We start from the raw sequence: 57,671 nt of genomic DNA, 5'->3' as shown, positions 1-57,671 counted from the left end.
CGACTTGCACCCTGAAATCCTCGCTCTGCGGAGCCATTTCGTCCTTCCTGATCCTCTGTACCGAACGTGTCCTGGTTGGCGTTCTCGTCCGCCACGCGACCTCCTCGACTGCGCCCGACCCTGGGCGGAGTTCCCCCGAATCCGTGAATGTTCAAGATCAATTTTACCCGATCGCTGCACTCGAAATACGTCCTGAACTGCGATTACCTGTCGTTCCACTACCCGGTCCGCGATGCCCGCGGGGCGGCCGCAGCGACCGCCACCACGACGATCAGCGGAAGAATCAGAAGCCCTCCGAGGCCAGCCGCCACCGCCCGAACCGGGCGACCGTACCGGCGATACGACCGGTGCGCACAAAAGAGCGCGGCCACGATTCCGAGCACATTGAAGATGAGCAGCACAACCATTCGATCCCCCTGCCTCCGTGGGCGCGAGAGGCACATCCGCCGTCTCGTCGTCCAGCTGTGCCTACACCAGGGGGCCGACAGCGCCGCGGTCCGCATACGTCCGCAGGCCGGCAGAGCCCGTCTCGATTGCTCGCTGTCGCCACCGGCTGCCATCATGGAGGACAACGGACCGGATCGAGACGGAAGGGAGCGCGCCGTGACCACACACGACGTTCGGGCACTGGTCGCACGGTGGCGTGCGCTGCCTACCGAGGAGAAGGTCTATCGGCGGCGCGCCGCCGTGGTCGATCACGTGATCCACAGCATGGCGATGGAAGGCGAGCCGGTCTCCGACCGGTGGATCGAGCAGGCACGGCACCGCCAGCGCGCCATGCTGGGCTCGCACTGATCGTGCACGCACGGACCCGCGCAGCAGCGGTTGCCGGTGGGTGAGCCGACGGAGCCGGTCGATACCGGCAGCACCCGCCAGTTCGAGACGCTGTTCGGTACGAAGACCTACCACGAGGTCGCCGATTTGATCGCCGAGCCGCTGCGCCGGCTGCTCGACGAGGTGGCCTCCGGTCGCTTCGCCGACGAGGCGATGGACGTGGATCTGCTCCGCGAGTTCCATCGCCGGATCCTGATCGACGTGATGCCCGACATCGCCGGCAGGTGGCGCACCACGCCGGTCCGGGTGGGAGGCCACTATCCGCCGGAACACATCCATGTGGACCGACAGATGCGGGAGCTGTTCCACAGCTTCACCGGCCGACTCGACTACTGCGCCGGCGACGTCGAGCTTCAACTCGAAGCCCTCGCCTACCTGGAGGCTCAGGCACTGCACGTGCATCCGTTCGAAGATTTCAACGGTAGAGCGGTCCGGGCGATGGTCGCCGAAGCGATGCGGCGGCTGGACTTTCCCGTCCTCGAACTCAGCGTCGAACGCGACACCACCCAACATGCCCGGTATGTGACGGCACTGCGGGAATGGGATCAGCACAGGTCGTTGGCCCTGCTGTGCGAATTCTGGCGGGACGTTCGTTTCGCATCTCTGGACGACCAGGACTGAGGGCCCTGCCTGCGGCGCAGCGTCGAGCCGAGGGACCCGTGAGCTCCGGTCGAACATGCTGGACAAGCACGCACAGAGGTCCGAGCGAGTACGAACCTTGCCGCAGCTTGGGGATGGCCACGTCGAGGGTGCCGACGCGGGTGTCGAAGTCCCGGTGCCGGTAGCCGGTTGCGAATGTTGACACGTTCGTCCGAGCGTTGGCCGTAGTCCGCGCCGCACAGGGCGTCGGCTACGGGCCAGGGCGGGCTGGACTACGCCCAGCATGTCGGCTTTGTCACCGAACCGGAGTGGATACGATCTCGAAGGACGAAACCTCGGGTCGAGCGGGCTCCGACGCCGGTTGGGTGGGGCCCGACTACGGAAATGGCGCCGTGCGGATCGGACCGGTCCTGTCCACGTGAGACCCGCGGGATTAATCCTTCAACGGCCGCTGCCGCCCACACTACCCGTCGGAGGCGTTTCCGGGTGCCGATGCCGCGGACCGGCACCGCGAGGCCCGGATGGATGAAGACGCAGATATCACTTGTCTTTTCGGTCGTAAGGACGGAATGCAGCTTCGCCGGTGAGGGCTCTGATGACAGTTGCGAGGTCGGTATCGGTTAGACAGTCTTGATCTTCTACCGGGTGGAACGGGTTGATCCGGTTCTCTCGTTCTCGGCGGGGCGAGCGGTTAGACACGTATTTTCCTTCGTTTCCGAGCAGGGCGGCGTGGTCACCGCGCGAAAACTTGTGGCGGGTGCCTGTTCCTGCGTGCTGGGTGCGTACTGCCGTTATTCATGTTCAGGTTGGCGGGCGGGAGCGCTGCGCCTATCCGTGTCGATCCGCCAAGGGCCTATCTACCGGTATTGCGGCAGGAAGGGGGTTGAAGCCAATGCATGCAAGAGTGTTGAGATTTACATGTGTATAGGTGTGATTGAATTGGTGCATGGGACACGGTATGCGGGTTCGTTCAGCGACCCCGGTGGTCGCTTTGGATCCGGCTGCGGCGGCAACAGTCGCGGAGACTTTGCAGGCATTGGCGTCACCGAATCGACTGTTGATTTTGGCCAGGTTGCGGCAAGGACCGTGCGGAGTCACCGAGCTCGCCGAGGCTGTCGGTATGGAACAACCTGCGGTTTCTCACCAGCTCCGCCTGTTGCGAGCGCTGCGGTTGGTGATCGGCGAACGCAGTGGTCGTAGCGTGGTGTACAGCCTCTACGACTCGCATGTCGCGTCGTTGTTGGACGAAGCGGTATACCATATCGAACACCTCAGGCTCGGCGCACCGGAGTCCCACTTGCCATGAACGCCTACAGCGTCACCGCGTTACCTTCCGCGAGCTCAGTACCCACCGAGCCGAATTAGGAACCACCGTCATGACGTTCTGAGGCACTCAGCTCGACTCTGCGCTGTGTGCCTCAGAACGTCATTGATGAAGTGCGGGCGTACCCCGTCGGCTCAGCCCCGTCGGGGTACGCCCGCACTGCTGCTGGATGGAAACGCAGGGGATGTCAGTCGATGATGGCCATCGATTCCATGCGCTCGCGGATCTCATCTTCGCTGATCAGCCCCGAGTCGACCACGCTGGCCTCGAGCGCCTTTGTCCAGCTCTCGTAGTATGCCTCGCAACCGTTGGCCTCAGCGATGGAGTGAATGAGACGCTGTCGGAAGAACTCCCATTCGTACGACTTCTGATCCGAAAGCGCGATGGCGACCCCGAATGCCGTTGCTTCCCAAGGCTCGGTGAATACAAGCTCGCCATTGTCGCGGGGCGGTGCGGCGGTCCCAGTCGCCGGGAGCCGATCAGTGAGTGTGTCTTCACTCATACGATCACTTCCTGGGGTGTGAGCGCATTACTGACACCGATCATCGAGTCCCGACTCACCAGCTTCGCCAGCTCGTCCTCGGACCAACCGTCGGTGCCGGCCGGCCGTTCCGGGATGACGATGTAGCGGATTTCGGAGCTGCTGTCCCAAACCCTGACCTCCACCTCATCGGGGATGTCGAAACCGAAATCGCGCTTGAGCACTCCACGAGGGTCTGCTACCACTCGGGACCGGTACTCCATGCTCTTGTACCAGGCGGGCGGGAGACCAAGCACCGGCCACGGATAGCACGAACACAGAGTGCACACCACCACGTGATGCGTTTGGGAGTCGTTGAAGACCGCCGAAATTTGGTGTGCCTGCTCACCGGCATAGCCCAATGACGCCATCGCGGCCGTCGCGTCCTCTTCGAGCCACTTGCGGTACTCAGGGTCCACCCAGGACTTCGCCACGACCTTGGCACCGCCCATCGGGCCGATCTCGTTCTCGTAGTACGAAACGACTCGGTCGACCGCGGCGGGCGTGATGAGCCCTCGCTCGTACAGCAAAGTTTCGATTGCCTTGGTACGTGCCTCGTACTCCGTGTACTTATTGACGTGCTCGCTCACTATCGTATTCCTTTCACGCAGAGATCAGGTACGGTTCCCAGAGATCGACGCACACTACGTCTTTCCCGTTTCCGTCGTCGCCCCACAGTTCCTGGGCGGAAAACGCGACCGTGTAGAGCGGGCGGGGATCGTCGCCGAGGCCGGCGGAGCTGCTCTCGGGATAGATCTGGCAGCCGTGGGAGGTGACGATTTCCCCGATCTTGTTCCGCACATATTTCGGGCACCGTGTGTGTCCCAGCGGGTTCATATTCTTCACTTTGACCTTGTCACCGAGGGAGAAACTCGGCTCCGCTCCTGGAAGTGCTAGGGAGTGGGGCTCGTGAAGCCGTTCGATCGCCTTCTCGATCTCGGCCGGATCGAACTTCCGCGACGGGTTCCTGTCCGTGTACCGACCCTCGAGGATCTCCTGCACACGGTGCTTTCGCTCTTCTTCGGTGATGATCTTGTCGGCGACGAGGATACGTTCTGCCGCACTCAGCCAGTGGGTGTAGTACGAGTTGCGAATCTCGTTGACGTAGTTTTCGTTCCCCATCGACTCCCGGAAGAACCGCGACTTGTCCCACCACGACATGCCCTTGAGATGCATCCAGGTCAGAATCGACAGGGTCCGACCCTCCCACTCGTAGTGGAAGAAGGGCTCGTCCTTCTGATAGGGGACCGGTCCGTATCCGGTCATGCCGCCTGTGTCGTGGATACCATCCATTTCCTCATTCCTTTCATCGGAGCTGGGCTCAAAGAGGGGTCCAGCTGGCTTCTACTCGTAGGGAGAAGGTGTCAAATGTTCCGGCAACGGAATGGCGATATCAGTTGGCTTGAGTGAATCCTTCACAGCACAACAATCGTTGAACGGCGTCACAGTGTCTCCGGGTCGGCTGTAGCGGCCGGTTCTCGTTCGAAAAGAGAAGGGGCGCATGGATACCATCCCTGCGTTCGGGCGCTCTCCCCGCACACTACGGGGACGTGATTCGGTTCTGGAAGTAACAAGATTGAATCGCTTGCGCTGAATCTTGAGGCGTTGCCAGGACACGCATCGGTCCGGGAGGCTAGGTTCCCTCCGGGTGTCTGCGTCTCCGATCTCTCGGCTCCCACCCTTCGATGTTCGAGCTGCAGACTTCGCCTGCCGCCCTACGTGACAATTTTTACTTCACATCGGAACGGATGTCAATGTGTAGATGTGTTAATCCTGCGCATCCCAAAACAGGATGAAGACTCCGGCGATCGCATGATGCCTATGGTTGGCTCCGCACACTCGTAGCAACCGTGGTCGTCCAACGGCGGCAGGGTGATCAGCATTGTCAGACGTCGCAGTGTTGCCGCGGTCGCAGTCCAGGCCGATGCGCATAGAACGAAGAAGGGTGCGCTCGGTGACCTGCGGCACAGACCTGGACAAGTGGTCCGCGACGAGCGCCCTCGCAGGCGTTGGCGCCGAGTCAAAGCCCCTAGTACGGAAGGGAACCGCCACGACTGTTGGCTGTCACATGGCTGTCACAGCTGGGCTGCGGATTTCCGGGGCAGGACGCCGGCAGTCTTCGTCTCAGGTGCGCAACTGCCGCTACGGCGTTCGTGACCGCGGCTGCCTTCCGGCCGAGGATGCGTAGGTCCCGTCGTGGGCGACGTCCGCCATGGCGATCCGCGCCAACTGAAGAGCCGTGAGGCCGCTCGGGCGTTCACAACAGCTGCAAGAGACGGCAGGCTGGGACGACGCTGGTTCCTGCCCTCGACGTGGGCGGGAGGAGAGGGTGGGGGTCGTACATCCGACTAGCACCCAGGCATTGTCCACTCACGTGTAGGATCGACTCCAAGTACTTCCACTTGAAATAATTCGTTCAGTGGATATCCTCTTGATGAGGAGGTAAGATCAACTGCGCGTGGACGGGGAGGGACAGGAATGATCGAGTCGGAAGCGGTGGCTGAATCCGGAAATGTCGTTCGATCACCTTTGGTCGGAGGCGCCCTGGAAGCCGTGAGCCGGTCCCTGAGTCGTAGAATCCATAACGTGGTCGATCAAGAGAAGTTGACCGCGGACCAGTGGTACGTATTGGACATCATCGTCCGCAACGATGGAATCGCGATGACCGAGATCGCTCGATCCCTGGGCTCACCTGCGCCGACAACGACGAAGCATGTGGATCGCCTGGTCACCACGGCGCTGGCGTTCCGCCTTCCTGATCACGCCGATCGCAGGAAAGTACTGGTCCATGCTTCGAAGCGCGGCGGTTCTGCTCACAGTCGGTTGCTCCCACTCGTGCAGCAGGTCGAGGACGAGTTCATGGATGAACTCGCGATTCCCGATCGGCAGGTCCTGCGCACGGTATTGGAAACTTGGTTCGAGTAACGCACTTTCATCTGTGTGCCTCGACATCGCTCGAAACGCATCAAAGCAACTCACACATGGGAAACCTGCGCTAAGATGTCGAACTCTACTCCGTCAGCCCGCGCGATGTACATGTCCTGAGCGAGATGGCGACCGTCGAAGCGGACATGGCCTCGAGGGCTGTCGTAGTCGAGGGTACGGTCTGCGTGATAGCTCAGAGACATCGGGTCGAGATCGCCGGCCCGGTCTGCAAGAGTGGCCAACAGTCGAATGCCCTCGTAGCACGACTCTCCAGGCGAAGTGATCGGCGGGGCGGTCGGGCCGAAGTGCTTGATGTACCTGGATTCGAAATCCATGCTGTGCCCGGTGACCAGGCACTCGAAGAACCCCGATACCGAGTAGAGTCCGTGCGCGGCGTGTGCGCCGCTTGCCAACAGCATGTTCTCATCCATCAGCGGACTGAGTCTGACGATGTCGCGGTGCAGCCCTTTCCGTGAAAAAGACCGGTTGAACTGTACTGCGTCCTGGCCGAGGAGGAGGACGAGAACGCCATCGGCCCCCGACATCTCAATTGCCTCGAGCGTTGAAGTGAAATCGGATGTGCCTAGTGACAAGAACTCGCACGACGCCAGTCGAACGTCGCTGCGGCCTCGACTCGGTCGCTGGTTCGACGCCAGGAATTCGCGAATGACCGAGACAGTCTTTCGGGGCCAAACGTAGTCACTGCCAATGACATACCACTTACGCACGCCGATCTCAGTCATCCATTCCAGGGCAGGAAGAATCTGATTCGTCGGTACCTCTCCCGTCATGAACACGCCGTCGGAGTTCTCGCCGCCCTCGTAGACTGCGGTGTAGACATACGGAATACGTCCGCCGATGGCGCTCACGATGCGTCGACGAACAGCAGACGTGTGCCACCCGACTACGGCGTCCAATTCCCGACGTTTCGTCTGGTCGGCGATGCATGCTGCTACGGCGGACGGGTCCGCGCCCCCGTCAACGAAGACCGGCGTAACCTCTCGGCCCAGGATTCCGCCGCCCGCGTTGAGCTCATCGATGGCGTACTCGGCGCTCGCCTGGCATGACGGACCGAAAATGCCGGACGGTCCACTCTGAGGTAGCACCAAGCCCAGGTTCAGTCGGCCAAGGGGCACAGCGGTCTCCTTGCGGGGATCTAGGCAACATGCTCCCTGGAGTATGAACCCGTTCACATTGCTCTGTCCATGACCGGGTGTTTCGCGACGGTTAACTGTTGCGGGTCATGACGTTGTAGACACCAGCTCGAGGGGTTGAAGAAGGCGGACGGGTCCTCCGACGGCAGGATGGGAAGTACCACCAACTCATCCGCCGAACGAAAGAACCCGTCCGTGCTCCACCGTAACGCCCCGCTGTCCGTCGAAGGTCGCCGCCGTCTCGTCGAGCGCTGCCAGACCCGCCCGCTCTCCCACGTTGCCGCCGAGATGGGGATCTCCCGAGCCTGCGCCAGCAAATGGATGGCCCGCTACCGCGAACACGGCGAACTCGGTCTGCTCGACCGCCCCAGCGTGCCGCACCACCAGCCCACCGCAACACCGGCCGAGACCGTAACGCGGATCGAGACACTGCGCCGGACCCGCAAATGGTCCGCAGCCCGCATCGCCCACGAACTGGGCGCCGACGGCATCACCATCTCGGTGCGCACCGTCAGCCGACACCTCGCTCACCTCGGCCTGAACCGGCGCAAGTTCCTCGACCCGAACGGCGAGAACAACCGGGAACCACGCCGAATCATCGCCCGCTGGCCCGGCCATATGGTGCACGTCGACATCAAGAAAGTCGGCCGTATCCCCGACGGCGGGGGTTGGCGGGTCCACGGTCGTGGCAGCAACCAGGCGAAGAAGGTCGAGCGCGCCAAAACCGCCGGTGCCCGCGCCGGCTACGTCTATCTGCATTCGGCGGTCGACGGATTCTCCCGCCTTGCCTATACCGAGGCGCTGAACGACGAGAAAGCCGCCACGGCAATCGGGTTCATGCACCGCGCACGGGTGTTCTTCGCCGCCCACGGAATCGTGCACATCCACCGGGTCGTCACCGACAACGGGTCCTGCTACCGGGCGAAGGACTTCGCGAAAGTCCTGCACGGTGGCCGGCACCAGCGGATCACCCCGTACACGCCCCGTCACAACGGGAAGGTCGAGCGCTACAACCGGATCCTTTCGGAGGAGTTCCTCTACGCCCGCGTCTGGGCCAGTGAACGGCAACGCGCCCAGGCGCTACACGTGTGGAATGTGCACTACAACTATCATCGCCCGCATACTGCCGTCGGTAACCGGCCGCCCGCGAGCAAACTCCGGACCGGTGTCACCAACGTCATGGCCTCATACAGTTAACGTGTGCTCGATCGACGGCCTTAGTGGATGTCTCATTTGGCGAGCTTCTTCCAGCAGGTCAGCGCGGCGGCGAGTTGCAGGAAACCGGCGAAGTGCTCGCCGTAGCGTTCGTAGCGGATCGTCAGGCGCCGGTATCCGGTCAGCCAGGCGAGGGTGCGTTCGATCTTCCACCGGTACCGGCCGAGGCGCTCGCTACTGTCGACGCCCCGGCGCGCGATCCGTGGGACGATGCCCCGTGCGCGCAGCCACCGGCGGTGCACGGGGTAGTCGTAGCCCTTGTCCGCCCGCAACCGGCCGGGTCGCCGACGACGCGGCCCACGGCGCGACCGCACGGCGGGGATCGCGGTCACCATGGGCTGCAGCATCACGCTGTCGTGGGTGTTTGCCGAGGTCACCGCGGTCACGAGCGGAATGCCCTCGGCATCGGAGAGGATGTGGATCTTCGAGCCGTTCTTCCCGCGATCGACCGGGCTGGGACCGGTCAAAGATCCCCCTTTTTCGCCCGGACGTGCGCTGCATCCAGGATCGCGGCGGACCAGTCCAGGTCCCCACCGGCGCCGAGCCGGTCGAGGACCTGGCGGTGCAGCTCGTCGAACACCCCGGCCTTGACCCACGCGGCGAAGCGGCGGTGCGCGGTCGGGACGCTGACCCCGAACGACGGCGGCAGGTGCCGCCAGGCGCAGCCACTGGTCAGCACGTAGACGATCGCGGTGAACACCGCCCGATCGTCCAGCGCCCCCCGCCCGCCGCCCTGCGGCCTCGGCGAGAACCGAGGCAGCAGCGGTTCGACGATCTCCCACAACGCATCCGGCACCAACCGAGTAGACAACGCATCGACCACGACATGCATCATGCCGTACACAGGATCTGATCCATACAAGACACGCTCTTAACCAAATCATGGAGGTGGAGAACCGCACATTCGTGTCGTTCGAAACGGCGGACCGATCGGCCGCACGGTCCCAACCTGCTGTGGAGCCTGGGATCTCTTGAGCGAGCGGTCGGGGCGAGTGTGTCGAAGCCGGAGATCGTGCAGGTGCGCGCCGGATAGGGGCCAAAGAGGGGCCTCGCCCCAGGGCCGGCGGGTCACGTCGTTACCGGTCTCACGGGGAATCGACGTTCACGGGCATTCCCGTCGGCCAGTGACTCTGCGCTCGGTAACGTAGCCGGCACGTGAAGCCTGGAGACACCTAGGGCTTGGGAAATTCCGCCGGAGGTGCACCAGCTGGGCAACCGCAGCACGATTCTCCGTGTCCGTGCCAAACCCACATTCGGTCAGCTGGTCGTACGGGTTCATCTCTCTCTGAAAATTGCGTTCTGTAACTAATGTTCGCTGTGCACGCCTTTGGGCCTGGGACCCATGTCGGGCTACCGTCGGCGTGAGGACTCGCCCGACCCTGCCTGTTCGGCGCGTTACAAGAATCTTACGAAAATCTACTTCACAATGACAGTATCTGGTCTACCCTGAGAGCACACAACCCCACAGCCGTGCGTGTACCACCGGCGACGGACGGGCGAGTCGGCTCCGTACAGCGGTCTGTCTCAAGGGATGTGCAGGTATGAACTACGAGCCGCCTACGTGGCGGTGGCACGAACCGAGGCATGGGAAGGGGTTTGCCACTGATGCACGATCGATGCCGACGCAGGAACAGCCCCACACCGAGCAGCGGCGGTCATAGATTCGCAAGGTTGTAGACGTTCAATCGGACAGTCCACGTTTAGCGCCGTTCGCCCCCTGGTCGGCCGGCCTCTTGGGAGCGCGAGTTCTCAGATTCCGCTGGAAAGGAGCTTGCCAGTATGCATATCGCAGAAGGATTTTTACCGCCACTTCAAGCGGCGGCCTGGACGGTGGCGGCCGCGCCCTTCGTTGTTCATGGCGCGACCGCGGTGGTACGCCAGGTACGTGAACGACCTGAGACGCGACTGCTATTGGGCGCTGCAGGAGCATTCACATTCGTACTATCGGCGATCAAACTGCCGTCGGTGACAGGTACCTCGAGTCATCCAACCGGGACCGGTCTCGGAGCAGTGCTGTTCCGCCCTCCGGTGATGGCTTTTCTGGGGACCGTAGTCCTTCTCTTTCAGGCACTTCTTCTAGCGCATGGTGGCCTTACAACCCTCGGAGCTAATGCCTTCTCCATGGCGATCGTCGGTCCATGGGTGGGGTACGCCGCCTGGCGAGGGCTACGATTACTCAACGCGCCAGTAGCTGTGGGCATATTCGCCGCGATGTTCTGCGCCGATCTCGCCACCTATTGCACGACCTCGGTCCAGTTGGCAGTAGCATTCCCCGATGCGACAAGCGGGATCCTGGGCTCGCTGGTGAAGTTCCTCTCGGTATTCGCGATCACGCAGATTCCGCTCGCTGTCATCGAGGGACTGCTCGGAGTTCTGGTATTCCGCACGCTGCGCCACATCGCCGGTCCGGAGCTTGCAAGCCTGAGAGTGCTGACACGTCGTGCCCGGCGCGGAGCAGAGGCCCGGACGGAGGATACCTATGTCGCGTCATAAGTCTGCGCTCACGAGCGCATCATTGGTAATCGCGATCGCTGTAATATTCTACGCATCGATATGGATGAACCGGGATCAAGCAGCGGACTCAAGCTTCGTCGGCAGCGACACAGCCGCTACGGAGTACATCGAAGAAAACAACCCCGAATACCGTCCCTGGTTCGCACCGGTCTTCACACCGACATCAGGAGAGATCGAATCGGGTCTCTTTGCATTGCAGGCCGCGCTCGGTGCAGGAGTGTTTGGATTCGCTCTGGGCGCACTTTGGCAGCGGCGACGAGCCGAGTCAGGATCGCGTTCGACGACGCCGGTCCCGGCGGCCGCCGCAGAGCCTGAAGATTGACATGGGACGGGGGTGTCCCCGCCGAAGGGAGCGCAATGGCCTCGAGTGCAGCAGGAATCGACACTGTCGCATGGCGAAGTCCCTGGCGGCAAAAATCGGTAGCGGAGAAGGCAGTGCTCTACGGCGGTGTCACGGTTCTGGCGTTGACGTTGCCGCCCTGGCCGACGATCCCGCTGCTGCTGTCGGTATGCCTAATAACTTCCAAACCGGCTGGTATCCGATTAGGGCATATGCTCCGCTGCGCTCGCGGGCCTGCGACATTCATCCTCATCGCGGCCGCATCGACCATGCTCTCGGTGGACTTGAACAACTGGCAACTGTCAGTACCCCAAGAAGGAGTCGTACACGGAGCGACGCTGGCCGCTCGAGCGATAACCGCATCCATCGCGATGCTGATGTTTGCATCCACGACACCCATCACCACGGTGATGGGATCGCTCCGACGGCTCGGTGTCCCGGGACCGTGCATCGACGTGGTTACCGTAATGTACAGACTGGTATTTGTTCTGCTCGAGTCGATCTCGGTAATCCGGCAAGCACAGATCTCGCGCCTCGGATACTCGACTGCCAGACGCACACTCAACTCGGCGGGGCTGCTCACCGCAGCGGTGCTTACTCGAGCATGGTCGCAGGCTAGCCGGTTGGAGATGGGACTCGCAGGGCGGGACTTCGGAATATCGATGCCGACGCTCGATGAACCGATTGTGAACTGGCGTTTCATCGGCGCCTGCGCGTTGACGTTCAGCGCGATTGTTGGGGCATCCCTGCTGGAAGGAATATTGCCTTGAGCCACTTATCTTTACGCGCCGGAGGCGTATCCTACGCTTATCCCTCAGGAGTCGAACCCCTCACCGACGCAACTATCGACATTCCGCCGGCATCACGTGTTGCTATCCTGGGGGCCAACGGATCCGGTAAGACCACGCTCTTGAAGATCCTCGCTGGCTCCCTTAGGCCCACGCGCGGAATCGTCGAAGTCGACGGCGTTCCGCTTCGGCATGACCGCTGCGGGCTTCGGCGCCACAGGCAATCCGTTCAGCTAGTTCTGCAGGATCCCGATGACCAGTTGTTCTCGGCAGATGTCGCACATGATGTGGCGTTTGGACCGGCGAATCTCGGCCTAGAACGAGCAGAAATTTCCGAACGAGTCGCTGAGGCGCTCGACCTACTGTCCATCGAATCCCTGTCCAGCCGGCCCACACATGAGCTGTCCTACGGAGAACGCAAGCGCGTGACCATTGCAGGTGCGATGGCGATGCGACCTTGCGTTCTATTGTTGGATGAACCCTCGGCTGGGCTTGATCCGGCAGGCATCGAGGAGATGTTCCGTGCGCTCGGCCGACTTGAGGAAAAGCAGACGACGGTCGTCTTGTCGACTCACGACACCGCTCTTGCCTTCGAATGGGCCGACTCCGTGGCGGTGGTACAGGGAGGCAAGGTCTGGCAAGGAGACCCGGACCGGTTACTGCGCGACGGTGACCTCATGGCTGCGGCACGATTGCGGCCGCCTTGGCTGATCGACCTATGGGATCACCTACGCACACTCGGTGTCGAACTACCGCGTTCCGTGCCGCGAAATACGGGAGAATGCGCGAAACAGATTTCCGAAACATTATTGCCCCGTGTCACCTCCATACAGAGCCCCTCTGCGCTGGAATGGGACTCCAAGGTGGATCGACATGCCAGCATTCCGGCTGATCTGTCATCTAGTGCTCCCGCTGTGACGAGATAGTTCACGCCCGGTGGCCTCGATGACGGAAAACACGCCGATTTTCGGCTGAGCATTCGGCTCGCGAAAACGATCGAATCCCTGGCCGTTTCCCGAGCCGACTCGGTTGAGGGTATTGACGGCCTGGAAAAGGTGCACAGCATCGACTGAGCCCTGATCCACCGATGCAGATCCGGGTTGGCTGATTTCGCGGCCGCGGTGTGGCGATGTGGGGGTGGGCATGGCGAAGTCGCCGGCCGGGTGCCGGCCCTTCCACGTCTTCAGGTTCCTCAGTTGCGCCAGGGTGCGGCTCGGTGGTCAGGGTGCTGCCGGTGCAGGTGGTCCGATCGCTGCCACCCAGAGCGACTGCCACGCCGCCATCCATGGCCAGCGGTCGGGCAGGTGGAGAACGAGCCGTCTCCCGGAGGTGGCGATACGGGCGGGCAGGTTGATGATCCAGGTGCGCACGCTGGCCCAGCGTGCTTTGGGCAGGTCGCCGGCAACCGCGCAAGCGCGGGCAAGATTGAACGCGATCACCGCGTGTGCCACCCACGCAGCGTTCGCCGCGTACTTGCCGCTGGGCAGGTGAGCCAGGGGTCCGGCCTTGAGTTCGGCGATGACCTGCTCGACGATCGCGTGGTCACGGTGGTGCCGATCGGCGGCGACCGCTGGCAGGGTGCTGTTGGTGATGAACGCATGGTGTCGGTAGGTGGCGAACAGTTCGCCCTGCTCGCTGCCGTCACCCGCCGACGGTTGCAGGCGCCTGACCCGCCGCACGACGAGCCGGCACGCGACGTGCTCGGCCTTGCGTCGGCCGGTGAACGCCACGAATGGGACCTCGGCGATCTCGGCGTCGCTGATCCAGCGTTGCTCTTCCTCGTCCCACACCGCGTGGGGATACTCGATCGAGGCCGTGTTTCAAAGTGGGAGATCACCCCGGCGAACAACCTGCCGGTGACGCCGTGGCGGAGCAGATCCAGGTCGTCGATCGAATCCGTACCCGCAACTATTCCCGCGAGCACGCTCGTCGTCTTCACGGCAGCGTTCGGGGACGGCACCGTCAGCGCCTCGAGCAACTCGTACAGGCCGGCTGATTCGGCCAGCCGCAGCGCCGGGACCAGACCCGCGGTCGACACGAGGTTGGGATCGTCGAACACCTGGCGAATCGTGTGAGAGGGTTTCACCTACGAGGTGCCCTTCCTGTGCAGTTCGGATCGGACGTCGCAATCCAGATCTTCCCTGCTGGGAAGGGCATCCTTGTTCTATACCACGCTCAACACAGCGACCAACATCGGTGGATCAGGGCTGAGCTGCCGCTTCGTGTGGAATACTCCGCTGTCCTCTTGGGATCGCGGCAAGGTCACCGGCACTGCTGGCGGCAGCACCACCGGCCTTGCGCCCCGAAGGCGGCGACGCCTGCCTAGATTTTGTCCGGCCAGGACGGGTAAATGGGTCTTGCCAACGATTACAGCCGATCGTTACAGGGGAGGAATACGCCGAAAGCCGGCGTATTCCTCCCACGTCCGTGCTCACGAGGGAGTGCACTGGGGCGGCAACGGTAGAGAGCGCCCTCGGATGGTGCGTTCCGGGATCGGCTACGTCAGCTCGGGCCGACGACACGCGGCAGCGTCGTCAAGCGCGGCCTTTGAGCATCATGTTCCAGTACATGAAGGGCAATCCGTATCGTTTGAGATACCACATGTCCCGCCGTGACCTGGCGGTGTCGATCAATGGCAAGGACGGCGTGTGCGTGGCCGTGTAGTCGAATTCGGCGAGTAGCACAGTCTTTCGCGAGGTGGTCAACGGACACGATCCGTATCCGTTGTATCTCGCCGGAAGCGGCCGGCCGGACAGCGAGGCGGTGAGGTTCTCGGTGACGACAGGGGCTTGCTTACGTACCGCCGCACCTGTCTTGGCGTTCGGCGTCCATCCCACGTCACCGAGAGCGAAGATGTCGGGAAATCGATTGTGCTGCAGGGTGTGCTGGTCGACATCGACCCACCCGCCCGGATTCAGAGGATCAGACAGCGGGGAGTCCTTGATCCAGTCCGGGGCCGATTGCGGGGCCACGACATGCAGCAGGTCGTAGGTCAGCGTGTCGGAACTGTCGGCGTGGCGATCAACGATTGTCACTCGGCGACCGTCCGGGTCTATTCTGCTCAGCTCGCTGTTGAGCCTGACTTCGATTCCGTACCGCGCTGCAGTACGGGTCAGTTCGTCAGCGAAGGATGCGATGCCGAACATCGCCGCTAGGGGCAGCACGAGCACCACCCGGATATCACCTAAGACGCCCTGTCGGTCCCAGTGGTCACAAGCCAGGTAGGCGATCTTCTGAGGCGCACCCGCACACTTGATCGGTCCGGACGGCATCGTGAACACAGCGGTGCCCGCCCGCATGTTCCGGATCAGTTCCCACGTCTTGGGCACCAAATCGCGGACGTAGTTGCTTGAGGCAAAGGGAGTGGCCAGAGCTGCGTGTGCTCCGGGAATCGCGTCCCAATCGGACTGCAAGCCGGGACAAACCACGAGTCGGTCATATCCGAGTTCACGTCCGTCGTCGGTGACAATCACCTTGCGCTCCGGACTGACTACTTCCGCGGCACTGCGAACCCACGACACTCCTTTGGGCATGACCGACGCCTGAGGGCGGCCGCTTTCGGTCATGCTCGCACACCCACCGCCGACCAAGGTCCATAGGGGCTGGTAATAGTGTGTGACTGCCGGATCGACGACACAGACGTCATGCCCGCGGCGTCGCAGGCGCGAAGCCACACTGATTCCGGCGCTGCCTCCCCCGAGTACAACGATTTCGTGATGAGCGGTGAGTGAGGACATGTGGCGCTGTCCGATCCTTCCGATTTCTCCGACAAAGAAATCTACTGCTGAGTGCGGTCAGGCCGAATGGAACCTCATCGTTCTGAGGACTCAGTGCACTTCGCCGCGGTCGCGATGATCACCCCATCACGAACTTCGGTGAGTATGTGCAGTGGCCTGACGGCCGATTCTGTGGAGACGATTACTCGCGCGATCGGCGCATGCAACTGCAGCCGTACGGCTCGCCGGAGATTCCGAGCTCCGTATATCGCGTCAAATCCAGTATGCACAAGGTGATCGAGCACTGCTTCGCTCGGCGACCAAGAAATATTTCGTGCCGATAGTAGAGCCTGTAGCCGAGCCAATTCGAGGTCGACAATCGCCCGGGAAGTTTCCCTGGTGAGCTGCTTGAACTGCACGATTTCGTCGAAACGGTTGAACAACTCGGGATCGAAAAATTCCTCAACCGCGGTCGACACCGCATCATCGACGGAATCGATGGTGTCGGAGGTCCTCGACAATTTCCCGCGTAGCTTGGAAAGGAACGTGTGTCTTGTTGCGCGTAGACGCGTGGCGATCTCGGCCGAACCCAAATTCGACGTCAAGAGCACGATCGAGTTCCGGAACGAGATGGTAGACGTGCCGGACGTCAAATTAAGCATTCCGGTGTCGAGGACCTGGAGTAGCGACCGGAGTACTGTAGCGTGAGCCTTTTCCACTTCGTCGAACAGAACGATACCGGGACGCGAAATGTTACCCTCGACGAGCTCGCGATTGAAAAGAGTGAACTGCTCCTTCGATCCAGCGTATCCGGGTGGAGCTCCGGAAATTGACGCCGAATAGTGCTCTTGTGCCAGTGAATTCATATCGATACGACATAGCCTGTCGGGATCTCCGGTGACTTCCGCGGCCAGACGCCGTGCGAGTTCAGTTTTTCCGACTCCGGTCGGACCGACAAAGAGTAATGATGCAATGGGGCGATGGGGATCTCGAATTCCGGCAGCGGCGATGGTGAGCGCTCGGACAACGGCGTCGATCGCCTCGTCCTGCCCGATGATCGCATTCTTGAGATTGTCCGACAATTGTGACGGTGACGTACTCCGACCCATGCGGAAACCGTACGGAGCCGGTTTACTGACATGCCCCGAATTCATGTCGTTGACTTTTTCGGACAAATAGCCGGACAAGATCTTTCTCCCTCCGGAGCAGGAATGGAATTGCTGAGCTAGTTGGCATGTCGTGATGCGCCACTGAAGAACAAGTCTTGTTGTAGACACAACTACCAGGCAGAATCCGCAGATTCTACCGGCGTTGCTGGCGGCATCGGCCAGAGCCGGCCGACGTTGCAGCAAGTCGATTAGAACGCGTTTGCTGCGGGTTCGTTGCTTCGGTCGGAATGACAGCGGATCCATTCCATGACCGGATCGTGTCGGAGGTACGGTACTGGCGGTTCGTAAGGGAGCGAGCAGCGACTGCTCCACGTACGAACCGCTCATCGCTGTGGTCGGCGAGCGGATGAGTGGTCCCGACACCACCGAGGAACTGTCCCTCAGGCATTGCCGGAACGCAGACCGCCGAAGACCTTCGGGTCGACCAGGGTGGAGGTGTCGCCGAGTTCGCGGCCCTCGGCGACGTCGCGCAGCAGGCGGCGCATGATCTTGCCGGAGCGGGTCTTGGGCAGCTCCGGCACGACGGAGATCTGCCGGGGCTTGGCGATCGGGGAGATCTCGGTCGAGACCTGGTTGCGCAGTTCCGCGATCAGCGCATCGCCGGTGTTCTCCACGCCCTCGCGCAGGATGACGAACGCGACGATGCCCTGGCCGGTGGTCTCGTCGGCGGCACCGACGACGGCGGCCTCGGCGACGGCCGGGTGCCCGACGAGCGCGGACTCGACCTCCGAGGTCGAGATGCGGTGCCCGGAGACGTTCATGACGTCGTCGACGCGGCCGAGGACCCACAGGGCGCCGTCCTCGTCGTAGCGGGCGCCGTCACCGGCGAAGTACCAGCCCTCCTCGGCGTACCGGGACCAGTAGGTGTCCTTGTACCGGTCCATGTCGCCCCAGATGCCGCGCAACATCGACGGCCACGGCTGATCGAGCACCAGGTAGCCGTTGCCGCCGGCCCCGAGCGGGGCCGCGTTGTCGTCGACGATCTTGGCGGAGATGCCCGGCAGCGGCGCCATCGCCGAGCCCGGCTTGGTGGCGGTGATGCCCGGCAGCGGGGAGATCATGATCGCGCCGGTCTCGGTCTGCCACCAGGTGTCCACGATGGGGGCCTTGCCCGAGCCGATGACCTCCCGGAACCAGCGCCACGCCTCCGGGTTGATCGGCTCACCCACCGAACCCAGCAACCGGATCGAGGACAGGTCGTGCGCGTCGGGGATCTGCCGGCCCCACTTCATGAAGGTGCGGATCAGGGTGGGGGCGGTGTAGTAGATGCTCACCCCGTACTTTTCGATGATCTCGAAGTGCCGGTGCTCGTTCGGCGAGTTCGGGGTGCCCTCGTAGACGACCTGGGTCGCGCCGTTGGACAGCGGGCCGTACACGATGTAGCTGTGCCCGGTGACCCAGCCGATGTCGGCGGTGCACCAGTACACGTCCTGACCCGGCTTGTGGTCGAACACGTAGTGGTGGGTGTACGAGGCCTGCGTCAGGTAACCGCCGGAGGTGTGGACGATGCCCTTGGGCTTACCGGTGGTGCCCGAGGTGTAGAGGATGAACAGGGGATGTTCGGCGTCGAACGGCTGGGCCTCGTGCTCGGCGGAGGCCTTGTCCACCGTCTCGTGCCACCACAGGTCGCGTCCGTCGGTCCAGTCGACGTCGATGCCGGTGCGCTTGACCACCAGCACGTGCTGCACCGACGCGGCCTCGGCGAGGGCCTCGTCGGCGGCCGGCTTGAGCGGAGCGGCCTGGCCACGGCGCCACTGTCCGTCGACGGTGACCACCAGCTTGGCGCGGGCGTCGTCGATGCGCGAGCGCAGCGCGTGCGAGGAGAACCCGCCGAAGACCACCGAGTGGGTCAGGCCCAGGCGCGCGCAGGCGAGCATCGTCACGATCGCCTCGGGGATCATCGGCATGTAGATCGCCACCCGGTCACCGGCGACCAGGCCCAGGTCGGTGAAGGTGTTCGCCGCCTTGGACACCTCGGCGAGCAGGTCGTTGTAGGTCAGCGCCCGCGAATCGCCGGGCTCGCCCTCGAAGTGGATCGCGACGCGGTCGCCGTTGCCGGCGAGCACGTGCCGGTCGACGCAGTTGTAGGCGACGTTGAGTTGCCCGCCGACGAACCACTTCGCCACCGGCGCCTCGGACCAGTCCAGCACCTCGGTCCACGGCGTAGCCCAGTCCAGCCGGCGGGCCTGCGTCGCCCAGAACCCGAGCCGGTCGGCGTCCGCGGCGGCCTGCAACTCGGGACCGGCGTTGGCGGTGGCGACGAACTCTGCGGACGGCGGATACGTCGTGGCTGGAGAAGGTTGGACGGTCGTCATGATAGGCACCTTTTCTCAACGTCTTTGAAGTGCTGGTACATCCGCAGCGGGCGATGCTCAGAGAATACATGCTGCCTAACGGAAGTAAAGATCCACGGAGGTGGACGTGCGAAGGAACGGACCCTGCCTATCGCTGTGAACAGGTGAGATTACGGAGAATGGGGCTTGTGGCCGTCCCTGTCGTGTCGTAACGTGTCCACAACGTTGCAGTTCATGCAATGTGGAACACTTCAAATCGGAAGCAAATGTCGGGTCGTGAGCGCCCGGCGAGTCACTAAGGAGTCCTAGATGCGACACGGGGACATTTCATCGAGCCCGGATACCGTGGGTGTGGCGGTGGTCAACTACAAGATGCCGCGACTGCACACCAAGGCGGACGTCCTCGAGAACGCGCGAGCCATTGCGAAGATGGTGGTCGGCATGAAGGCGGGCCTTCCCGGTATGGATCTCGTTGTGTTCCCGGAGTATTCGACTATGGGAATCATGTATGACAACGACGAGATGTATGCCACCGCGGCAACGATTCCCGGGGACGAGACCGACATTTTTGCGCAGGCATGCCGCGACGCGAAGACGTGGGGTGTCTTCTCGATCACCGGCGAGCGCCATGAGGATCACCCGAACAAGCCCCCCTACAACACGCTCGTGCTGATCAACGATCAGGGTGAGATCGTGCAGAAGTACCGAAAGATTCTCCCGTGGACCCCGATCGAAGGTTGGTATCCCGGTGGCCAGACCTATGTGACCGACGGACCTAAAGGACTCAAGATCTCGCTGATCATCTGCGACGACGGCAACTACCCGGAAATCTGGCGCGATTGCGCAATGAAAGGTGCTGAGTTGATCGTTCGTCCGCAAGGCTACATGTACCCCTCGAAGGAACAACAGGTACTGATGGCGAAGGCCATGGCCTGGGCAAACAACTGTTACGTCGCGGTCGCCAACGCCACCGGGTTCGATGGTGTCTACTCGTACTTCGGACATAGCGCCATCATCGGATTCGACGGCCGCACGTTGGGCGAATGCGGCGAGGAAGACTACGGCGTCCAGTACGCACAGCTGTCGCTGTCCACAATCCGAGACGCCCGAGCAAACGACCAGTCCCAGAATCACCTGTTCAAACTGCTCCATCGCGGATACACCGGGGTCTTCGCTGGTGGCGACGGGGACAAGGGCGTGGCAGACTGCCCGTTCGATTTCTACCGGAACTGGGTCAATGACGCCGAAGCCACGCAGAAGGCTGTCGAGGCCATCACCCGAGAGACCATCGGCGTCGCCGACTGTCCCGTGTACGACCTTCCGTCCGAGAAAACCATGGATGCCTGAACCCATCGCAGATCAGACTGTTCGACCCGTGGCGACCAAAAACCTCGGCGTGGAATCGGATTGAGACGGTACCGGCCGCAAAGGACCACTCGGGCAATCGCGGATCGAACCTCCTTGCCTTCCCCACCGCAAAGCCGAGTCGACTGCAATATCGGTGCTTCGAGGAATCTCCGGGACAGAGCAGTGCACGGTCGATGCCGTACCCAGAAAGCGACCGCGACGTAGCCCCCGCAACTCTGCCCACCAGGGATACCGCTATCGAAGTCACACTGCCAGATCCGAGCAGTCCCACCCCCGATGCGACGCATCACGGGGTCATCGAACCAGCAGGACCCTTCCCCTCCCCATTCGTCTTTCAGGAGATCACCCTATGACCACTGCCGGCACTTCGAAGCAGACACGTTGGCATCTCAAAGGCCAGTGGTTCGACATTTGCAGTTGCATCCTGCCCTGCGGCTGCACCATGGCACAGCCTCCCACCGATGGGGTGTGCTATGGCACCCTGGTGTATCAGATCGACGAGGGGTACTTCGGCGAGCTGGATCTGTCCGGTCTGACGGTGGTCACGATCGGCGAGATCAAGAGCGAGAACTTGTGGGATTCCAGCAAGCCCGTCGAAGGGATCTACGATCTCATCATCGACGAGCGAGCCGATACCGATCAGCGCGATGCGCTCGAGCGTCTGTGGACAGGCCAGGAGGGTGGGTGGATCGCCAACCTCGTCGGCCTGTTGGGGACGGTGCGCCAGCTGGAGTACGCCCCGATCGAGTGTCGGATCGAAGGGGACCTGGCGCGGTGGAGCATCGACGTGCCGGGTCGGGTCAGCGGCGCGGTCGACGCCCTGTCCGGCCCCACCACGCCTCCAGGACAACGCGTACAGACGTTCAATCCGCCCGGATCGGAAACCGGCGGGTCGCCGGCGACCTGGGGAGTTCCTACGAAGATGGAACTGGTGGACTTCGGGTTTCTCGGAGAGTGGACGGCCAAGTCCAGCAAACACATTCCGTTCGACTGGTCCAACGAATGAGTGCTTCACCCGCCACCGCCCCATCGGCGGGCTCCGGGCGCACTGCGAGAACCTCCGTCAGCTACGTCGCGGTGGTAGGTCTACTCGTCACCTCGGCTGTCGCTGCGGGGCTCGCTTGCTGGTGGTTCGTGTCGGAGCAAGGGCACACACACGGTACCGAGCTGTCGGCGGCCGCGTTGGGACAGTACGTTCTCATGTGGTCATTGATGATGACTGCCATGATGTTGCCGACCGTGCATCGCACGACAGTGCTGTATGTGACCGCAATCCGCCGTCAATCAGCGTCGATGTGGATCGGACGACTCGCCGCCCTACTTGTCGGCTATCTACTGGTCTGGTCGGTGATCGGGATACCGGTGTATGTGCTGGGGGTCTTCGTCCAGCGTCTTGCTTCAACAGGGTCGCTGCCGGTCGTGGGCTTCACTGCGGTACTGCTTGCGGCGTCGGGCCTGTTCCAGTTTTCGGCACTCAAGGAACGGTGCTTGCATCATTGCCAATCGCCCCTGGCATTCGTATCCCAGTACATGATGCGAACCGGCTGGGACCGTGATCTGCGTGCGGGACTGGCTCATGGGCTGACCTGTCTGGGCTGCTGTGCGGCGATGGTGGTCGTCCTCATCGCGGTCGGCACCATGTCCCTGCCGGCGATGGTCGTGCTGGGCGTCATCGCCATGATAGAAAAGACCTGGGTGCACGGTCCGCGGTTCAGTCGTGTCATGGGAATAGGGATGATCCTGTATGCAGCCGTCATCCTGGTGCATCCGGCCTGGGCTCCGATGCCGTTCGCTGTCCCCGACCACAGCCCTGTCATCGTGCAGTCCGGCGACCACCATCACTGAACCTGGCTCCACCTATCATGGGAAGATGGCCACCGTCCGTCGGGCGGTAGTCACAGCCGCACACCCAGAGCTTCTCCAGGAGTGAGCACCTCCTCCTGGGGAAACGGATGGCCCCCGATCACCCCCCTGCATCGGGGGCCATCCCCAAAATGGCGCGAAAGCGACTGGTCAGAGAAATGATTCGTCCGCAGCGATCGGCTCGTCCACCACTATCGCCACGGAGTTGCGATGCAGCGCCGTCGCGTCCGGACCTGACAATTGCCCTCGAAAACGGCCGCAAACTCCGCCCTGGAGGACCATCGTCCCTGCGGCAAAGCTCAGCCCAGCAGGACCCGGCCCGCGACAAACCTCCTCACCCGATCCACCCGTGATGCGCGCGCCGCAGTGCACTCCCGCCGCCGGTCACAGCGCCGCCACGCAGCGGTGAGGGAACCGGTACGCGTCCACTGGCGTGCAATCGCAATACCTCAGGCGGAAGGCCCGATTGCACCACTGTGCCGTGGCGATCGCGGCCTCGGTACGAGTCCTCGACACAAGGAGTCGACGCTGTCATGTGTTCTCGTCTCGCGGCGTCCGCCGCGCTGTTCGCTCTCATGCTCACCGGATGCTCGACCACGGATACCCCCGCCCCCAAAGACTCCGTGGCGTCGGCGACGGACGGTACCAGCTACCCCATGACGCTCACCAACTGTGGAGTCGAGGTCACCGTGCCGGCACCGCCGCAGCGTGCAGTGGCACTGAATCAGGGTTCGGCGGAGATTCTGCTCTCCCTGGGGCTGGCAGACCGGATGGTCGGCACCGCCACGTGGACCGACCCGGTGCGCGAGAACTTGGCCGACGACAATGCCCGGGTGCCGCGATTGGCGGAGAACAACCCGTCCATCGAGACGGTGCTCGACACCGAACCCGATTTCGTATCCGCCTCCTTCGGAGGCACCCTCGGCCCCGGTGGCGTCGCCGACCGTGCTCAGTTCGCGCAGCTGGGAGTGCCGACCTACTTGTCACCGACCGACTGCGACGGGATAGACGACAGCAGCGTCAATGCCGACGGCAACCGCACCACGCCGCTGGCCATGGACACGGTATACCAGGAGATCCGCGAGCTGGCCGCCATTTTCGACGTGCGCGAACGCGGGGAACAACTCGTCGCCGCCCTGCAGTCACGCTACGATGCGGCAGCCAACCGTATCGCCGCATCGCAGGCAACCCTGGCATTTTGGTTCGCCGACATCTCCACTCCATACGTGGCGGGCTGCTGCGGGTCGTCCGGGATCATCACCGCCGCCGTCGGCGCGAAGAACGTCTTCGACGACACCACCAATGAATGGCCGCAGGTAAGCTGGGAAACAGTGCTCGATCGAGATCCCACTGCGCTTGTGCTCGCCGACCTGAGCAGACGCAGCCTCGCCGGGGACGCCCTTGACAGCAAGATCGACTTCCTCGAAACCAATCCGGTCACCGCGCAGCTGACCGCGGTGCGTCACCGGCGCTACATCGTCGTCAACGGCGCCGACCTGAACCCGTCGATTCGCACCGTCGACGGCATCGAGAAGGTGGCCGACGCACTCGAACAGTGGGGCTACCGCAGGTGAGCCTGTCACCACCACCGATCCGCCCACCACGGCCGGCTATTCGCGCCAGGCGCACCGCCACGTGGGTAGGCGTGGGGGCGTTTGTACTGTGCATGCTGGTGGTGTCCATCGCGGTCACCGTCACCATCGGTCCCGCAGAGTTGTCGATCGGTGAGGTCTACGCCGTGCTGTTTGACAAGCTCGGTATCGCCGCCGCGGACGTCTCCCCGATTCGGGAGGGCATCGTCTGGCAGCTACGACTGCCCCGGACCCTGCTGGCCGCGATTTGTGGCGCCGGGCTGGCGGTGTGCGGGACGATCTTGCAATCCCTGTTGCGCAACCCGCTGGCGGATCCCTTCGTGCTCGGCATTTCCTCCGGTGCCTCCACCGGTGCGGTCGTCGTGGCCGTCCTCGGGGTCGGTGGCGGACTGGTGTCCCTGTCGAGCGGCGCGTTCGTCGGGGCGCTGGCCTCGTTCGCACTGGTGCTGGCCCTGGCCGCCGGGGCCGGCGGGGGCACCGCCCGGATCGTGTTGGCGGGAGTGGCGGCCACCCAGTTGTTCTCGGCGTTGACCTCGTTCATCGTGTTGTCCTCGGCCGATGCCGAACGCACACGCGGCGTGCTGTTCTGGTTGCTCGGTTCCCTCGCCGGCGCAACCTGGGCGGATGTGAGCGCCGCCGCAGCGGTGTGCGCGATCGGCATCGCCGTGTGTCTATGGCAGGCTTCGACGCTCGACGCATTCACTTTCGGCTCGTCCGCCGCCGCCACCCTCGGCGTCGCCGTGGGCCGTGTCCGACTGGTGCTTCTGGTTGTCACGGCAATGATCACCGCGGTGGTGGTCAGTACTGCCGGAGCGATCGGTTTTGTCGGTCTGGTGCTGCCGCACGCCGCCCGGTTTCTCGTCGGACCCCGCCACAGCCGTCTGCTGCCCGTCGCCGCCGTGATCGGAGCGGTCTTTCTGGTATGGGTCGATGCCGTCGCGCGTACCGTGTTCGCCCCCCAGGAGATACCGGTCGGGGTGGTTACCGCCTTGATCGGTGTGCCGGCTTTCGCCGTCCTGCTCTTCCGCACCCGGAGCACCCCATGACCCTCAGCGCTCACCACGTATCCTGGTCCCGCGGCGGCGCCCTCGTCGTCGACGACATCAGCGTCGCGCCGACGACCGGACAGACAATCGGACTGCTCGGACCCAACGGCTCCGGCAAGTCCTCCTTGTTGCGCCTGCTCGCCGGCGCCGCCCGTCCCGACCTCGGCACCGTCACCCTCGACCGAACCGACCTGCACAGTATGGGTCAACGATCCCTCGCGCGACGCGTCGCCATGGTCAGTCAGCACGCACACACCGATATCGATATCACCGTCTACGATGTGGTTCGACTCGGCCGCATCCCGCACCGCGACCTGTTCGGCCGCGACGATGACGAACACGACGCGATCGACCAGGCATTGGCCGCCACCGGTCTGGCATGTCATGCCCACCGCAAATGGCACACGCTCTCCGGCGGAGAACGCCAACGCGTCCAGATCGCCCGTGCTCTGGCCCAGCAACCCACCGAACTGCTGCTCGACGAACCCACCAACCATCTCGATGTCGCCCATCAGCTCGACATCCTCGAGCTGATCACCCGCTTGCCGATCACCAGCATCGTCGCACTACACGATCTCAACCTCGCCGCGATGTTCTGCGACCAAGTCCTCGTACTCGACCACGGCCGCGTCGCCGCCCACGGGACCCCGGCCGGCACGCTCACCGTGGAGCTGATCGAGGATGTCTACGGAGTACAGACCGACGTCGTCCTCGAAGATGGGGTTCCAACTGTCCGGTTGCGCAGGCCAGGGACTCCTCGAGCGACGATTGCGCGCCCTTCAGCCAGCCGTGCGAGTGTCACGGCCGGGAGCGCACAGCCATGATCCACGCGTTTCTCTGACTCAAGAATGCCAACCTTCTGTTCCAGAACGGCTTTTGTGCCTGTCATCACAGAACAACGTCGCAAGCCCACCCGGAACCCGTCGACGACCGCCTGCCCGTTCCTCGAGTGGAGGAAGGCATCTGAAACTGGTGAAGCGGAGTCAGGAGATCCGCCGAAGGCGACGAACCTGCCGAGACCGACACTGTGCGAGTCGCTGAGCCGCAGCATATCTCGTGATGATCGTGGTGCGCTTCAATATGAATGCTGGTGTTATAAAGCAGAATTGAGTAATATCTAGATGTCGACGGTGCACATGGTCGCCGGGGAGGACGGCCACACCTGTCGACAGCTCGTCCCGGACGCATCCACTGCAGGCAACATGTCGGCGAGCGGTGGGCGTGCCGCGTGGGCGAGGCGGCGTGTCCACCATATGCGTGGGCACGGGCAGATCCCGAAACCCCCTGCATCCGGGTTGCCGAAGCCCTGTTTCGTCGACATCTTCGGATCGTCGACGGAGCAGGGCTTTCCGTCCCTTGCGTCTGGCCTCCCGTAGTGCGGATCATCTGTGCGGCACCTGCCGACGCGGTCAAGGGCTTGCCTTTCGACGGTGACTCGACGAAAGCCCCCGATCGCGTCACACTGCCGCGGCCGGCCCGAATGCCTCTGGCCGTCCGCCGACGCTGGCTCCGCCCCCCGCCACACCGTCTATCGCCTCGTTCCGATTGCCTGGACACGACGATCCGGGGGTAACTAACTGTCCGTTGCGCTGCAGCTTCCACCTCGGCAGTTGCTCGACGCAGCTCCGACTCCTATCCGAGCCACAGAAGCCGACACTGCAGATTTAATTTCTATTGACACCATTGCGAATGAAACTATAGTGTGTGATGTGTCACTTCAGTGGACTTCTGGAGGTTTTCCCATGTCAAGCGATGTAGTCCTCGGCCGTTCGGCTTCCGGTGATGCCGATTTCACCCGATCGGGCGTCTCTCGTTTTCCGAACCGAGATTTGGGCGTGCCTCGGTTCGGTTGCGAGGTTGGTGTTCCTCTCGCTGAACAGAAGGAACTCGGCCACAACCGGTGGCATCCCGATATTCCTCCGTTGCACGAACTCGATCCTGGGGACGAGGTAATCCTCGAAAGCCCTGGATACGACGACTATCAGCTCCATGATGTCGACGATGACGATGACATTCGCACCATCGATCTCACCCGCACCCATCCAATCGCAGGTCCCGTCTATGTGAACGGCGCTCAGCCCGGGGACCTGCTGGTGGTGGATGTACTCGACGTCCAACCCCTGTCCGGTATCGGCTACTCGAATATTCTGCCTGGCATGGGAGGCCCGCTGGCCAGCTGGTTCCCGCAAGGATTCAAGACTGTGTGGGACCTGCATGGTCTGTTCGCCACCAGTCGCCAGGTTCCGGGTGTCGAGATCCCGGCGATCAGTCATCCCGGCGTCATCGGGGTTGCTCCCTCGCACGAGCTCCTGCAGATCTGGAACGAACGCGAGGACCCGCTGATCGGCGACGGCCAGGCCGGCCCCCGGGAGGATGCGATCGCCACATCCGTCTTGCGTACCCTCGAAGGTGACGAGTGGGCACGCGTCGCTGCCACTGCTGCGCGTACCGTGCCACCCCGGGAAAATGGTGGAAATCTCGACATCAAGAACCTATCGCGGGGCTCGCGGGTGTACTTCCCGGTCTTCGTCGAGGGCGCGCTGTTTTCCTGCGGTGATCTGCACTTCGCCGAAGGAGACGGTGAAATAACTTGGAACGCCATCGAAATGGATGGATCCACCTGGCTTCGTTTTGGCCTGATCAAGGGCGGTATGGCAAAGTACGGGGTCCGCAATCCGATGTTGCGCCCCTCGCCCGTCGACCCGAACTTTGGGACCCGATACTTGTCGTTCACCGGACTGTCGGCACGCGGTCGGGAACAGAAGTACCTCGATACAACGATGGCGGCTGTCGATGCGGTGGAACAGGCGATCGACTACCTCGGCAAGTTCGGGTACAACGCTGAGCAGGCGTACACGATCATCAGTGTGGCTCCCTGCGAGATGCATGTGGGTGGAATTGTGGACATTCCGAACTCGGCAGTTACGTTGAAGATTCCAGTCGACATCTTCGACAAGGACATTCTGCCCCACTGACACTGGCTCGGTGGGCGCGCTCGTGCCGCGCCCACCCGCCGTGTGGTAACGGGAGCTGGGAGACAGGCCTGACCCGAGGGACGCCGCGGGCCGCTCAGTCGACGAGGAGGTGGTGGCTACGCCATGGGCGTAGCCACCACCTGAAGGGCCCTCCGCTTGTCTATAGAGATGATTCTCTGGTCTGTCAGCATGCCCTGACCGGTTCTCGTCTGTCGTTCACGCCATACCGTACGGGCAGGAGGCGACGAGTGTTCACGGAGTCGGACAACGTCCGAAACGTAGCGAGCCGGGTGCAGGCGCACCGTCAGAAGAGGGATCATTCGGTGGACATGCGGAAGCCCGCGTCGGTCCGCGTTCAGGGCCGGCCGGCACCCATGCGGTGGCCGCTAGGTCCTAGCGCGCTTGGGCCTGAGTGCAGGCGTTGACGCAGGTGATTGCGACGAGCACGCTTTCAGGCTATTGGCCGGCAGGGGGTCGCGGACTGTCGGTGCGGTCCACTCAACGTCTGTAGGCATCCAGGACGCCATCGATGAGGGACACAGCCCAGGAGTATCTACTGCAGTGTGTCCATCGAGCTTGCCGCCTTCTGGCGGGTCCCAGCACGACAGCTACGCCAGGCCGAGATGCTTCGTATGTCACCGGGAGGCGGACGGATTTCTCGCCGATCTCGCATCTCTGTCTCCAACAACGCAGACAATGACTCACGACGCTAGGTACTGGTGGTGAACGAATCCGCTATCGACATCCATCCCGACCAGTTGCAAGGGCAGCTGTTTCTCGGTTTGTTGCGCAATCAACTTTTGTCAGTCACCGATGCTCTGGTCGGTCTCGAATGTCGTGCCGATGCCCACGGTCGCACCGCTTTCACTGCCACGACAGCGCCATGCCAGGTGGCGGGACTGCGAGCGCAGCGGGAAGAAATTCAAGCGATGATAGATGCCCTGTTCCGTCGCTACCCGGGCCTGAGCCATCCGGCGCGCCCTCCGAGGTAGACGTAAGCGCAGTCGTCTCTCTCCCACTCCCTGAATTGACATCGCCTGGGGGCGGACTCGGCCACGGCGCGTCACGGCACTACTCGCTGGCAACACCGGCACGTCGTCATACGAGCACGAATCGGTGCCGCATCAGAATACGTCGAACTGCCCCGAATGATCGCGGAGCACGGAGGGGCCTCGAAGGTGGCCGATCGGGGATCGACACCGACACCAACCCGATCGTCGTCACCACCGTTGAGTTTGGAGTGTCCCTACCTCCATGACTGTGAGAAAGCGGACAGCCGAGTTCCCACGAGGGTTGGTGGTTTCAGCCTCCACTGCTCATGGCCTCTGAAATCCGGGACCTTCTAGCGCGAGCAACCGCAGTCTCGTCGGACGAGTGAACGCACTCTGGCGTGATCCGTCGGGTACCGACCTCTGACGATCGACTGTGGACGCCCGGCAGACGCTCGCAGGCTTGCTCCGATTCGACGTCGCGCTGACGTGCTGGAGACAGATCACCGAAAGACATTCTGTTACTTCGGTTCGCACGGGAAGAGCGATTCCTCAATATCGATGGAGATGCAGCGGTTGGAATCCCAGGGCTGGTCCCAGTGCAGTTGGTGGAGGAGCCAGTCCAGGACGTGAGCGGTGAACCCCCAGATGTACTCGCCGGCGAGGCGGAAACCCGGGCCGGACCAGTGCTCGCCCTGGACCACGGTGATGCGGTGTGCCGGGTCCACGAGGTGGCTGCGGGTGGTCCACTGGGTTGCCCGGGTCTCGTGGTGGTGCCAATGCCGGGGCAGCGGATAGTGATCGGTGCGTGCGAGCCAGGCCAGCACGGGGGTGACGACGTTCGCGCTGGCCATCAGGTTCAGGGCGGGGAGGGTGCCCAGTATCTGTCGCTCGGTGACAGCGATTCCGGTCTCTTCGCGGCATTCTCGGAGAGCGGCGGTCACCGGTGTTTCGCCGGGATCGATCCCTCCGCCGGGGAAGGCGTACTCGCCGGGGTGGAGGCGCGAAGAGCGGGAACGTTGGACGAGCAGGAAGCCGACGTCGCCGCCCGGAACTGGGGTGGCCGCTACGAGTACGGCACTCGGGCGCAGGGTTCGGTGGTGTTCGTCGGTGGCGATCGGTAGTCCGGGCCGACTCCATCGGGGGGTGCGCGACCGGGTGACGAGATCGGCCAGCTGCCGTCCCGGGGCGGTCAGCGGGTCCAGGCATGCCGCTGTATCCGGACGCTTCGGGGCGACGGTGTGAGCGGTCTCGGTGGGGGACACCGGTGGGGTGCTTTCGTTGTTCACGTGGCAGTCGTCTCGAGCTTGCCGGCGCGAGGCGGTCGCGCGGACACTTCGGCGTGTCTCACCCCTGGCCCACGTGTGCGGGCTGCCCGGTCGGTCGGAGTTCGGGCAGGTGATAATGATCGGCGATCAGTTCCAGGGTGCGGGCTTGGGTTCGGCGGGAATGTCCCATCACCACGAGCATGACCTCGTCGACACCGGTCTGCTCCTGGAGGCGCTCGAGGGTGTCGGCGACCTGCGGGCCGGTGCCGTGGAGGAATCGCTGCGTGTAGGCGTCGAGAATGTGCTGTTCCTGGACGGTGGCGGGGTAGGCGTCGACCTCCTGCGGGGGGAGCAACAGATAGGTCTTGCGCTGGAGCATGCGGAGCATGGCCATGGCGGCCGAGGCCGCCTGCCGCCGAGCCTCGGCGCGATCGTCGTGAGCGACCACACCGACGCTGACAAGGCTGTAGGGCTTGTCCAGCACCTCGGAGGGGCGGAAGCTCTCCCGGTACTGGCGCATGGCCGTGACGATGTCGGCGTCGCCGAACTGCAGTGCGAAGGCATAGGGCCGGCCGAGCCGACCGGCCAGTCGGGCCGAGTACGGGGACGAGCCCAGAATCCACAGCTCGGGGCTGGTCTCGGGGCGTGGTACTCGATTCTGCTCGGCTTGCCACGGCCCCGGCACGGCGTGAACGTTGCGGCAGGAGTGTCCCTGTGGGAAGTCGTCGCCTAAGAATCCGAGCAGCTCCAGAACTTGGTGCGGAAAGTCGTCGTTGCCTTCATGGTGTCGGCGCAGCGCCGCGGCGGTCGGTGCATCCGTGCCGGGCGCGCGTCCCACCCCGAGGTCGATCCGTCCCGGGGCCAGGGTGTCGAGCATGCCGAACTGCTCAGCGATCACCAGCGGCGCATGGTTGGGCAGCATGATCCCGCCCGCGCCGAGTCGGATGTGCTCGGTCTCGCCGGTCAGCCGGGACAGCATCAGTTGCGGCGAGGAGGCCGCGGCGGCGGGCATGGCATGGTGCTCGGACATCCAGAACCGGTGATATCCCCGCTGCTCCGCCAATTGGGCGAGCGCGATGATGTCGGCGAAGGCCTCTCGGGCGGTCTGCCCCACGCCGGTGTGCGCGTTGTCGAGGACGGACAGGACGAACGGGGCGGTACCGGAGGGGCGTGCGGGGTGCATCTCATCTCGATTCTCACGGAGAAAGCGAAGCATAGGCGTGAGGTCGACTGTAACAGGCGCATCACGGATATCGGCAACTGATACCGTGAGAAAGATGTCGAGAATCCCCCTCCCGCCGGCGCCGGGAACCGCGGACTACATCAGCCTCGCGCTGGTCAACAGCACGGTGAGCCTGCCCGGCGACCGTCGGGCAGACGAGTTGAGCAGTCCGGAAGAAGCCACCGACTGGCTTATCAGCCACGGCCTCGTCCCCGAACACACCGCGCTGCTGACGTACTGTCAGCAGCAGCTCACCGGCTTGCGACACGACCTGCGGGCGGTTTTCGCAGCGCACGTGCAGGGCAGCCCCCCTCGCCCCGAGGCCGTGGACGGGGTCAATCGCGCTCTGACAACAGTGCCCAGTGCAGCACTGCTACAGCACGACCCCGTCCGGGGACTTCATCGAGTTCCGGCACATCCGGTGACACAACTCGTCGAGCACGCCATGGCGCAGATCGCCGAGAATGCTGCCACCCTGCTCACCGGCGAGCAGGCGGGTCAGATCGCCCGGTGCGACGCGTCGCCCTGCGATCGCTTCATGCTCCGCAGTCACGCCCGGCGGCATTGGTGTTGCACCCGATGCGGTGACCGCGTCCGAGCCGCCCGAGCCTACGCCCGCAAACACGACCGGCTCGTGCCGAAGCAACCGAACCCAGCGAGCTCGTCTGCTCGGCCGGGAGCAGAACCCTGAGGGGTAGGTCGTCACGACGGCCAGACCCGTTCCGGTGAACAGAATGTGCCCCTATGGAGGCGGTGTCGGACCTCCGTTCCCGCTGCCGAAGGGGGCGTCGATCTTCGGGCACCTAGCCTTTCGGCTGTGGCATCGTATCGACCGGCGTCCCGGTCGGCATAGGGTGATGTCGAGGCGCTGATGGCGCAAAACGAGCACCCCCTTCGCTCTCTGAGCTGGGCCCACGGCTGTGATGTCACCGACGTGGAGCTATATCGGCCTGGAAGAGGCCGGCCAGTCGCCTGCCCTGCACACCCGCGTCGGGGTCACCGAAGACCCCTCACTGCGGTGGATCGATGCCACCGCAGTGAGGGACTAGCGCCGGGCCGGAACCGGAAGGTGTTCGGTGGTGTCGAGGGTTGGTCAGACGAGCGCTGCGGCCGAACGGCCCTGCAGGGCGGACTCGACCAGGTTGGACTTGGGCAGTGCCGAGCCGGTCCGCACGGCCTCGATCCACTGCGTGGTGGTGGCGACCGCGGCGAAGTTGGACTGCAACAGCACCATCAGAGTGGTGTGCAGGGACTGGGCGGAGACCTGCCCGGCCTCGTTGGCGAGATGGATCGCCCCGGTGGCGTCGGAGAGGACCTCGGCTGCGAATCCGAGACCCTCGGCCTCCACGGCGGTGGCAAGGTCGCAGTTGTTGGCCATGTATCCGACGATGGTGACGGTATCGACGTCGCGGACGCGCAGCCACTCGGTCACATCGGTGCCGGCGAACACGCTTCCGTACTGCTTGTGCACCCGCTTGCAGGCCGGGTCGATCCGCTGTTCGAGCTCGGGGTGCAGCGACCATCCGGTCGTGCCTTCGACGAAGACAGGTGCACCGTCAGGCATGTGGTGCTGGACGACGATCACCGGGACGTCGTGGGCAGCGGCTGCCTCGATCGCGGCGTCGATGTTGGCGAACGACTCTTCGCGCGGCGGGTACTGGATCTCGAGCGGTCCGTCGAAGTACTCCTGCTGGACGTCGACGACGACGAGAGCACGGCGGGGTGCGGTCATAGTTTCTCCCAGGGGTTCGAAAGGGGTTATCGCGCTCAGGATGTGGGCGCCTCCCTGTCGATTGTGCCGTGGGGCTACCCTTGCTGTGAGTGGCTCGAATGCACACTTTCGATGAAATTGCGCCAAGTCGGGAGATCAGGATGCGGATCGCTGTCTACACCTTCGACGACATCACCATGTTCCACCTCGCGGCACCGCTGATGGTCTTCGGTGAGGTGACTCGCCTCGATCTCGCACCCGGCTGGCAGACCCGCTTATGGTCGGACCGCCCCGGTTCGGTCCGCACCGTCGAGGGGTACCCGATCGGAGAGGTGGCAGGGCCGGAGACGGTCGAGTGGGCCGACATCGTGATCGTCCCGTCCTGGCCGCGGCCCTCGACACCGATCGGCGCGGCGCTGAAGGAGCGGCTGCACCAGGCGCACGCGCGGGGCGCGATCATCGCCGGACTGTGTCTGGGGGCATTCGCGGTCGCCGACGCCGGACTGCTGGACGGGCGCGCCGCAGTCACCCACTGGGAGGCGATGCCGTTGCTGGCCGAACGCTGCCCCGGCTCCGAAGTGGACTCCTCGGTGCTCTACATCGATCACGACGATGTTCTCACCTCTGCGGGAACTGCTTCGGCGATCGACGCCTGCCTGCATCTGGTACGCAAGCATCTCGGCTCCGCGGCCGCCACCCGGGTGGCCCGGCACCTGGTGGTGGCACCGCACCGCGAGGGGGGACAGGCGCAGTACATCGAACGCCCCCTCGCGCGAGTCGCCACCGACACCGTGATCGCCGAGGTGCTCGAGTGGGGCCTGACCCGGCTCGACGAACCGCTCCCGGTCGACCGACTCGCCGAGCAGGCCAACATGAGCCGGCGCAGCTTCGTGCGGCACTTCCAGCAGGCCACCGGCACCACACCGGCCCGCTGGATCCTCGAGCGGCGCCTGCAGGAGGCGCGCGTGTTGCTTGAAACGACAGACTGGAGCATCGACGCCGTTGCGTCTTCGTGCGGCTTCGCCAGCCCCGTCACCTTCCGGCAGAACTTCACCGCCGCCTTTTCCACTACACCTACGGCCTACCGGCGGCAATTCGCTTCTCCTCCACAGGCAACGGTGCGCAAGAAGAAGTGATCAAGACCGTTTGCGACTCCTGGGCACTCGCCCGCGAAGCGGTCGGCAGCGCATTGGCGCTGTCTCGTAGTAGGCACGGCGGAGTGGATGCGGGTAGCTGGTCCTCGGCGGGAGGTGTGCGACGCGAGATTCCATAATCTGCATATGTACGCAATGGTCCATGGAGGCGGAGACTCGATGACCATCAAGTGGGCTGGTCGTCGAGTCGAGGATCGGTGGTGTAGGTGCTGTCGAGCAGAGAGGGCCCCGACGCCGGACAGGTGGCCCCGGCGCTGGCTCTGCGGGGGATGCTGCGCGAGGGAGTCGATGTCATCGACGTGCCCGGCCTCGGCACGCGTCGGATCGTTCTGCGCAGTTACCTCCGAGGGAAACCGCCGCCAACCTCGTGGCAGCAGTGACCGCGATACTGCGCGAGGCGATTTCCACGGTGAACTCCAGTAGCGGGACGATTCATAGTTCCTCTGCCGGCTTCATCCATGATGGATAATTCCGGTTATCCATTATCAACTGGTGGCGCCCGGATCCGCTGCGCAGCACCAGGTATCAAGCATGACGTTCTGTCACGGTGACGGAACGTGGAGGTACCGCCTCACGGGCGACGGCGCACGCGTAGCGCCCGCCTCAACGTGGCCAGCTCGCAACGCCGGCCCGCGGACCCGATCGGTCCGCGGGATGCGCCCAACCGACAACGCCGCCGCCGCGCCGGCGCTGATGGGCCCGTGCATGTGCGTTCGCGCCGCACCGCGTTCCCACGAGAGACTGCGCCGATTTGACCCGAAAACCCCTGTGGCGCAATCGTTCACGGAACGCCGATAAGAATGATTATGTCAACCAGGCCGCCCGGTATGGCATCGGATCCGACTACTTGCACGCACGTTCCGAGTTCCCGATTCGGCCCTTCTTCGTCCTCGTCGATTGCTTTCAGGAGAAGTCCGAACTGCCGATCGCGTCCTCTGACCAAGGAAATCCGCACCTTTGAAATCGAAGATGTTGGTAACGACCATCTCCTTGGACACATGCCTAGAACGGGCAACACAGGTCCGTCCACTGTGCGAGCACCACCCGGGCGTCGAGCGCACCGATTGCCACCGCATCGCCGCCGTCACGGCACACGAAGCCGAGTTCGCCTGTCCCGTCACCGGAGTGTGGGGACATCCCGGATGGGGTGGTGCCGCCGCGGTGGTCGGTCGGGTTCTGCCCGGGCGGCAGCTGTGCTGCGAGCACGATCCTCAGGAACACCCCGACGACACCGAGCACCACGTTGAGCAGCCGCGCTCGGCGGTACTTGACTTCTGATGGATGCTTCAACGATGCTGGAAATCTGGGATCCAAGATGGATCCCAGGACATTGGTGGTGGCACCGCAGCCGATCGACAGTCGAAGGTTCGGCGTCGGAGCCACTGCACCGACGACGATGGGAGGCGCGCATGAATCGTGAGAGCCCCTGAGCAAAAAAGGGATTCGTGTCTCCCCTTTCTGCAAGTCTGAGCCCCGTCTGGCCCGGAACGGGTCTGGCCGCTCTGTTGTCCCCCTACATCCGCGTTCGCGGTTGCACAGCGAACCCCTCTGCAAAGTCGCCGGGACGTCCGTGCCTCCCTGCGGGCTCACCCGACGAACTGTGCCGCCTGAGCGGCCGGTCGAACTCGAAAGGACAGTGCAGTGCCGATGCCGTCGCCCGCGTTGACGCAGGCCAAGCTGATCACCGCGCAGTTGCTCTCCGGAGCCGGTATCGCCTCCGGCTACGCGGTCGGCGGGTTGCTCGCCGAACAGATCACGGGACGGACCGCGATGGCCGGATTCGCGCAGATGAGCGTGATTCTCGGTGCCGGCCTGATCGCCTACCCGCTGGCGGCGCTCGCGGCACGCACCGGACGGCGCCGGGCCCTCACCCTGGGGTTCGGGATCGGTACGCTCGGTGCCTTGGTGGTGCTGTCGGCTGTGGCCGTGGAGTTCTTTCCGTTGTTCATGCTGGGGATGATGCTGTGCGGATCGGCCACGGCCGCCGGTCTGCAAGCCCGGTACGCCGCTGTCGACGTCGCCGGTCCCGCGGCGACCGGCCGGGCGATGTCCCTGGTGGTATGGGCGACGACGATCGGGTCCGTACTGGGTCCGAACGTCACCGGACCTGGCGCGCACCTGGGCGAGGCGCTCGGCCTGCACCCCCTGGCCGGTCCATATCTGATTTCGATGACTGCCTTCGCCCTCGCGGCCCTGGCCGCGTCGACTCTCGCGAGTGGGATCGGTCCGAGCGCCGCCCGGTCGGGTGCGGCCGGCACGGACGCCGATGTCACCGGCGGCGGTGCTGTTGTCGCGGGCAAGGCCACCGACGCGCCGGCACCGTGGGGCCTGGGTGCGGCGCTGCGTTTCGTTGCGGCGCGTCCGGTTCCTCTGTTCGCGATCGTCACCATCGTCACCGGGCAGATGATGATGACGAACGTAATGGTGATGACGCCGGTGCACATGCATCATCAGCAGTTCGACCTCGGGGCCATCGGCATCGTGGTGAGCATCCACATCGCCGGGATGTACGCGCTTTCCCCGATTTTCGGGTGGATGTCCGACCGGTGGGGACCCGGCACCGTGATCGCGTCCGGTGTTGTCGTCTTCATCGCGACGATTACTCTCGGCGTCGTCGATGCCCTGGCCCCGGTGTCGTCGATGCCGTTGTTGACCGCCGCGCTGCTGCTCCTGGGGGTGGGGTGGTCGATGTTCCTCATCGGCGGCTCGGCGTTGCTGACGGCCTCGGTGCCCCAGCATGCCAAGCTCACGCTGCAGGGCGCCTCGGATTCGGCGATGAACCTGGGCGGAGCGTTGATGGCAGCCATGGCCGGCACGGTGTTGGCGATGGGTGGTTTCCTGTGGATCAACCTGATGGCCACCGGGGTTCTGCTCATCACGCTGGTGTTCTCCGTCAGAGCGGTGCCGTTGATGAAGTGGCCCGGCAGCTCGATCCCCGCCGTTGTCGACGAACACCGCCTCGAACGAGTGCAGCCGTGAACACTCCCTTTCGGTTGTCGAGCCGTGCGCGGACGGGGACGACGAACCCTCTGCTCTGCGCGAAGGCACGGACGACCTCCCGGACGCCGCGGCAGTCGAATCCGGCCCACAGCACATGCCGGGCCGGCTCAGGCGCGCCCGGTCGCTACGCTCGGCAGTCCCGGATGGATCCATATCGGATTCGAGTCGAGGACGAGGAGACCACCATGACCGCCGGCCTGAGCGAGAGCCCCAGCGCCTCCGAGCGTGCCTACCAGGTGATCCGCGATCGCATCCTCGACGGCACCTATACCCCCGGCGCCATGCTCGGCGAGAACACGCTGGCGGCGGACCTCGGGGTCAGTCGCACACCTGTGCGTGTCGCTCTTGCGCGCCTGCAGGACGAGGGATGGATCGTCATCTACCCCAAGCGCGGCGCCCTGGTGCAGGGAATGAGCGAGCAGACCGTCGCCGAACTCGCCGACGCCCGGTTCGTGCTCGAGACGACGGCGGTGGACAGAGCCTCCGACGAGCTGCGTCAGCGTCTGGCGGAACGTCTCGCACACTCCGTCGACGAGCAACGGGCCGCATTCGCCGACAGGGACGTTCGTCGATTCATCGACCTCACCCTCCGGTTCCACCGCGGCTTCGTGGAGGCAGGCGGCAACACCGTGCTGCTCGAACTCTACGACCAGCTTTCCGACCGGCACCGGTTCGTGCTCTTCGCTTCGGGCGATCGTCTGCTCACCCGCTGCGCCGAGATCATCGCCGAACACGTCACCCTCATCGAACATCTACGAGCGGGCAACGTGGCCGAGTTCGCGAGGACACTGCGTGGTCACATCGCGGAAAACGCCCCTGCGTCCGCAGTCGGCCGGGAACTGACCGAGTTCACCCCCTCGATCTGGAAGTAAGGAACACACAGTTGCGCGCAATTCAGCACTACTATCCGCAGCGCTTTGCCCATTGCTTCGGATGCGGACCGGCCAACCCCGACGGAATGCGGCTCGAGAGCTTCCTCGACGGTGACGAAACCGTGGCACGCTACACCCCGGGCCCGGCCTACAGCGGTGGCGTGCCGGGCCATGTCTACGGCGGACTCATCGCCTCACTGCTCGACTGCCACGGCGCCGCCTCCGCCTCGGCCTTCGCCCAGCACGCTCGAGGGCGCGGGATCGGGGACGACCGGGAACCCCTACGGTTCGTGACCGGCACCTTGACCGTCGAATATCGCCGGCCGACCCCGATGGGTGTCGAACTGACCGTCCGCGGACGTCTGAAAAGTCACGAGGGACGGAAGGTGATCGTGGGCCTCGAGCTCGCCGCAGGCGACGACGTGTGTGCGCGTGGCGAGATGATCGCGATCGAAATTCCCCCGACGGTGTAGGCCCCACCAAGCATCCACCGGGCCCGCCGATGGTCACCTGACCCTCCACGAGAACGACGACAGATCCGAGGCACCTCCTCGATGGATACCCGGATCGTGGTGCCTTCGACAGCGAGGAGAGGCTGTCGAGCTCGGGGCGCTGCACTGACAGTGGAATTCGCCCACACCGGATCGGCATCTCTCGTCTGCGCGCTCGCACGGATCGAGCCACTACCAAGAGGAGTACCTTCATGCCACCTCGCGCTTTTGTTGCTGCACAGTTGACCGCGCCGGGCCGGCAGCTGCGGGTGCAACCGATCGAACCGGTGCCCCCGGGCGCGGGCCAGGTGCGCATCGAGGTCCGGGCCTCGGACATCTGTGGGGCCGATCTCGAGACGGTGGACAATCCCCGCTCGAACGTCAGCGTTCCGATCGTGCCCGGCCACGAGATCGCCGGCACGATCGCCGAGCTCGGTGAGCATGTCCGAGGGTGGCAGATCGGCGACCGTGTCGCCGTCGGCTGGTTCGGAGGCAGCTGCGGGCACTGCAGCCTGTGTCGACGCGGGAATGTGGTGCATTGCGCGCAACGCAGGACCCCGGGCCGGTCCTATCCGGGTGGTTGGGCCGAATCCCTCACCGTCCCTGCCGATGCGCTGGCCCGCATTCCCGACGGTCTGGACTTCGTCGACGCGGCACCGATGGGCTGCGCCGGGGTCACGACGTTCAATGCGATACGGCATGCAGGGGTAGCGGCCGGAGGCCGGATCGCGGTGTTCGGGTTCGGCGGTCTCGGTCATCTGGCCGTCCAATTCGCAGCGAAGATGGGATACGAGGTTGTCGTCATCGCACGAGTCCCCAACCTGGAAAAAGTGGCGTACGAGCTGGGGGCGCACCACTACATCGACAGTCACGCCGTCGATGCGGGCAAGGAGCTCGAGCGCATCGGTGGTGCGGATCTGATCCTGAGCACCGCACCGGCCACGGCACCGCTCGGCGCGCTGCTCGCGGGTTTGCGAACGCAAGGCCGGCTGATCCTCATCGGGGTCGACGGTGATTGTGTGCAGGTGCCCGCCGCGCAGCTGACGATGAACGCACAGTCCTTGTCCGGTCATCTCACCGGCAGTGCAGTGGACATCGAGGAGACCATGCGCTTTGCGCTGCTCACCGGGGTGCGGCCGATGGTCGAGGTGATGCCCCTTGAGGGCATCGCCGAGGCCCTGAAACGTCTACGGTCAGGCCGCCGGCAGTTCCGTATCGTCCTCGACACCAAGAGCACACGTGACGCAGGCAGCGGCGCACGGTGACGTCGTGGTCGTCGGCGCGGGGATCGCCGGATCGACTGCAGCACCGGAGCTGACCCAGTCGGGTTGCAGTGATATGTCTCGCGGCACGCGACCGGGGGGGTGGGCGCGCCTCGAGTGTGCAACGCACGCCCGCCGCGCTCGATCTCGGAACCACGAGGTTCTAGCGCAACGAACCACACGCAGGCGAACCGACCGGACAAGCTTGGTCTCGGCCGCTTCCGCAGGACATCAGCGGCGATACCCTCGAAGCTGGCCACCGTGGTCCCCTCGCGCCGAAGCTAAAAGCGAGTACCGGCGGCTGGGTAGCGTCACGGCTAAGGTTCTTGCACGCCCGCACACTGAGCCGGGCGCGAATCCGATAACCAGGCCTTATGTCAACCAAAAGACTGCATATTGCATCCGATGCATCACCGGACCGACCCTCACCCACGCCCCAAACTGACGTCGATTAATCTTGCCGCACAACAGATTCACGCCATAAATCCCCCACCTCAAACCGAGGGCGGCCAAGTCCACGACGGTCCGACGTCGACGCTCGACGGCATGCTGACCTGGAGTCTTGACGACATGATGCATTAGGTGAATCATTGAATCACCTAATGAGACACTCCGTCGGAGGTTCACAGATGGCGATCGACGAGGTCGGGCGGGTCCATCTTGTCGGTTCGGTGCGACCGCTGCACCCTGAGGAACAGACGGTCGCGGAGATGCTCGAAGGCTGGCGCAACCAGCAGTTGAGCCGCAACCTGCGATTCGAGACGATCGACTCGCGGATCCGACAGGTAGAGCGGTTCATCGCACATGCGAACGAGTACCCGTGGAATTGGACGGTGGCGATGGTCGACGAGTTCTTCGGGGACCTGCGGTCGATCCATGGTCTCGCCCACTCGTCGATCCGCTCGTATCAGGTGGGGCTGCGGCAGTTCTGTTCGTATGTCAGCACACCGGACTACGGTTGGGACCGGGTCTGCGAGGAACTCTTCGGCACCCACCCCTGCCAGGTGTTTTTCGACTGGAACACCGCTCGGCATGTGCAGGACACCGAATCACGGCCCGGTAAGCGTGCCTTCACCAAACACGAGATCCAGGACTTCTTCGACCATGCGGACGAGCAGGTGGCGATGATCGCCGCGTCCGGCCGCAAGGGGTGGCTGCCGGCCTACCGGGACGCGGTGTTGTTCAAGCTCGCCTACGCGTACGGCCTGAGGTTCCGCGAGCTGTGTCACCTGCAGACCGTCGACTTCGCCCGCAACCCCCACGCGAGAGAGTTCGGCCAGTACGGTGTCGTCCACGTGCGGTACGGGAAGGCGAAGAAGGGATCGCCACCGAAGCGGCGCAGCGTGCTGACGGTCTTCAAGTGGACCCCGGAGATCATCACCGATTGGCTCGACAACGGTCAGCGTCCTATGAATGACGGACTCGACCTGTTCCCAGCGAGCGCGGCAAGCTGATCTGTGAGTCGACGGTCCTGCGTCGGTTCCGGCGCTACTGCGACGAACTCGACCTGCCCACCGGGTTGGATCTGCACTCCTTCCGCCGCTCGTATGCAACCCACCTGCTCGAAGACGGATGGGACGCACTGTTCGTCCAGTCCCAGATGGGCCACGAACACGCCTCGACCACAGCCATCTACACGTGCGTCAGCAGCGACTACCGCACCCGCACCCTGCGTGGCGCGCTCGATGCGACACTCACCGCGGCACTGACCCCGAACGAAAGCGGCGATGCCCGGTGAAACGCGACGTTGACTACCACTGGCGGCTGGCCGAACTCATGGCCGGGCACCAGATGCACAACAGCACCGACCTCATTCCCCACCTGCACGAGCGGGGAATCACCCTGTCGCGGCCGCAGGTGTATCGCATCGTCCACCAGCGACCCGAACGCGTGTCCCTGAAACTGATTGCCGCCCTCTGCGACATCTTCGGCTGCGGACCCGACGACCTGATCACCGTCACCGCGGCGAACGCCCGGAAGACGGCCGCCGGCACCGCCGGCAAGAACGTAGTCGAGCTGAACAAGACGATCCGCCCTGCACGAGCGAGAGTGCTCGGTGACAACGAGTGAACCGAAACGACGCAACACCGTCCGGGGACGGCCCGTAGTCGCGGACGGGCGCCTTGAATGCGCACGATGTCACCGCTGCATGCGCAAGGCCGCGGCATCCTGGCCCGACGGCAAAATCTGCAACTCGTGCTACTACACAGCCACCAGCCTTCGGGGGCGATGTTCCCGCTGCGGGACCGAACGCCTGCTGCCCGGGCACGTCGACGACGAGGACACGCCGGTGTGCCGGGACTGTGCCGGCATCGTCCAGAGCTTCGTATGCCGAACCTGCAACACCGAGCAGCGTCCCTACCGGCGCGGTAGCTGCGCCCGGTGCGCCCTGCGCCACGACCTCGAACGCGACTACCTGCGCGGCGACGCCCCCGACGGATTCCGCACGCTCGTCGACACCCTGTGTCGCGCCGACCGCCCCGAAAGCATCCTCACCTGGAAACGATCGGAGAAGGTACAGGCACTCCTGACCGCCCTGGCCACCCGAGCGACACCGATCACCCACGATGGCTTGGACGGGGTCGCGCCTCACGGCGGGCACGTCGACCACCTGCGGGCGATCCTCGTGCACGCCGGTGTACTTCCCCCACGGGACACCAGGATCGCCCGGTTCGGCGAATGGATCGACAACAGACTCGCCTGCCTGTCGAACCCGCAGATCACACGGCCGGTCCGACAGTTCGCGACGTGGCATCACCTCAAGCGCATCGGCGACATGGTGGCCGCGGGAAAGCCGATCCGAGGCGCTGTCGACACTTCGAAACAAGAGATCAACGAGGTACTCAAGTTTCTCCGCTGGCTCGACAGTGAACACGATAGGACGATCACCACCTGCACCCAGCAGGATGTCGATCAGTGGATCGCCACCGGCACCACCACCCGGCATGCCATCCGCACCTTCGTGATCTGGTGCGCCGCAACGCGGATCAACACCGCGATCACCCTCGGGTTCCGCGAAGCGAAGACCACCCGCATCCTCACCCAGCAGCAGCGACTGGCGTGGATCCGTGAACTCCTCACGGGCGAGGGCGAATCGCTTCCCTACCGGATGGTCGGCCTGATTCTGCTGCTCTACGCCCAACCCGTCGTCAAGATCGTCGAGACACCGCTGAGCGCGATCGCCACGACATCCGGCGCCTCGACGATCGCGTTCGGAGCGACACCATCGCCCGCGCTCGAACCGTTCGCCTCGCTGCTGCGCGAGCACATCACCCAGCGTCCGCACCTACGCACCACCGGCGCAGACAACCCGTGGCTGTTCCCGGGATCGAGGCCCGGCGACCACCTCCGTCCCGACACCGCCGTGCGCCGGCTACGACGCCTGGGCATCGACCTCCTCGGCGCCCGCAACGCGGCCTTGCGTGATCTTGTTTCGCAAGTCCCGCCGCCCGTGGTCGCGGACATGCTCGGATACAGCGACAAAGTCACCCACCACCACGCAGACCTTGCCGGCCAGCCATGGCACGCCTACCCCGCGAGGGCCTGATCATGCAGGGTTCGAATACGCAGACTTACCAGTAGAACGCTCGGTACTGCAGCCAATGACCGATCCTTAATGCGGTCGAGTTTCACCGCCGCGACACAGAAACCACGAAAGCCACACCGATCATCGATTTCTGAACCAACGCACCGGGGCAACCGAGAAATACGCACCCCAGTGGCAGCAAGGGTCGTTCGAATCGGATGAGAGACTGCCACGGTGAGCGCAGCCGAGATCGGGCCCGAGACCATCGAGATTCTCGAATCACTGACCGTCGAGTCCCACGTCGGCGTGCTCCTGGGGGCAGGTGCGTCCGCCGCAGCCGGATTGCCCGACTGGAACACGTTTGCGGTCGAACTGCTGACGGCGAGCGAGGCCATTCCCGACCACGCCACAGCGCGAGCCTTCCTTGCAGGCCAAGATCCGGCCATCGTCGCCGAAGCCGCGAAAGACGCAGCAGGTACGGCGTGGCCTGCGTTGCTGGAATCGGCGCTCTACGGCGATACACCGGTGGACCCGGCGCCGCTGCACACGGCCGCCGCAGCTCTGGCCGAAAAACGTGGTCCCGAGGCGATCTCGCTGTTCACCTTGAACTACGACAACCTGTTCGAAGCCGCGTTGCGCAATGTGTTGGACGATCTCGGACGGAGCACCGAAGTCTTCAGTCGGGAAAAATCGCGGCCCCGTGCTCCTCGCGGCGCCTACGAGGTGCACCACTTGCACGGGTTCCTACCCCCGGGTGCCGCGACGGCCGACTCGGTGGTTCTCACCCTGAGCGACTACAACGAGCTCGGTCAACGTCAGCCGGCGTGGCAGCTGTCCGCGCTCCATGAGTCCCTCCAGAAAGGGCCGTTGATCTTGGCGGGCACGTCGTATCGGGATCCGGACATCCGGCAGTGGATCCACGATCTGACCTCTGACGATCCACAGGCAGAGGTGCTGGTCTTCCTCGCCCGGGAGGGTATGGGCCTGGACCGCGCCCAGTTCGAGCGGGTGGAGACAGCCCTGAAGAACCAGTGGTCGGCGCTGGGCGTACAGGTGATTGCCACCCACGACTACACCGATGCAGCCCAAGCTCTTCGGGAACTGCCGCATCTCGGCGAAGCCGGCTATCAACCGCCGCGTCACCGGGCGGCGGCTCTGTGGGAAAAGAATCTCGCCGAGTTCTCTCTGTTCCAGCAGGCAGACTCGGACGAGCTCGATCACGATCTGGCGATTTTGCAGGAGCTGTTGCCAGCTTTCGAGAACCTGACGCTGTGGCTCGCCGACGGTGCGGGCGCCCTGGTGCGCTGGTGCGCCAACGACCGCATATATCGGCATCCCGGCCATCTACGGCGTGCACTTCCTGGACACGACAGCCCGTGGATCGCCGGGCAGTGCATCGGACGCAATGACCTGCTCATCCGGGAGATTCCCCAGCCGGCGCCGACAACGCGGTGGCATTCGGTCGCCGCCGCCCCGCTGGTCGCCGAGCTTCCGGGCGGGCCTCCTCTGCCCTGTGGGGTCATCAGCGCCGCGTCCACCACGTCGATCGCTGACGCACAAATTGACGAGGTCAACACCGTTTTCGCCGAGTTGTCGGAAAAATGGTCCCTGCTGCTGCAGACGAGAATGGTCCCCCTCTGACCGCTCCGCAGCGGTGCTGCGCCGTGGCGGGCCACGACGCGTCAACGTGCGCTACTCTGGATCAACCCAAGGAGGTGGAGAGCGTGAAGTCGACCAGCAAGACCACGGTGCGGAAGGTGTCAAGCAACACCTTCCGGGTCAGTAGTGTGTCAACCCGGAGCGCCGCCACCGGAAAATTCATCCGCAAGGCGGACACGCCGAACCGCTTCATCGCTCGGTCCAGCCCCGAGGTGCAGGCCAAGCTCACCCAGAGCACACCTCTGCCCCACTGATCCCCGGCTTTTCGCCTTCGCTTATCTCGATTCCCACCTCAGGTGCCTGTACGGCGTGGGACGGTCGACCGGGGATCTCGGCGATCTTGACTGCGCCATGCTGCTCTCGCGCGTTTTCTTGGCACGCTGGATCTTGTTGGGTCACCTTGGGCGGCTGGGCCCGGCCCGGAACGGCGGCCAGGCCGACCTGGTGCGTTCGCGGATGAGGTCGCGTTCGAAGCTGTCGAACGCGGCGAAGTCGAAAAGGTCAGTCGGCCGCCTGGCGTTATCGATCGCCACGGTCAACGACCGGACGCCCATCCCGCCCCTCTGGGCGCCTCGACGGTCTGCAGCAGGTGCGACCGGACCGGGACGAGCCCAGCGGTGCCACCACGGCCGGTCCGGGGTGTCGGAATACACGGTGTCGCTGGTCGTGGCTGTGATTTTCAGCGATAAGTGCCAGCTCTCTCACAGGTTAGTCGGTCGTCGTACGTAAGCTCCAGCGACAGAAGTCGAGTAAGGAGCAGTTAAACAATGGGCAAGAAGTACGGTCGCCGCAACCAGAATCGTCCACCACGTCGTACTCCCACAGTCGATGCTCCCGTCACTCCGACACCGTCACAAGCTGACATGGATATGGCTGCCGTCAAAGCGTCGATGCGCCATCAGAACTTCGTTCTGATGGCGGCAGACGCTGAGATAGAACCTGTCGACGAAACGGCTCGGCGCGCTGCTCTTGCAGGTGTCACTGGCCTCGCGGCAGTGCGAGAACTGTCCCGCCTGTTCTCGCGTCTCGACTTTGCTCTGATGATCGATTGGTCTGAGAAGCGATTGCAAGCCGATCTACTCCGCAGAGTTGGAACGCCATGGAGTGAGACTCTGATAGCTCGCGTTAACAAAGGTGATCACTTGCTTACGGCAAGGTCGCTGGGGCAACTTATGCGCGAAATTCTGGAGTACGCCTCTACTGTCAAGGGACAGGAGGACGTCCCTGTGGGCGGACAGGTGATCTCCCTGCCTGCGGACAGTTGATCTCCCTGTCCGCGGTCAGGTGATCTCCCTCGATGTCAGGTCAACGGCACCACCCCGCGTCCGGCGGTGGCCTCGCTCAACCGCAGTGAGGTGCCCTCGGTGATCACGACGTGGGCGTGGTGCAGCAGCCGGTCGACGGCGGCGGTGGCGAGGGTCTTCGGCATGATGGTGTCGAACCCGGACGGGTGGAGGTTGCTGGTCACCGCCACGCTGCGGCGTTCGTAGGCGGCGTCGACGAGGCGGTAGAACGCCTCGGCGGCGGCCTGACCGGAGGGCAGCATGCCGATGTCGTCGACGACGATCAGCTCGGCCCGGGTGATCTTGGTGATGGTCTTGGTGATCGACCCGTCCACCGCGGCCCGCCCGATCGCGGCGGTCAACGATTCGAGGGTGAACCACGACACCCGCATCCCGGCGTCGATCACCGCATGCGCCAACGCCTCGACGAAGTGGGTCTTGCCGGTTCCGGACGGGCCACTGACGGCGAGGTTCTCGGCGCGATGCACCCACTCCAACGCCGCCAGGGCGCTCTGGGTGGGGACCGGGATCGACGAATCCTCCTCGCGCCACGAGGAAAACGTCTTGCCGGCCGGCAGCCCGGCGGCTTTGCGGCGCATCGCCCTGGTGGCTTCGTCGCGGCCGCGGATCTCCTCGGTCAGCAGCACTTTGAGGACCTCGGTCGGGTCCCACCGCTGCGCTTTTGCCGTCGCCAGCACCTCGGGGGCGGCGGCCCGCAGGTAGGGCAGGCGCATGCGTTTGAGGACGGCGAGCAGATCGTCGGGCAGCGGCGGTGCGGTGGGGTTCACGAGCGGGCCTCCGTGCGGGCGGTGCCGAAGCCGGCCCAGGCTCCGGTGCCGGGCTGGACCGAATGGGTCTCGTCGGCGACGACCCGCCCGGCGCCGGCGCCGGTGTCGGTGTGGTGCGCGACGATCGCCGGCAGATCCGACTCGGCGAACCGGCCCGCTCCGGCCGCGACCGCCAGCGCCGCCGAGACGGTGTCGGCGCCGACGAACGCCGCCAGCTCGACCGCGGCGGTCATCTTCGCCCGGATCCGGGCCGCCCCGGCCGCCGAGGCGGCGATCAGCCAGGTGTGCGCGCCGGGTCCCAGATCGAGGAACCGGGCCTCGGCAGCGGAGCGGGCCCTCGGACGGGGCGGCCGCGGCGCCCCGTCCGCTTCCTGGGGGTGGTTCGGGTAGTGGGCCGGGTCGATGCTCGGGTTGCCCGGTGTCGAAAGACGATGCCGGGCAACCTCGCTCAGACCGCACCGACCGGCGGCCCAGTCCGGAATCCGCGGCAGGGCATCGAGGTCGGCCACCACGACGAGGTCGGCGCCGGCGGCGCGCACCCACACCTCGGCGCCGACCAGACCGGGCGGGGTCGAATAGCGCACCGAGCCGAACCGGATCGTCTGGTCGGTGCCGACACTGCGGGTGGTCCCCAATGCCAGGGTGTGCGGGGCCGACGGCAGGGTGTGCAGGCGGGCGCGTTCCTCGGCCAGGGCCTCGGCCGGGATGCGGGCGCTCTCCCGGTGCCGTCGGGCGTTGACCGTGACGCAGAAGCGGTCACACGCGGCTTCGAGGTCGGTGAAGGAGGCGTACTCGGGCAGCAGGTTCGCCTCGGTGGGCACCAGATCCGCCTTGGCGATCTTGACGGTGGCTTCGCTGCCACCCTTCGATTCCGGGTCGAAGGGGATGCAGGTGTGCACGGCCATGCCGTAGTGCCGGGCCGTCTCGACGATCTGCGGGTGCCGCACCGCGATGCCGGCGACGTGATCGATGCTGACGGTGCGCGGATTGTCGGTCAGCGCGTAGGTCGGCACCCCACCGAAGCGACGCACCGTGGCATCGAGGCACGCGATCAGCGTCGGCAACGTCTGATCCCACACCGGGATCACCACCCGGTAGCGGGACCACGCCAACCAGGCGCAGAACAGCAGGGTCGAGCGCACGATCCCGCCCGGTCCGGGCACCTTCGGGCCGGCGCCCCAGTCGAACTGCATCCACAGTCCGGGTTCGGTGATCCACGGCCGGTAGGTGCGCCGGTGCCCGGCCTGCCACGCCGTTTTCGCCTGCGCCACGGCCCGGCGGGTGGTGCGTTCGGTCCCGTCGAACCCGAGCTCGACCAGGCGTTCGTGGACGATGTCGGCGCGGACCCGGCCCTTGCTGCGTTCGACCCACTCCTCGATCTTGGGGAGGTAGTCGTCGATGATGCGCGGCCGCCGCGCCGTGCCGGTCACCGGCATACCCGCGTCGCGGGCGGCGACGTAGCGTCGGACGGTTTTCGGGTCCACCCCGGCGAGCTGCGCGGCCGAGTGCGCGCTGCCGGTGGCGTCGTAGGCCTCGAGAATTTCCATGATGTCCCTGTCAGACTTCTTCATGCGTCCCTCCGGTGGGAGTCGCTCGGTGGTGGTCGAAGACCTCGAGCAAAACCCCGGAGGGGCGTCTGGTTCAGGACCGACACACCGCCGGTCCCACGGTCACGGACAGGGAGATCAGCTGTCCGTCAGCAGGGAAGAACGTGTCCGCCTACAGGGAGGTTGGCATGTCCGCTAGCACTCTACCGAGCCTGACGCGCCAGAGCTGACGTTGCCGACATTGGTGCACTATCTTCTCTCGATCAACACGGAGCACCACCGTCACCCGGAGTACAGCGACACGGGTGTGGTAACTGACGACGATCACAGGAAAATAGCGCAGAAGTTGTCGGGAATGAGCGCAGAGGACAGTATTGCGATGCTGCGCGAACTGATGCCGGCCGAGGTCGCGAACGCCTTGGCAGATGTCACGCTCAGTCCGATCCTTCTGCGAGCTGAAACCGAAGACACGTGGTTCAGGTCATGGCCCGACAAAGTGGTTCATCCGGCGCTCGGGTCCTGTCCGGCAGAGGCTTTCGCGGCAGCTCATGGCGTTCCGCTGGTCGAGGTACTGGCAGTTGGGAAGATCATCGATGACTTGGCGCGGGACGGAGTGGTGGAGTTCACTCGACTCCAACTGCTCGAGCGGGGTGGTTCCGATGTGGCTATCGAACTGTGTATCAGAGAGATGTCGCGACCTCTGGATCAGTACCGAGACGCTCTTGCTGGCGATCGCCGACGTGGCTCGGTGCACCAGCAGCGGTACACCATGACTCGGTTTCCATTCCTCCGGCTCGACAGCGACACGTTGCTTCTGCTTCGCTACCAGTGGGGTATCGACAGGTTCTACGGAAATTTGCTCTATTGGTCGACTTTTGCAGGTCTACCTGGGTTCAAGATGCCGGCGCCGAAGCCGGGATCCGAGTCCGAGGCTTTCAGCGGTGGAATGAACCATGTGTTCGAACGGTCTATCGGCGACATTTTGGAAAGGCTGGTGGCCCGAAGTGCGTATGCAGACAGACTCATCACCGAGAACGAACTGCAGACAGTCTGGACAACCAACAGGCAGGCCACCGCATCCGCATGCGATTGGGTCATCAGAGCCGGTAAGACGTGCATAGTAATCGATGCCACGAATCACTCACTCGACGCCTTCCTGTCCCAAGGGCTCGGAACACCTGAAGCTTATGCCGCAGACATGGACAAGATATTCGCGTCCGAGGGCGGGAAATTCGGGCAACTCGCAAAAACGATAAGAAATCTCCGCGACCGAGGTGTCGACGACTTCGGTCTGCATCCCTCTACAGTTTTCGTGCCGATCATAGCTCTGCCCTCCGGGGGGATACCGAACTTGGACACCACAGACCTCGACTTTCAACTTCGAAGCCGTCCATTCTTTGAAGAATTTGACGGACGGATCCTCGCACCCGCTGCCATTCCGATTACAGAGCTGCAGATGCTCGAAGGAATGGCGGGTCGCCTCGGATTCCCCGACCCCCTCCAGACCTTGGTGCAATGGCGGTACGCATGCACTCGGACTGTGTGGCCGATCCGGTTTCGCGACTATCTCGACCACACTCTCTTCAATCCCAATCGTCCGCTGTCGCGTCGAGTTCATGCAAACAACGAGGCCATCCTTGAGCGGATTGCCAGTTTGTCGTGACAACCAGGTTCCCTACGGACAATGGCCGGACGAGCACCCGGTCGATTCGCGGGAAGGAGCGCTCTATGACCCCAGTGTGCAGGTGGAGGCGTTGCGTGTGTTCGTACCGAAGACCTCATCCTCGACCGCGTCATGGAGTTTCCCCAGGGTGGTGACCACGTGGAGTACTCCCTCAACTTCGTCTCATTGCGGCCAGGGATCTTTCCTGAGATGCGCGACGACGTCACCGCCAGGACGATTACAGCGCATCAAGCACGGTAAGCAGGTCCTCGAGCAGTGCGTCGGCACGGGCTTCGATCTCGTCCAAGATGTCGGGGAGACCGTCCAGGCTGTCGCGGGCACTGCGGCGCGCTGCAATACCCCGTTCGTAGTAGTGCGAATCGAGGTCGATTTCCGACTCGATCCACACGGTGGATTCCTCGTCTTGGTCACGCTGCTTACGCAGCGGCAGCGGCGCCCGAGCCCGCACTCGGCCGGACAGATGGTCTCGCACGATCGTGGCGACGGACTGCGCGGTCATCGACTGCGGCATCAGCGGCAGGTGCCCCCAGCGGTCGATCGGGGACAACAGGGGTCGCCGGGCCTGCCGCTCGGTGAGCGGGACATGCTCGACCTCGACCGGGTCGGTCAGGTGCTGGGCGAGCAGGTCGGTGTTCGGGTACGTGTCCAGGAACGCCAGGATCTCGGCCCACCTGTAATACACCCCCGCCGCCCTCTGGGCGGCGGCGGACTCCGGTGGCACACAGTACCGTTCCCCGCCGTCGGTGGCGGCGACGAGGGTGCCGGCGTCGAGGTGGATGTCGCCGCGGCGCAGCCGGGCCAGTTGCGCGAACGGCATCCCCGTGGCGGCGAGAACGAGCATGAGGGCGTCGCGGCGGCCGAACAGGCCGCTCGGCCAGCCGGTGGTGGGCAGCTCGGCGGCCTTGTGCAGCAGGAGCGGGGTGAGTCGGTCGTGCCGGGCGGCGCGGGCGGCGTCGAGCCGGCGGCGGACGGTCTCGCTGCGGCCCGGCGGCGGGTGGCCGCGGCGGGTGTGCACGGTGTTGATCACCGACACCCGCCGCCGCTGCGTCGCGGGCGCGGCGGGGTGCTCGCGCAGGAACAGCGCCAGCGTGTCGGGACTCGCCGGGATGGGTCGGTGGTCGGTGGCGGTGCACCAGTCGGCGAACAGTACCCAGTCGTGCCGATACCGCGCCGGGATCCGCAGGCCGGAGGCCGTTTCCGAAGAGCCGTCGAGTCGCTCGGTCGAGGTGGACTGGCGGAGTGACGGTATTCGGTGGGTGCGGTATTCGTCATGTCTTTCCGGGGTTGTCATGGGTGTGTCCTGCGGTGTCGGTTCGGGCGGCAAGGTAGGTGGTCCAGTCTCGTCGGGTGCGGCCGGCCCATCGGGTGGCGGTGGTGATGTTGATGCCGAGCACGTCCGCGGCGATGGGGGCGGGAATCTCGCTGGCCCAGGCCGCTCGGGCTGCGTGGCGGGCGGGTCGCGGGTCGATTCCGTGCGCTCGAAGGTTGCGCGCCAGCACTTTCGGTGTGGTCGGCTTACCGATTCCTCGTCCCTGGAAAAGGAATCGGGTGGTGGGATCGAGGCTCTGGAAGGCAGCACGGCCGGCGGCGTCATCGGAGAGGGTCTGCAGGAGCGTGGCGAGGGCAGGGGGTAGCAGGACCGTGCTGTCGCCGATGCGGAGGTAGGTGTCGGCGTCGGCGTCGGCGACGGCGCCGGCGATGTCGTCGGTGGTGAGATCGGCGATGCTGGTGATGGTGCGTCCGTAGAGCAGTACCAGCGCGCCGCTCGCTCGCACCTGTATTGGCAGCGTCTCGTCGTGCAGGCAGCGAGCGAGCATTGCCCAACGGTCGTCATCGGTGATGATGTGTGAGGGTTCGCCGCTGTGCGGTTGCGGCACGACCAGGTCGGTGCACTGTTGGTGGGCGGCAGCCCAGGCGATGAAGTTGGTCAGGAAATATCGGTAGCGGCTGCCGCCGTCGAGCCAGCGGTCGAGGTCTGCCTGGGTGGCGGTGGCCAAGGTGGTGTCGTGTTCGTCGAGCCAGGACAGAAAGTCCAGGGCGAGGGTGATCTGGCTGCGGGCGTAAGCGGCGGCATTGTCCGTGACGGGGCGGCTGCGGGCGCGGCGGCGAGCTCGGCGTAGCACGTGCCAATGCGCGAAGGGACACACCAGTGCTCCGTGGTGGGCGGGGCGGCCCTCGAGGATCTCGTCGAGCCAGGGTCCGATCCGTTCGAGCAGGTCGGTGCGTTCGGGCAGGATCCCGGCGTAGACGAACAGAGCGCGGAGCCGGGGCAGTGCAGCGCTGTGGGGGTAGCTGTCGAGCAGTTGGTGGGTGATCGGTTCGTCGTGAGCGCGTAGGGCTATCTGGTGCAGCAGTGCCGCGCCGCCGCGCCGGCGGTGCAGCCAGTACCGGATGATCTCGGGGTTGGGCACCGTGCGGAAGACCTCGTCGAGCGCGGTGAGTGGGGCGGCGATGCCGCGGTGCGGATCGGTGATCACAGCGTGCAGTGTGGTGATCAGTGCGTCGTGGCTGGTTTCGTGTCGGCGCCGACGGATCCGGTCGGGTGATTCGGTGAGCTCGGGTTCGAGGACATGGCCGGCGTCCCGGCACGGCAGGCACACCGGATGCTGCGCACGCGGATGGGCCGGATACGCGGTGCCGCAGACGGTGCACGATCGCAGGCGTCGGGTTCGGCAGCGGATGCAGATGTCCGGGGTGGTTGCCGTGGCGCGGCGGTCGATGCGTCGCTGCTCACCACAGGCGCCGCAACGGCGCAGGGGCCGGCGGTAGCAGGACTTGCAGATCGGTCCGTGGTCGGTGTGGGCGTAGGTCGGAGTGATGTGCTCGCAGCGGCAACAACGCCGCTGCGGAGTGCGATAACAGTTCGGGCACACCGCGGCGCCGTCGGCGCGCCGGGTCTGCACCCGCAACACCCGTCCGCAGGTGCCGCAGGGTTCGCGCCTGCGGGGGATGCACGAGTGGCACAGGGGATCACCGCGGTCGGTGTGGGTAGCGATCGGGCGGTCGCGGCGGCACCGCCCACAGGGTGCGCGATGGTAGAAGCGGCGGCAGTGGTCGCAGACTCGGCCGCCGTCGACGAGGTGCGGCAACAGCGCGGGCTTACCGCAGCGCAGGCAGCCGGGGACGACGACGGTGGGGTGGCCGGCGTCGGCCAGCAACCCGGCCAGCCGCTGCAGCGTGATCGGCGCGTCCGAGGAACCGCTGGTCAGCGCGTCCGGATGGTGGGCCAGGTGCGCCTCGAGGCGGCGCAGGGTGTGCGCGACGGTGGCGCGCTCGACGAATCTTGCGGCGGCGGTGGGATCGAGGCCGGGCACCACCGCGCAGACCCGGGCGGCGGCGCGGTCGAGCACCGTCTGCCGCGGTTCCCGACCGGCCCGGGCGGCGGTCATGTGGCCCGCGGCCGGCGAATGGTGGTGCGCCGGGCCTGTGGGGGGACGATTCGTTCGGCGGGGCCGACGGTCTTGGCGACGGGGGTGTTGACCACATCGATCTCGATCAGGTCGTTCGGGGTGCAGGCGAGGATGTCGCACAGGGCGGCGAGGGTATCCATCGACAGTCGTTGCGGCGGTGCGGTGACCAGCCGGTAGACCTGCTCGCGGGAGAGGTGGATGCCACGGTCGGCCAGCAGCGGCACCAGGTCGGTGGTGGCGAACATGTCCTGTTCGGCCATGCGTCGGCGCAGATTCCAGCGGTAGCCCATCTTCCTGATCATCGGCGTTGCTCCCACAGTTCGGTACGGCTGTGCAGGGCGCGGCGGATCAGCCGGCGCCGGTACTCGTCCGAAACCCCGGTGTAGAGCGCCGTGGTCGACGCGTAGCGGTGCCCGACCTGCTCGGAGACGAACCGCTCGGGGTAATCGAACTCGATCAGATGGGTGACATAGGAATGACGCAGGCAGTGCAGGTCGAGCTCGGTCGGCAACCCGGCCGTCTGCCGGGCCGCGACGAACGCCTCGTTGATGCTGCGCATCGACATCCGTCCGGCCCGTTCGCTGACCCATACCGCTGCCAGCGGACCCGGACGCAGCAGTGGACGGACCTCGGTGACCCAGTGCTCGAGCACCTCGACGATCCAGTCCATCTCCGGCACCGTGAGCACGGTGCGACGCTTGGGTGGGCTGCCCTTCGACGCCTTACCCCAGCGCACGAACCACGCCCCGTAACGGCCGTACTGCGCCGCGGCGGGGCTGTGCCGCCGATCCGCCAGGTCCAGCCCGTGCACCTCACGGCGGCGTAGACCGTAGGCGTACACGGTCTTGAGCAGCGCCGCGTCCCGCAGCGCGGTGAGCGCTCCCTTGCGGCCCCGGCCGCGGATCTGTTCCACCCGGGCGTCGGCGGCGTCGAACAGCGCTTGGACCTCGTCGTAGGTCAACGGGCGCCGTCCCGGCTGCCCCTCGACGTCGGCGACATGCGCGATGGTATTGCCTTCGTGGAAGATTCGTTGCGGCACCCGCGAGAACCGCTGCTCGCACACCGCGGGCCATCCGTACCGACGATCGGTGACGTACTCGACGAACAACGCGATCGCCATCTCATAGCTGCGCGCTGTGGACACCACGATCGGTCGCGCCCGCGTCTGCGAGCGCAGATACGTGATGAAATCCTCCCCATCGGCCGGTTCCCACTGCCACGGATAGGAATTGGTGAACTCGGCCATTCGCCGCACCACCGCCACCCGCGGACCGATCGTGCCGGACTCGCTCAGAAACCGGGTGCGCTGCTGCCGCTGCCACCCGGCGAGCATCGCCTCGAATACCGCCTCCTCCGGATCCAGGTGCACCACCGCATCGGCCAACACCAGATGCGCCGCACCGGGCGGGTCCACCACCGAATCCATATGTTGCATTGAACACAACATTGTTGAATTGCGTGGCCGAAACGAGGTGTTCTGCCAGGTCACGGCCCACGCACGCCGGATACTCGACGCACGGGCACGCCCCCTTCGCCGCACGTCGAGCACTTCTCCCCCGCTTGCGCAGTGTTGCATCCGATGCAATTCCGCCCGGTTGCCCGTTCACAGCCCCAGGTTGGTGACGGCATTGTTGATGAGGGGTGCGTGTTCGCGGGCGTAGACCTCGAGCATGGCGGGGGTGGTGTGCCCGGTCTGGCGCATGATCGCGTGCGCGGAGGCGCCGTTGCGGAAGGCCTGGGTGACGAACCCGGCCCGCAGCGAATGCCCCCCGAGCTGCTTCACGATCTCGGGGTCATAGCCCGCCGACTCGGCGCGGCGGCGGATCGCGTGGTGCACCGCCGCCCCCGACAAGGCGGTGTCGGAGAGGTGGCCGTTCTTACGGATCGACCGCAGCAGAGGTGATGCCGGGACCATGCGGGGGCGGGTGCCGCGGCACACGTGCGCCGCGAGCGGCTCGGCGCTGCGCAGCAGCCGGATCACCGCGGGCCGGCCGCCGGTGTCGAACGCGGCGACCACCTGCGCCCACCGCATCCACGCGCACGGCGGGCAGCTCGTATGGCTGGGGGTGAACGGCAGGGCGCGGACGGTGCCGCGGCCCTCCTGGTCGGTCTTCGATTTGCGCAGTTTGATGTGCAGGCCGTCGAGCCGGTGCAGGCTGATGTCCCCACAGGTCAGGGCGACGAGTTCGCTGCGGCGGAACGCCCCCGCGAACCCCAATAGCAGGATCGCGGTATCGCGGCGTTCGAGCACCTCGTCCGCCCAGCCCGCGCTGTTCGCGCGGGCCTTGTCGACGATGGCAAGGATGTCGGCGGTGAGCAGCGGGGCCCGCGGGGTGCGGGGCCGGTCGCCAGCGGTGGCGTAGCCGCGGCGGATCCCGGCCATCGTCGCTTTCACCAGGTCGTCGCCGGTGGGAGCCGGGTGTCCGGTCTGGCGGTGGTGGTGGGCGATCGCGGCGAGGCGATGGGCGAGGGTCGCCGGGGCGTAGGCCCGCTCCCCCGCCTCGGTGACGGTGTCGGCGCAGGCGATCAGGTAGGCGGCGATCGTGACCGGATGCGCCGGCACCGCCACATGGTTTTCCGCGGCGCACCACGCGGTGAAGGCCCGCCACGCCGAGGCGTAGGTGCGGCGGGTGCCCGCGGCCCGGGAGGCGGCCACCGACTCCGCGATCCGCGCCGCCGCGCCGGGTGCGAGGTCCGGCGCCGCGGGCCCCGCCGGGGTCCCAGGCACGACGAGCTGGCCGTCTCCTGCGTCGTTCGTCTCGAGATCCACGGGTGGCGACGCTACCGGACGGCTCCGACAGGGTTGTCCTCGCTCAATCTATCTGACGCAGAACGCGTTACCTGAGCTGCGATGCCACAACTTGGTTGGACGGCCGCAGGATCGAATCGTCCAAGTTAGTTGTCGCACATCGTCGAATCAGCCCACCGTTTCGGCGGGTCGAGTCCGGGCACCGGGACGATGCCTGATGTACCGCGTGAGCAGCGAATCGAACACGCCGGCTGGGACTGCGCCGTCGGTGACGGACTCCTCGATGAGACCCCCGATCGCATCCTGTTGACCGGGTGACTCCATCGTGAGCACCCGATTCCGCCACGCGGTGTCAGCCAAAGACGTCGTGAGCGCAACGACAATCGGGTAATCGGCTGCCCCGCAGATCGCTGCGGTCAGATACCACCGGTTGGGGTTGGGCTCGAGAACTTCCAACCGAGCCCCGAACCGTGCAACCGACACCGCGTGTCGCACAGCGTGGTGACAACTATCTCGGACGACGCCTTCCGGATGCGACACCTATCTCGGACAACGCACCGACAACGTGGACAAGGACAAGGGTCCCGGCGACCGAACACGCTCACCTCGGGGTTTACGGCGATGGCTGCGTAAATGCCAATTTACGTTGCCGACACCGCACAAACCGGGAGTGACAAACCCCCAGGTGACCGTTTTGCCGTATTTATCCGGATCTTCTGGTTCTCTGTCCTGTGCCATCAGACCTGAGGCAGTGCCACCGCACCTGAGGCAAAGGCAGGGTTTCTGCCACCAAGTTGAGGCGCTCTACCTGCCACGTTC

The 57,671-nt window shown here is 64.7% G+C and carries 49 protein-coding genes and 3 pseudogenes (1 of these 52 running past the window's edge); 30 read left to right on the top strand and 22 right to left on the bottom strand.

The genetic code is table 11. The features are described from left to right. Window positions 1-37 carry the 5' end (the start) of a hypothetical protein gene (locus ISO16_RS28020; RefSeq protein WP_072636251.1) on the bottom strand. Its footprint begins 587 nt before the window's first position, so 37 of the gene's 624 nt are visible here — the first part of the coding sequence; the start codon lies at window positions 35-37; its stop codon lies off the left edge, out of view. Window positions 38-603: 566 nt separating this feature from the next. Between ISO16_RS28020 and ISO16_RS28015 the strand changes: the two genes are divergently transcribed. After that, on the top strand, window positions 604-795 hold the full coding sequence (locus ISO16_RS28015; protein WP_010596690.1) for a hypothetical protein: 192 nt from the start codon (window positions 604-606) through the stop codon (window positions 793-795). Window positions 796-831: 36 nt separating this feature from the next. Continuing rightward, window positions 832-1,455 (top strand): Fic family protein, encoded by a 624-nt coding sequence (locus ISO16_RS28010; protein WP_072636253.1) that lies wholly within the window; start codon window positions 832-834, stop codon window positions 1,453-1,455. A gap of 88 nt (window positions 1,456-1,543) precedes the next feature. Here the strand turns inward: ISO16_RS28010 and ISO16_RS28005 are convergent. After that, window positions 1,544-1,685, bottom strand: a pseudogene (locus ISO16_RS28005) (transposase); the annotation flags it as partial. Between the two features lie 695 nt (window positions 1,686-2,380). Between ISO16_RS28005 and ISO16_RS28000 the strand changes: the two are divergent. Further along, window positions 2,381-2,740, top strand: a complete 360-nt coding sequence (locus ISO16_RS28000; RefSeq protein ID WP_075288615.1) for an ArsR/SmtB family transcription factor — start codon at window positions 2,381-2,383, stop codon at window positions 2,738-2,740. Window positions 2,741-2,945: 205 nt separating this feature from the next. Here the strand turns inward: ISO16_RS28000 and ISO16_RS27995 are convergent, their stop codons facing one another. From ISO16_RS27995 to nthB, 3 genes are read right to left on the bottom strand one after another with little or no spacing between them, the layout of a single operon-like run. Beyond that, on the bottom strand, window positions 2,946-3,260 hold the full coding sequence (locus tag ISO16_RS27995) for a nitrile hydratase accessory protein (RefSeq protein WP_044476167.1): 315 nt from the start codon (window positions 3,258-3,260) through the stop codon (window positions 2,946-2,948). Beyond that, window positions 3,257-3,868, bottom strand: a complete 612-nt coding sequence (gene nthA, locus ISO16_RS27990) for a nitrile hydratase subunit alpha (RefSeq protein ID WP_006940500.1) — start codon at window positions 3,866-3,868, stop codon at window positions 3,257-3,259. Before nthA ends, ISO16_RS27995 begins: the two co-directional genes overlap by 4 nt. 13 nt (window positions 3,869-3,881) lie before the next feature. After that, window positions 3,882-4,571: a nitrile hydratase subunit beta gene (gene nthB / locus ISO16_RS27985; protein ID WP_072636260.1), complete on the bottom strand. Its 690-nt coding sequence runs from the start codon at window positions 4,569-4,571 to the stop codon at window positions 3,882-3,884. A gap of 1,293 nt (window positions 4,572-5,864) precedes the next feature. Here nthB and ISO16_RS27980 point away from each other — a divergent pair. After that, window positions 5,865-6,203 (top strand): MarR family transcriptional regulator, encoded by a 339-nt coding sequence (locus tag ISO16_RS27980; protein WP_006940502.1) that lies wholly within the window; start codon window positions 5,865-5,867, stop codon window positions 6,201-6,203. Between the two features lie 50 nt (window positions 6,204-6,253). Here ISO16_RS27980 and ISO16_RS27975 read toward each other — a convergent pair whose 3' ends face one another. After that, a complete protein-coding gene (locus ISO16_RS27975; RefSeq protein WP_006940503.1) occupies window positions 6,254-7,339 on the bottom strand; it encodes a substrate-binding domain-containing protein in 1,086 nt (361 codons plus the stop codon). A 213-nt stretch (window positions 7,340-7,552) separates the two neighbouring features. Here ISO16_RS27975 and ISO16_RS27970 point away from each other — a divergent pair, with 213 nt between their 5' ends. After that, on the top strand, window positions 7,553-8,554 hold the full coding sequence (locus ISO16_RS27970; protein ID WP_040269858.1) for an IS481 family transposase: 1,002 nt from the start codon (window positions 7,553-7,555) through the stop codon (window positions 8,552-8,554). Window positions 8,555-8,586: 32 nt separating this feature from the next. Here the strand turns inward: ISO16_RS27970 and ISO16_RS27965 are convergent. Continuing rightward, window positions 8,587-9,404, bottom strand: a protein-coding gene (locus tag ISO16_RS27965) for an IS5 family transposase (RefSeq protein WP_195886213.1) whose coding sequence is annotated in 2 segments (ribosomal slippage) — window positions 8,587-9,053 and window positions 9,053-9,404 — 819 coding nt in all. Because the reading frame shifts where the segments join, the coding sequence is not laid out codon by codon here. A gap of 947 nt (window positions 9,405-10,351) precedes the next feature. On the opposite strand from ISO16_RS27965, the gene ISO16_RS27960 reads away from it, so the two are divergent. Genes ISO16_RS27960 through ISO16_RS27945 form a run of 4 tightly spaced genes read left to right on the top strand, consistent with a single transcriptional unit; the run spans window position 10,352 to window position 13,140 of the window. Then, window positions 10,352-11,065: an energy-coupling factor ABC transporter permease gene (locus ISO16_RS27960; protein ID WP_006940504.1), complete on the top strand. Its 714-nt coding sequence runs from the start codon at window positions 10,352-10,354 to the stop codon at window positions 11,063-11,065. Continuing rightward, a complete protein-coding gene (locus tag ISO16_RS27955; protein WP_075288616.1) occupies window positions 11,052-11,408 on the top strand; it encodes an energy-coupling factor ABC transporter substrate-binding protein in 357 nt (118 codons plus the stop codon). Before ISO16_RS27960 ends, ISO16_RS27955 begins: the two co-directional genes overlap by 14 nt. Window positions 11,409-11,443: 35 nt before the next feature. Then, complete coding sequence (cbiQ, locus tag ISO16_RS27950; protein ID WP_083662563.1) at window positions 11,444-12,196, top strand: cobalt ECF transporter T component CbiQ; 753 nt, start codon at window positions 11,444-11,446, stop codon at window positions 12,194-12,196. After that, the gene (locus tag ISO16_RS27945; protein ID WP_075288618.1) at window positions 12,193-13,140 is read left to right on the top strand and encodes an energy-coupling factor ABC transporter ATP-binding protein; all 948 of its coding nucleotides are present in this window, start codon (window positions 12,193-12,195) and stop codon (window positions 13,138-13,140) included. Before cbiQ ends, ISO16_RS27945 begins: the two co-directional genes overlap by 4 nt. Before the next feature lie 294 nt (window positions 13,141-13,434). On the opposite strand, the pseudogene ISO16_RS27940 reads toward ISO16_RS27945, so the two are convergent. The 4 genes and pseudogenes from ISO16_RS27940 to acs all read right to left on the bottom strand — a co-directional run bounded on the left by ISO16_RS27940 (window position 13,435) and on the right by acs (window position 19,414). Further along, a pseudogene (locus ISO16_RS27940) lies at window positions 13,435-14,300 on the bottom strand (hypothetical protein). A gap of 448 nt (window positions 14,301-14,748) precedes the next feature. Beyond that, a complete protein-coding gene (locus ISO16_RS27935; protein ID WP_075288619.1) occupies window positions 14,749-15,951 on the bottom strand; it encodes an NAD(P)/FAD-dependent oxidoreductase in 1,203 nt (400 codons plus the stop codon). Window positions 15,952-16,025: 74 nt separating this feature from the next. Beyond that, window positions 16,026-17,117: an AAA family ATPase gene (locus tag ISO16_RS27930; RefSeq protein ID WP_075288620.1), complete on the bottom strand. Its 1,092-nt coding sequence runs from the start codon at window positions 17,115-17,117 to the stop codon at window positions 16,026-16,028. 362 nt (window positions 17,118-17,479) lie between these two features. After that, on the bottom strand, window positions 17,480-19,414 hold the full coding sequence (gene acs / locus ISO16_RS27925; protein ID WP_075288621.1) for an acetate--CoA ligase: 1,935 nt from the start codon (window positions 19,412-19,414) through the stop codon (window positions 17,480-17,482). Between the two features lie 288 nt (window positions 19,415-19,702). Between acs and ISO16_RS27920 the strand changes: the two genes are divergently transcribed. From ISO16_RS27920 to ISO16_RS27885, 8 genes are all read left to right on the top strand, one after another. Beyond that, window positions 19,703-20,740 carry an aliphatic amidase gene (locus tag ISO16_RS27920; protein WP_006935633.1) on the top strand — a complete coding sequence of 346 codons (1,038 nt, stop codon included), beginning with the start codon at window positions 19,703-19,705 and terminating at the stop codon, window positions 20,738-20,740. A 370-nt stretch (window positions 20,741-21,110) separates the two neighbouring features. Next, complete coding sequence (locus ISO16_RS27915) at window positions 21,111-21,767, top strand: DUF1326 domain-containing protein (RefSeq protein WP_072636822.1); 657 nt, start codon at window positions 21,111-21,113, stop codon at window positions 21,765-21,767. 194 nt (window positions 21,768-21,961) lie between these two features. Further along, a complete protein-coding gene (locus tag ISO16_RS27910) occupies window positions 21,962-22,606 on the top strand; it encodes a DUF2182 domain-containing protein (protein ID WP_195886209.1) in 645 nt (214 codons plus the stop codon). Between the two features lie 551 nt (window positions 22,607-23,157). Further along, window positions 23,158-24,198: an ABC transporter substrate-binding protein gene (locus ISO16_RS27905; protein WP_072636824.1), complete on the top strand. Its 1,041-nt coding sequence runs from the start codon at window positions 23,158-23,160 to the stop codon at window positions 24,196-24,198. Between the two features lie 92 nt (window positions 24,199-24,290). Next, window positions 24,291-25,262 carry a FecCD family ABC transporter permease gene (locus tag ISO16_RS27900; protein ID WP_006935651.1) on the top strand — a complete coding sequence of 324 codons (972 nt, stop codon included), beginning with the start codon at window positions 24,291-24,293 and terminating at the stop codon, window positions 25,260-25,262. Beyond that, a complete protein-coding gene (locus ISO16_RS27895; protein WP_072636825.1) occupies window positions 25,259-26,086 on the top strand; it encodes an ABC transporter ATP-binding protein in 828 nt (275 codons plus the stop codon). The genes ISO16_RS27900 and ISO16_RS27895 overlap by 4 nt, the downstream gene beginning before the upstream one ends. Before the next feature lie 918 nt (window positions 26,087-27,004). Beyond that, window positions 27,005-28,237 (top strand): acetamidase/formamidase family protein, encoded by a 1,233-nt coding sequence (locus ISO16_RS27890; RefSeq protein WP_206003409.1) that lies wholly within the window; start codon window positions 27,005-27,007, stop codon window positions 28,235-28,237. Between the two features lie 722 nt (window positions 28,238-28,959). Continuing rightward, window positions 28,960-29,229, top strand: a complete 270-nt coding sequence (locus tag ISO16_RS27885; RefSeq protein ID WP_139311044.1) for a hypothetical protein — start codon at window positions 28,960-28,962, stop codon at window positions 29,227-29,229. Between the two features lie 518 nt (window positions 29,230-29,747). Here ISO16_RS27885 and ISO16_RS27880 read toward each other — a convergent pair. Both ISO16_RS27880 and ISO16_RS27875 read right to left on the bottom strand, forming a co-directional pair. Beyond that, window positions 29,748-30,515, bottom strand: a complete 768-nt coding sequence (locus tag ISO16_RS27880) for an NUDIX hydrolase (protein ID WP_230304622.1) — start codon at window positions 30,513-30,515, stop codon at window positions 29,748-29,750. 58 nt (window positions 30,516-30,573) lie between these two features. Beyond that, complete coding sequence (locus ISO16_RS27875; RefSeq protein ID WP_072636827.1) at window positions 30,574-31,677, bottom strand: LLM class flavin-dependent oxidoreductase; 1,104 nt, start codon at window positions 31,675-31,677, stop codon at window positions 30,574-30,576. Between ISO16_RS27875 and ISO16_RS27870 the strand changes: the two genes are divergently transcribed. After that, window positions 31,571-32,407: a CGNR zinc finger domain-containing protein gene (locus tag ISO16_RS27870; RefSeq protein WP_326839328.1), complete on the top strand. Its 837-nt coding sequence runs from the start codon at window positions 31,571-31,573 to the stop codon at window positions 32,405-32,407. The genes ISO16_RS27875 and ISO16_RS27870 overlap by 107 nt on opposite strands. A gap of 402 nt (window positions 32,408-32,809) precedes the next feature. Here ISO16_RS27870 and ISO16_RS27865 read toward each other — a convergent pair whose 3' ends face one another. Further along, the gene (locus tag ISO16_RS27865; RefSeq protein WP_072636829.1) at window positions 32,810-33,448 is read right to left on the bottom strand and encodes an isochorismatase family protein; all 639 of its coding nucleotides are present in this window, start codon (window positions 33,446-33,448) and stop codon (window positions 32,810-32,812) included. 140 nt (window positions 33,449-33,588) lie between these two features. On the opposite strand from ISO16_RS27865, the gene ISO16_RS27860 reads away from it, so the two are divergent. Then, a complete protein-coding gene (locus ISO16_RS27860) occupies window positions 33,589-34,563 on the top strand; it encodes a GlxA family transcriptional regulator (RefSeq protein WP_072636830.1) in 975 nt (324 codons plus the stop codon). A gap of 1,020 nt (window positions 34,564-35,583) precedes the next feature. On the opposite strand, the gene ISO16_RS27855 is transcribed toward ISO16_RS27860, so the two are convergent. Continuing rightward, window positions 35,584-35,871 (bottom strand): hypothetical protein, encoded by a 288-nt coding sequence (locus ISO16_RS27855; protein ID WP_139311045.1) that lies wholly within the window; start codon window positions 35,869-35,871, stop codon window positions 35,584-35,586. Between the two features lie 357 nt (window positions 35,872-36,228). On the opposite strand from ISO16_RS27855, the gene ISO16_RS27850 reads away from it, so the two are divergent. The 10 genes and pseudogenes from ISO16_RS27850 (at window position 36,229) to ISO16_RS27805 (ending at window position 46,656) form a co-directional block, all read left to right on the top strand. Then, on the top strand, window positions 36,229-37,560 hold the full coding sequence (locus tag ISO16_RS27850; protein ID WP_072636839.1) for an MFS transporter: 1,332 nt from the start codon (window positions 36,229-36,231) through the stop codon (window positions 37,558-37,560). Between the two features lie 206 nt (window positions 37,561-37,766). After that, window positions 37,767-38,453, top strand: a complete 687-nt coding sequence (locus ISO16_RS27845; RefSeq protein WP_017681813.1) for a GntR family transcriptional regulator — start codon at window positions 37,767-37,769, stop codon at window positions 38,451-38,453. A gap of 11 nt (window positions 38,454-38,464) precedes the next feature. Then, complete coding sequence (locus ISO16_RS27840) at window positions 38,465-38,926, top strand: PaaI family thioesterase (RefSeq protein WP_072636832.1); 462 nt, start codon at window positions 38,465-38,467, stop codon at window positions 38,924-38,926. 326 nt (window positions 38,927-39,252) lie between these two features. Next, window positions 39,253-40,209, top strand: a complete 957-nt coding sequence (locus ISO16_RS27835; RefSeq protein WP_083662568.1) for an alcohol dehydrogenase catalytic domain-containing protein — start codon at window positions 39,253-39,255, stop codon at window positions 40,207-40,209. A 626-nt stretch (window positions 40,210-40,835) separates the two neighbouring features. Beyond that, a pseudogene (locus ISO16_RS27830) lies at window positions 40,836-41,944 on the top strand (tyrosine-type recombinase/integrase). Further along, complete coding sequence (locus ISO16_RS27825) at window positions 41,941-42,276, top strand: helix-turn-helix domain-containing protein (protein WP_072636834.1); 336 nt, start codon at window positions 41,941-41,943, stop codon at window positions 42,274-42,276. Before ISO16_RS27830 ends, ISO16_RS27825 begins: the two are co-directional and overlap by 4 nt. A gap of 79 nt (window positions 42,277-42,355) precedes the next feature. Further along, window positions 42,356-43,753 (top strand): recombinase XerD, encoded by a 1,398-nt coding sequence (locus ISO16_RS27820; RefSeq protein ID WP_072636835.1) that lies wholly within the window; start codon window positions 42,356-42,358, stop codon window positions 43,751-43,753. A 213-nt stretch (window positions 43,754-43,966) separates the two neighbouring features. Beyond that, complete coding sequence (locus tag ISO16_RS27815; protein WP_072636836.1) at window positions 43,967-45,373, top strand: SIR2 family protein; 1,407 nt, start codon at window positions 43,967-43,969, stop codon at window positions 45,371-45,373. Window positions 45,374-45,456: 83 nt separating this feature from the next. Next, complete coding sequence (locus ISO16_RS27810) at window positions 45,457-45,645, top strand: hypothetical protein (protein WP_139311048.1); 189 nt, start codon at window positions 45,457-45,459, stop codon at window positions 45,643-45,645. 513 nt (window positions 45,646-46,158) lie between these two features. Beyond that, window positions 46,159-46,656 (top strand): hypothetical protein, encoded by a 498-nt coding sequence (locus ISO16_RS27805; protein WP_139311049.1) that lies wholly within the window; start codon window positions 46,159-46,161, stop codon window positions 46,654-46,656. Between the two features lie 35 nt (window positions 46,657-46,691). Here ISO16_RS27805 and istB read toward each other — a convergent pair whose 3' ends face one another. Beyond that, window positions 46,692-47,462 (bottom strand): IS21-like element helper ATPase IstB, encoded by a 771-nt coding sequence (gene istB / locus ISO16_RS27800; RefSeq protein WP_072636906.1) that lies wholly within the window; start codon window positions 47,460-47,462, stop codon window positions 46,692-46,694. Further along, window positions 47,459-49,033: an IS21 family transposase gene (istA, locus tag ISO16_RS27795; RefSeq protein WP_230304621.1), complete on the bottom strand. Its 1,575-nt coding sequence runs from the start codon at window positions 49,031-49,033 to the stop codon at window positions 47,459-47,461. Before istA ends, istB begins: the two co-directional genes overlap by 4 nt. Before the next feature lie 331 nt (window positions 49,034-49,364). Here istA and ISO16_RS27790 point away from each other — a divergent pair, with 331 nt between their 5' ends. Then, entirely contained in the window at window positions 49,365-50,672 is a 1,308-nt protein-coding gene (locus ISO16_RS27790; RefSeq protein ID WP_139311050.1) for a hypothetical protein, read from the top strand. A gap of 238 nt (window positions 50,673-50,910) precedes the next feature. Here the strand turns inward: ISO16_RS27790 and ISO16_RS27785 are convergent, their stop codons facing one another. From ISO16_RS27785 to ISO16_RS27765, 5 genes are all read right to left on the bottom strand, one after another. Then, on the bottom strand, window positions 50,911-51,984 hold the full coding sequence (locus tag ISO16_RS27785) for a hypothetical protein (protein WP_075288622.1): 1,074 nt from the start codon (window positions 51,982-51,984) through the stop codon (window positions 50,911-50,913). Next, window positions 51,962-54,082, bottom strand: coding sequence for a hypothetical protein (locus tag ISO16_RS27780; protein WP_072636905.1), 2,121 nt, complete (start codon window positions 54,080-54,082; stop codon window positions 51,962-51,964). The genes ISO16_RS27785 and ISO16_RS27780 overlap by 23 nt, the downstream gene beginning before the upstream one ends. Continuing rightward, window positions 54,079-54,405: a helix-turn-helix domain-containing protein gene (locus ISO16_RS27775; RefSeq protein ID WP_072636904.1), complete on the bottom strand. Its 327-nt coding sequence runs from the start codon at window positions 54,403-54,405 to the stop codon at window positions 54,079-54,081. Before ISO16_RS27775 ends, ISO16_RS27780 begins: the two co-directional genes overlap by 4 nt. Beyond that, a complete protein-coding gene (locus ISO16_RS27770; RefSeq protein WP_072636903.1) occupies window positions 54,402-55,529 on the bottom strand; it encodes a tyrosine-type recombinase/integrase in 1,128 nt (375 codons plus the stop codon). The genes ISO16_RS27775 and ISO16_RS27770 overlap by 4 nt, the downstream gene beginning before the upstream one ends. A 177-nt stretch (window positions 55,530-55,706) precedes the next feature. Next, window positions 55,707-56,873 carry a site-specific integrase gene (locus ISO16_RS27765; RefSeq protein ID WP_072636212.1) on the bottom strand — a complete coding sequence of 389 codons (1,167 nt, stop codon included), beginning with the start codon at window positions 56,871-56,873 and terminating at the stop codon, window positions 55,707-55,709. Window positions 56,874-57,671 lie beyond the last annotated feature (798 nt).

It is taken from the genome of Rhodococcus sp. M8 (genome assembly GCF_015654185.1).
Classification (GTDB): domain Bacteria; phylum Actinomycetota; class Actinomycetes; order Mycobacteriales; family Mycobacteriaceae; genus Rhodococcus; species Rhodococcus aetherivorans.
This window is presented reverse-complemented; position numbering and strand designations above follow the sequence as displayed.

Excerpts from the sequence above, each read along its gene's own strand:
- ISO16_RS28000 (WP_075288615.1), top strand. The coding sequence starts at position 2,381 with ATGGGACACGGTATGCGGGTTCGTTCAGCGACCCCGGTGGTCGCTTTG.
- ISO16_RS27995 (WP_044476167.1), bottom strand. The coding sequence starts at position 3,260 with ATGAGTGAAGACACACTCACTGATCGGCTCCCGGCGACTGGGACCGCC.
- nthB (WP_072636260.1), bottom strand. The coding sequence starts at position 4,571 with ATGGATGGTATCCACGACACAGGCGGCATGACCGGATACGGACCGGTC.
- ISO16_RS27960 (WP_006940504.1), top strand. The coding sequence starts at position 10,352 with ATGCATATCGCAGAAGGATTTTTACCGCCACTTCAAGCGGCGGCCTGG.
- ISO16_RS27955 (WP_075288616.1), top strand. The coding sequence starts at position 11,052 with ATGTCGCGTCATAAGTCTGCGCTCACGAGCGCATCATTGGTAATCGCG.
- cbiQ (WP_083662563.1), top strand. The coding sequence starts at position 11,444 with ATGGCCTCGAGTGCAGCAGGAATCGACACTGTCGCATGGCGAAGTCCC.
- ISO16_RS27935 (WP_075288619.1), bottom strand. The coding sequence starts at position 15,951 with ATGTCCTCACTCACCGCTCATCACGAAATCGTTGTACTCGGGGGAGGC.
- acs (WP_075288621.1), bottom strand. The coding sequence starts at position 19,414 with ATGACGACCGTCCAACCTTCTCCAGCCACGACGTATCCGCCGTCCGCA.
- ISO16_RS27920 (WP_006935633.1), top strand. The coding sequence starts at position 19,703 with ATGCGACACGGGGACATTTCATCGAGCCCGGATACCGTGGGTGTGGCG.
- ISO16_RS27915 (WP_072636822.1), top strand. The coding sequence starts at position 21,111 with ATGACCACTGCCGGCACTTCGAAGCAGACACGTTGGCATCTCAAAGGC.
- ISO16_RS27910 (WP_195886209.1), top strand. The coding sequence starts at position 21,962 with ATGTGGTCATTGATGATGACTGCCATGATGTTGCCGACCGTGCATCGC.
- ISO16_RS27905 (WP_072636824.1), top strand. The coding sequence starts at position 23,158 with ATGTGTTCTCGTCTCGCGGCGTCCGCCGCGCTGTTCGCTCTCATGCTC.
- ISO16_RS27900 (WP_006935651.1), top strand. The coding sequence starts at position 24,291 with ATGCTGGTGGTGTCCATCGCGGTCACCGTCACCATCGGTCCCGCAGAG.
- ISO16_RS27895 (WP_072636825.1), top strand. The coding sequence starts at position 25,259 with ATGACCCTCAGCGCTCACCACGTATCCTGGTCCCGCGGCGGCGCCCTC.
- ISO16_RS27890 (WP_206003409.1), top strand. The coding sequence starts at position 27,005 with ATGTCAAGCGATGTAGTCCTCGGCCGTTCGGCTTCCGGTGATGCCGAT.
- ISO16_RS27870 (WP_326839328.1), top strand. The coding sequence starts at position 31,571 with ATGATGTCGGCGAAGGCCTCTCGGGCGGTCTGCCCCACGCCGGTGTGC.
- ISO16_RS27875 (WP_072636827.1), bottom strand. The coding sequence starts at position 31,677 with ATGCACCCCGCACGCCCCTCCGGTACCGCCCCGTTCGTCCTGTCCGTC.
- ISO16_RS27865 (WP_072636829.1), bottom strand. The coding sequence starts at position 33,448 with ATGACCGCACCCCGCCGTGCTCTCGTCGTCGTCGACGTCCAGCAGGAG.
- ISO16_RS27860 (WP_072636830.1), top strand. The coding sequence starts at position 33,589 with ATGCGGATCGCTGTCTACACCTTCGACGACATCACCATGTTCCACCTC.
- ISO16_RS27850 (WP_072636839.1), top strand. The coding sequence starts at position 36,229 with ATGCCGTCGCCCGCGTTGACGCAGGCCAAGCTGATCACCGCGCAGTTG.
- ISO16_RS27845 (WP_017681813.1), top strand. The coding sequence starts at position 37,767 with ATGACCGCCGGCCTGAGCGAGAGCCCCAGCGCCTCCGAGCGTGCCTAC.
- ISO16_RS27820 (WP_072636835.1), top strand. The coding sequence starts at position 42,356 with ATGCGCAAGGCCGCGGCATCCTGGCCCGACGGCAAAATCTGCAACTCG.
- ISO16_RS27805 (WP_139311049.1), top strand. The coding sequence starts at position 46,159 with ATGGGCAAGAAGTACGGTCGCCGCAACCAGAATCGTCCACCACGTCGT.
- istA (WP_230304621.1), bottom strand. The coding sequence starts at position 49,033 with ATGAAGAAGTCTGACAGGGACATCATGGAAATTCTCGAGGCCTACGAC.
- ISO16_RS27790 (WP_139311050.1), top strand. The coding sequence starts at position 49,365 with ATGAGCGCAGAGGACAGTATTGCGATGCTGCGCGAACTGATGCCGGCC.
- ISO16_RS27785 (WP_075288622.1), bottom strand. The coding sequence starts at position 51,984 with ATGACAACCCCGGAAAGACATGACGAATACCGCACCCACCGAATACCG.
- ISO16_RS27780 (WP_072636905.1), bottom strand. The coding sequence starts at position 54,082 with ATGACCGCCGCCCGGGCCGGTCGGGAACCGCGGCAGACGGTGCTCGAC.
- ISO16_RS27775 (WP_072636904.1), bottom strand. The coding sequence starts at position 54,405 with ATGATCAGGAAGATGGGCTACCGCTGGAATCTGCGCCGACGCATGGCC.
- ISO16_RS27770 (WP_072636903.1), bottom strand. The coding sequence starts at position 55,529 with ATGGATTCGGTGGTGGACCCGCCCGGTGCGGCGCATCTGGTGTTGGCC.